Source organism: Seohaeicola zhoushanensis, assembly GCF_014656415.1.
Taxonomy (GTDB): Bacteria; Pseudomonadota; Alphaproteobacteria; order Rhodobacterales; family Rhodobacteraceae; genus Seohaeicola_A; species Seohaeicola_A zhoushanensis.
Genome location: NZ_BNCJ01000013.1, coordinates 57,165 through 113,399, shown reverse-complemented (window position 1 = coordinate 113,399; position 56,235 = coordinate 57,165). Strand labels below are relative to the sequence as shown.

The window sequence follows — 56,235 nt, the reverse complement described above, 5'->3', positions numbered from 1 at the left end:
CCCGAGCCGACCACGTTCTCCATGTTGCGGGGATGGGTCTTCATGTCCTGGCCGTCGCCGTAGACGTGCTTGGGCAGGATCGGCATCAGGAGCGGCTGGAGCGAGTAGAGCAGGCCGGGAACCGGCTTGGCGAGGTGGAGCACGACCTTGTCGGGGGCGGGCACCTCGATGCTTTCGACGTTGCCGAACATCGCGCTGCCGAAGGGATGGTTGGCGCGGACCGTTTCGAGCGAGAACTTGACGTCTTCGCCGGTGATCGGCTGGCCGTCATGGAACTTGGCGCCGCCGACCAGGTCGAAGGTCACGGTGAGCTGGTCGTCGGAGACCTGCCAGGCGTCGGCGAGGTAGGGCTGGACCACGTAGTCCTTGCCGACCGTCACCAGGCCCGCGAAGATCTGCGACCCCGGCGCGCCGGTGGCGGCGCCGGACTGCACCGCCGGGTTGAGCGTGCGGTAGCCGCTGGTGAAGGTGGTCAGCGTGCCGCCGTCCTTCGGGTCGGCCTGCGCGATGGGTGCGAGGCCGATGGCGGCGGCCAGCGCGATGGGCGCGGCGCTGGTGAGTCGTCTGGCCAGTCTTTCAAGCATTTCCTGTTCCCCTGTTGGTTGTTGAAGGCTTCAAGGCCGTGAAATTTTCGAGTGAACTTTTCAGAGCTTGCCACGAGAGTGAAATAATGCAACAAAATTTTCACATATCCGGAAATCTGCCAGGATCAGGAAGATGAGTTCGAAAACGGCGAGCAAAAAGAAACAGGCCGCTGCCGGAGAGCTTGCGGCCAGTCCGAACCAGCCGGTCGGGCGGCAGATCCGCGAGCTGCGCCGGTCGCGTGGGTTGACGCTGACCGACGTGGCCAATGCCATCGGCCGCTCGGTGGGGCATCTCAGCGAGCTGGAGCGCGGCGTCAGCCCGATCACGCTCGACACGCTCGACAAGATCGCCCGCACGCTGGATGTCTCGATCAGCTGGTTCTTTTCGGCGGCCTCGGCCGAGGAACTGCCCGAAAGCAAGTTCGTGGTGCGCCGGAGCGAGCGGCGGGAGATCAACCTCAGCCGTTCGGGCGTCCGCGAGGAACTGCTCTCTCCGCACCTGACCGGCGGGCTGGAGATGGTGATGACCACCTTCGCCCCCGGCGCCGGCACCGGCGAGGAGGGGCGGATGCGCCGGGGCGAGGAGGGCGGATATGTTGTGTCCGGCCAGCTTGAGCTGCGCATCGACGGCCAGACCATCCTGCTCGAAGCCGGGGACAGCTTTCAGATGACCGAGATCGGCCGCCATTGGTGCCGCAACCCGGGGCCGGTGGATGCAGTGATCGTCTGGTCCTTCAAGTCGGCGAATTACTGAACAAATTTGGGAGATTAGCATGTCTGGAATCACCGTCTTCACCGCCCGCAAGATCGTCACGATGAACGAGCCGATGCCGGAGGCCACGGCGGTAGCGGTGCGGGACGGCCGGATTGTCGAGGTGGGCAGCCTGGAGACGCTGAAACCCTGGCTCGACCGTCACCCGCACCGGATCGACCGGCAGTTCGAGAACCATGTGCTGATGCCGGGATTCATCGACCCGCATCTGCATCCGACGCTGGGGGCCATCCTGCTGCCCTGCCATTTCATCACCGCGATGGAATGGAAGCTGCCCGACCGAACCTGCGCGCCGGTGACCACGCACGAGGACTACCTGGCGCGGCTGGCCGAGATCGTGGCGGGCGAGGGCGCGGCAGAAGAGATCGTGGTGACATGGGGGTTCCACCGCATCTGGCATGGCAATGTCGACCGGACGGCGCTCAATGCGGTTTCGGGCGACAAGCCGATCTTCGTCTGGCAGCGGTCGTTCCACGAGATCATCGCCAATGATGCGGCCATCGACTGGATGGGCGTCGCGCGCGCCGACCTTGAACGGCATCCGCAGATCGACCTGGACTCGGGGCGGTTCTTCGAGACCGGGCTGGCGGTGGCCACGCAGGCGATGAACCGCGTGCTGCTGAGCCCGCAGCGGTACGGGCGCGGGCTGGAACTGGTCAAGCAGACGGTGCACCTGGGCGGGCACACAACCATCGGGGAGCTGGCCTATCCGCTGATGAACGATGCGCTGGAATGGCAGGTTCTGAGCCATACGCTCGACCGGGAGGACACGCCCTTCCGCATGAAGATGGTGCCGCGCGCGCTTCAGCGGGGCAATTTCGAGGGCACCGCCGAGGACGACGTGAAGCGCATCGATGCCTATGCCGAACGCAGCACCGACAAGCTGTTCTTCGGGCGGAACGTCAAGCTGTTCACCGACGGCGGCTTCTTCGCCGAGTTGATGCAGATGCGCGAGCCGGGTTTCATCGACGGGCACCACGGCGAATGGCTGATGGCGCCGGAAGCCTTCGAAACCTATGCAAGGGCGCTCTGGCTGGCGGGCAAACAGATCCACGTGCATTGCACCGGGGACATGGGGCTGGAGCTGGCGCTCGACGTGCTGCAGAAGCTGCAGGACGAGAAGCCGCGCTTCAACCACCGCTTCACCATCGAGCACTTCGGCGTCTCGAACCCGGAGCAGGTGCGGCGGATCAAGGACCTGGGCGCCATCGTCTCGGCCAATGTCTATTACGTACACGAGCTGGGGGAAGCCTATTGGAAGGAGTCCATCGGCCATGAACGCGCCAGCCAGATGGCGCGGCTCGGCTCGTTGGAGCGGGCGGGGGTTCCCTTTGCGCTGCACTCCGACTTTACCATGGCGCCGGCATTGCCGCTGAACTCGGCCTGGGTCGCGGTCAACCGGATCGCCGAATCTGGGGCAGTGATGTGCCCGCAGGAGCGGGTTTCGGTCGAGGCGGCGATGCGGGCGATCACCATCGACGCGGCCTATGTGCTGGGCATGGAGGACGAGGTCGGCTCGATCCGGGCCGGGAAGAAGGCCGATTTCACGGTGCTGGAGCAGGACCCCTTCGAGGTGGCGCCGGAGGCACTACGCGATATCCCGATCTGGGGCACGGTCTTCGAGGGGCGGCCGTTTCCGATCGTTCGATGAGCGGGCGCATCCCGGTCACGGTGCTGTCGGGCTATCTCGGCGCCGGAAAGACGACGATCCTGAACCGCGTGCTGGCCGGGGCGGGCGGGCAGCGGGTCGCGGTGCTGGTGAACGATTTCGGCCCGATCAACATCGATGCCGCGCTGGTGCGTCAGCGCGGCCGTGACGTCATCGAGCTGAGCAATGGCTGCGTCTGCTGCACCATCGGCGACGACCTTGGCGCGACGCTCAGCGCCATCGCGGTACGGCCCGAGCGGCCCGACCGCGTTCTGATCGAGGCGAGCGGCGTGGCCGAACCGGCGCGGATCGGCATGTTGGCGGGGCACTGGCCGGGCTTCGAGCTTGATGCGGTGCTGGTCGCCGCGGATGCCGAGACGATCCGCCGCCGGGCCGGCGACAAGTTCGTCGGCCAGCTGGTGCGCAACCAGCTCGACAGTGCGGATATCGTGCTGCTGACGAAGACCGATCTCTGCGAACCGGAGGACGTCCACGCGACCGAGGCCTGGCTGCGCGCGCGCCGGAAGGGGGCGCGTGTGGTGCCCATTTCGCAGGGGCGCGTGCCGTCCTCGCTGCTTTTCGCTGCGGGCATCTGCGCGCCCGATTACGCCGGTTCCGTCTTGCCCAAGGCCCAGGCGGGCTTCGTGACACGGACCTGGTGCCCTGCGGGGCCGGTCGACCTTGCCCGCCTCGAGGCCGCCTTCGCCGCGCTGCCGGCGAGCGTTCATCGCGCCAAGGGGTTCGTCGCTGATGCGGTGACCGGAAGGGCGGCGCTGATCCAATGCGTCGGCAGCCGCGCCAGTGTGACGCCGGCCGCGCAGGGAGCCCCCGGCGTGGTCTTCATCGCTGTCGGGGATCCTGCGCCGCTGGAAGCTTTCTGCGCGGGGCTCGACGCGGCCGTTGAACCCCTGGCCGGCGACGGTGCGCGCGGCCCGACCTCATCCTGAACAACCTTCCCGGAACATCCGAATGACCGAATATTGCCTGACCGTGACCTGCCGTTCGACCCGCGGCATCGTCGCCGCGATCTCCAGCTATCTTGCGGCCCATGGCTGCAACATCACCGACGGTGCTGTCAAGGGAACCTGACTTGAGGCGGAGGGATGGGCTGGGTAGCCTTTGGCTATGACCCAGCGCTCACCGTTCCGCTACTTCAAGACGTCGTCCGAGATCATCCGGCTGGCGGTCATGATGTACATCCGCTTTCCGTTGTCGCTACGGAACGTCGAGGATCTGTTGCACGAGCGCGGCGTCGAGGTCAGCCACGAGACGGTGCGGTTTTGGTGGCACCGCTTCGGGCCGCTGTTCGCTTCGGAGATCCGAAAACGGCGCGTTGAGGGGATGCGGTCGAGCCGCTGGCGCTGGCACTTGGACGAAGTCTTCGTGAAAATCAACGGCGAACGGCACTACCTTTGGCGGGCGGTCGATCACGAGGGCGAGGTGCTCGAGAGCTTCGTGACGAAGAAACGGGACAAGAAAGCAGCATTGAAATTCTTGAAGAAATCGCTGAAGCGGCATGGCCGCGCCGAAGAAATCGTGACCGACCGACTGCGGTCCTATGGTGCCGCCCTCGACGATCTCGGTATCCGGGACCGACATGAGACAGGACGCTGGGCCAATAATCGTGCGGAGAATTCGCATCAGCCGTTCCGAAGGCGCGAACGGGCGATGCTCCGCTTCCGCCGCATGCGAACGTTACAGTTGTTCGCCGCCGTCCACGCCTCGGTCCACAATCTATTCAACCAGGAACGCAACCTCTCTTCCCGCACCATCTTCAAGCAGAACCGTGCCGCCGCTCTCGACGAGTGGCGCGGTCTCTGCGCGGAATAGGGACGCCTTCCTCCTGCGATGCGAGACTGGTTCGCATTTGTCTGCCAGCACCCTCGCTTCCTGTTCGGCGGGGCCGCATCTCTGAGTCTACTCCAGCCTGAGGGCCTTGCAACGCAGTCTCGCCACTATCTTGTTCCCAAGGGGGCGGTTGTAGGGGGGGGCCGCTCACGGGACATTAAGGTCATTTCATCTTGAAGCCTGGCGAGCCACAACTTCAAGTGCGAACCCCACAAGATAATCGTTAAGCGCCCGCGACGCGTCTCCTGCTGCTTCTGCGTTTCCATCAGCGATGGCCGTGAGGATTTCACGATGCAGGTCTCGCCCTCGCTCGATGTCACCTTGTTCCTCGTGTGCATGGACGATCCAGAACCGGCGCGACAAACCCTGCAGCGGTAGCATCAGGGACCCGAGATAGCGGTTCCCGGCGGCTTCAAGGATAAGGGCATGGGTTTCCCGGATCGTGTCGGTGTATTCCTGCAAGGTGAACCGGCCTTCCAGGCGGGATGCCAGACTGCGCATTGCCGCCCGCTGCGCCGAGGTGGCACGTTTGCAGGCAAGCTCGACGGCCAGGACCTCCACAGCGCGTCGCACCTCCAGTCGGCTCAGTTGATCCTCGACGGTGATGGACGGTATCTCGATTCCGCGGCTGGGATGTATCCGGATCATGTAGCTGGGCGCGAGGCGTTGGATCGCCTCACGAATCGGCGTCCTCCCCAAGCCAATGAGCTCGACGATCGTGCGTTCAGAGAGCATCGCGCCGGGCGGGAGTTCGCCACGCTCGATCATGCCCTGCAGCATCGCAACTGCTTGCTCTGTCTTGTTCATTTCCGACTCCAGCCCGGATGCGGCGCTCCTTGCCGATCTATACCAAGGTGCATTGACATACTACCGATATATCTGCCATATATTTCAGCAAGTGGACAAGGCCGACAGGAGTGCAGCCATGAAATACTCACCCGGATCAGAGTGCTGTCCGTTGCCGTTTTCGCCCTTCAAGAGCTGCACGGTGCCGCGCCCTATCGGCTGGTTGTCCAGTCGCAGCGCTGCCGGAGTCGAAAACATCGCGCCCTACAGTCAGTGGCAAAACCTGACTTTTGATCCCCCGATGGTCATGTTTGCGGCGAACCGGTATCCGGATGGTCGACGCAAGGACACGGTCCTGAACGCCGAGGAAACCGGCTGGTTTGTCTGGAACATGGCCACCTATGCCCTGCGCGAGGCGGTTAATGTCAGTGCGATGGCCTTGCCCCCCGAGGAAAGCGAGTTCGATCGGATCAACGTGACCCGCGTCTATTCTGACAACGGCGCGGTGCCGATGGTATTGGAAAGCCCGTGCAAGTTTGAGTGCCGGTATCTCAGCACGCACACCATGCGCGGTAACTCCAATATGGGCACCGTCGACGTCGTCTTTGCCCAGGTCGAGAAGATCCACATCGACGACAAGGTAATCCTGCCTGATGGACGGTTAGACATCGCTGCGATCGAGCCGATCGCCCGACTGGGCTATTTCGACTACACCGTGATCCGCGAAACCTTTGAAATGCGCGTTCCCGGATCAGATGCCGATGCTCGTGCCGGTTTGGAAGGCCGCGCCGGCACCTGACCGGCTGGTTTGCACCATGAGAGATATCAATAGCCCCGCCGCGCCACACGCGCCAAGGCGGACAATCGACAGAGGAGGATTTCGAAATGACGCAGCGTAATCACAATACCGTGAAGGCCCTGTCGCGGCGGTCGGTTCTTGGCGGCATCGGCGCGGTTTCTGCCTTGGCGGCAACCGGCCATCCACTTCGGGCGCAGACGCTGACGCCAGTCCGTGTGACCACGGCACTGCGATTGGCGAATTATACTCCGGCCTACACCGCACTGCGCGAAGGCATCTTTGCAAAGCACGGGCTTTCGGTCGAGATCTCCGCCGCCAGTTCCGTGGCCGAACCGATTTCCATCCTGAATGCCGGCCGTGCTGAATTTGCGATGACCGGAACGGGCATGGCCGTGAACTCTGCCATCGAGGGCGCCGATACTCGCGTCATCGCCAAAATGGCGGGTGCGATCGGGCTGTGGTTCATCTCGAAGCCCGGTGCGGGCGTCAAGACGTTAGAAGATCTGAAGGGCAAGACCATCGCTTCCTACCGTTTCCCGTCAAACACAGTTTCCTCTCCGACCTATGCGATGAAGTCGGTGGGCGGGTTTGATCCCAAGGACGCTGGCGCGAACTTTGTCGAAGGACCGCTGGGGTCGATCATCCCGACTGTAGTGGATGGTCGTGCCGATCTGGGCTGCGTGTTCGAATGGGACGCCAGCATTGCCGAAGCCGTTCACGGACTGGAAGTTTCGCTGCCGCTGGCGGGTGTTCTGGGCCCGATCGCCTTTACCTCGACGCTGGTGTCGGCGGCCTACGCCGAAAAGAATCCCGAGGTGGTGCAGTCCTTCGTCAACGCCTTGACCGAAAGCATGCAACTGTTGCACGCGGATCCCGGCGTCTATGCCCGCGTCTCAGCGCAGGAATTCGATCAGGTTCCCGGTGCTGCAATCGAGGCTGGCGCCAAGCGCCTGCTCGGGACGGAAGGCGTCGTTCCGCGCAACCCTATGCTGACGCCCCACGAGTGGGATGCCATTGTCGCCCACGATCTGGCAGCGGGTACCGTGCGCGGGCAGGGTGACTATGCCTCTCTGGTGGATATGTCCTATGCCGAACGCGCCATCGCGTCGCTGGCCAACCAGGGCTGACCGCCAAGACCACTTCAACAGGGGGATGCCGGTCATGTCATGGTCGCGCTTGAGGTATCTGCCAGGACAGATCGGTCTGGCAATGGTGGTGTTCGCTATATGGGAAGGCCTTGTGCAGGCCGAGGTGCTGTCAGCGCACCTGTACGGTTATCCGTCGGGAATCGCGGCCAAGGTCTATGGGCTTCTGTCGACGGGCGAACTGTTCCGCCACGCCGGGGTGACGGCCTTCGCCGCTATCCTTGGCTTTCTCCTAGGCAGTGCGATCGGCAGCTTTGCAGGACTATGCCTTTGGCTGAATGAGACCGTGGCAAGGATTGTGCGGCCGTTCATTGTTGCCATCAATGGAGTGCCAAAGATCGCATTCGCCCCACTGATCATCGTGTGGTTCGGCATCGGGATCGAATCCAAGATCGCCATTGCAGCCGCGCTGACCTTCATCGTCAGTCTGATAGCCACCTACAATGGCACGCTTGAAACCGACCGTGACCTCTTGCGACTGATGCGATCGCTGGGGGCCACCCGGTTGCAGTCCTGGCGCAAGGTTGTGGTTCCTGCAGCCCTGCCTTGGGTCCTGTCCACCCTGAGGCTGAACGTGGGATTTGCCCTGATTGGAGCGGTTGTGGGTGAATACATCTCGTCCCAGGAGGGTCTCGGGTATCTGGTCTACTATTCAGGCGTCCTCTACGATCTGAACGGGGTTTGGGCCGGTATCCTTGCTTTGATGGTCGTGGCCCTTCTGATGGATCGCGGCGTGACCGAAATCGACCGGAGGCTGCGGTGGTGAACAAACATTATCCGCTGGAGACCAGGGGCCTTTCGGTCACCTTCAATGCGGGCGGCGAAAACGAGGTGGTCGCCTTTTCCGATATCACCTTCACGCTGAAGGCGGACGAAATCCTCGCCATCGTTGGCCCGTCGGGTTGCGGAAAGTCCACTTTGTTCAATGTCATTGCTGGGCTGCAGCCGGCTACCGTCGGCGAGGTCTTCGTCAACGGCACCCGTGTTCTCGATGCCAAGGGCCAGGTCGGCTACATGCTGCAGAAGGACATGCTGCTGCCTTGGCGGTCCGTTCGGGAAAACGTTGGTCTCGGGCTTGAAATCAAGGGTGTCCCTAAAGAAGAGCGCAACGCGGTTGCCGATCGATTGATCGCTGCTTACGGGCTGAAAGGTTTCGAGAACTCGAAACCCGGAACCCTGTCTGGCGGTATGCGTCAGCGTGTGGCCTTCATGCGAACGCTGGCGCTGGATCCGGACGTGATCCTGCTTGATGAACCATTTTCTGCGCTCGACTTCCAGACACGCATTCTGTTGCAGGGCGAGGTCATGGATATCATCGGCAAGCAGCGGAAGAGCGCGATCCTGGTCACCCACGATATCGGCGAGGCCATCACCATGGCCGACCGAGTGATGATCCTCAGCCGCAGGCCGGGGCGAGTGAAGCAAATCGTCAGCATCGACCTAGATCGCGATGAACGCGATCCGGTCAAGCTGCGCAGCAACACACGGTATCAGGAGTACTTCCAACTGCTCTGGTCAGAACTCGACATCTAGCTCAATTAGGCTCCGACCGAACGGTTCAGAAGTGGCCCGCCGGAGGTGGCTTCCCTGGATTCCCGCCGGGAATCCACCCTGCCAGCAAGAAGTCAGCGTAAGTCTCTGAAATGGATTCGAAATTTCGCGCGGATCGGCCGGGGTGGCTTCCAGGTGGCTTCCCCGGTGAGAATCCATGTCGCTAGCGAAATGCCGGACTGCGCCCCCCCGCATACGTTCTGGGCCGGGGAGGAACCATTGGGAGGGGGCGGGACAGGCAACAATCAGTTAGTCGTCATCATCGCCAAAATTGAAGCCTGACCAATCCCCAGGCGGCGCAGCGAAATCATCGTCGTCTTCGACTTCGTCGTCATAGCCATACCGTGTTCTACTGATTGCCCTACTATTGGCCTTCTTGATAGCAGTGAGGTGGGCGTCAAAATCGATCAGGCGAATTTTCCTCTTGGCGAGGTGTTCGAACTCATCTGCATAATGGCCTGAAAAGGATGCCTTAGAAAAAGTCTGTGATCGTGTGTCACTGTATCCTAATTAATCAGAATCTGGTCTGAAATTTTCCTGTGTTATCAATGGCGGCCTGTATTCTTAATTTTCATATTGTACCGTTAATTACCATACTGTACCCTTAATTGCCGTACGGTCGGAACTGTGGATAAGTGTCGGCCTGTTGGGGCGGGGGATTAACGTGGCCAGCGAGCGTCTTGCGAAACATCGTGCAGCGGTTCTTCGGCCGATCCTGGAGCTTGAGAAGAGGGGCGAGCCGATCAGCGCGGCTATTGGCGATGCGGCCTGGGAACTGGGATTGGCGAAAAGCCACACATGGTCGCTCTACCGGCGTCTGAGAGAGAACGATGCACGTGCCACGGCGTTGGAGTTGGACCGTCGCGGGCCGAAGCCGGGGTCAAAACGGATCGCGCAAGGGGTCGAAGACCTCATCGATGAAAGCTTGCGCAGGTACTATCTGGTCCGCGAGCGGTCGAGCTTTTTACGAATCTGGCGGGAGATCCGCGCGGAATGCGAGGCGAAAGGGTTCCAGCCGCCAACCCGGAAGACTGTGAAGGCCCGGCTTGACGCGATGGATCAGCGAAAGGTTTCGATGAAGCGGCATGGAGCGCAGGAAACTGACAAGGTCTTTGCCGCGCGTCCCGGCTGCCTAGAAATCGCGGCTCCGCTGGAGGTTGTTCAGATTGATCACACGACGGCGGACATCATGCTGGTCGATCACGTCAATCGGCAGCCGCTTGCGCGCCCCTTTCTGACGGTAGCCATTGATGTTGCGACCCGGATCGTTCTCGGGGTCCATGTCACCTTCGATGAGCCATCTGTCTTGTCGATCGCCCTGTGTCTCGATCACTGTATGCGCCGGAAATCGGTGCACCTTCCTGGCACAATGGAAGAAGTGGTTTGGCCGACGGGCGGTATCCCGAAGGCGATCCACGTAGACAATGCGCAGGAGTTCCACAGCGACGCCTTCAGAATGGCCTGCGAAGATTGGGGCATTGCTGTCGAGTATCGTCCGCTTGGTGGCAAACACTACGGCGGCCATGTCGAACGGCTGATCGGAACGACCATGGGGGCCGTTCACGTGCTGCCCGGGACGACACAGTCCTCAATCGTCGAGAAGGGCGACTATGACAGTGAGAAGCATGCGGCCTTGACCCTGGTCGAGTTCGAGGATTGGCTTCATCTGGAAATCTGCCGCTACCACAACTCGGTTCACGAGGTCCTCGGCCGCACGCCGCTGGCTGCCTGGGCTGACCTGGGTGGGGATATTGCGGGGCGGCAGGTCGTTGACGTCGAAGCCTTTCGGATAAGCTTCCTGCCTTTCGAGTGGCGCCAGCTCGGGCGCACCGGGATCACGCTCTTCGGGGTCCATTATTGGAGTGATGTCTTCGCGGCGCTGGTCGGACGCGGGCAGGGCAAGGTACAGGTGAAATACGATCCGAGAGACTTGTCGCAGGTCTGGGTCATCACCGATGATGGCCGCGTGATCCCTGCTCGGTATCGGGATCTGAGCCGCCCGCGGATATCGCTTTGGGAAAGTCGTCGTGCGCGGAAAGAATGGCAGGATAAGCATGGGGGCCGGATCAACGAGCGGGCCCTGTTCCAACTGATCGATGCGCAACGACGGTTGGCCGAGGCGGCGCGCCAAAAGACGCGGACTGCCCGGATGGAAACCGAAAGAGGTGCTCGGCTTCCCCGGCACCAACCGCGCCGCGATCCATCGCGCGAAATGTTCGCGATCGACACGGGCAACCCTGATCTCCCCACCTATCCGATTGATGAGTTTGATGACCCCAGACGAAAGAATTGACCGCATCCGCGGCGATCACTGGATCGCCTTCGACCGCGCCACGATCGTTCTCAACCGATTGACATCCCTGATGGAAATGCCGCAGCAGAGCCGGATGCCCGGCCTGATGGTCTATGGGAGTTCTGGTATCGGCAAGACGATGATCGCCAAGCGTATGGCGAGCAAGTACCCGACACAGTACAATGCGGAGTTGGGCGCGACGAAGACGCCCATCCTGCTGGTTCAGGCCCCGCCCGCACCGGATGAGCGACGGTTCTATCAGCACATCCTGGCGACGATCGGTGCGCCGATGTGGGGTCGGCATACCGTGTCCGAACTCGAGGTGCGTGCGCTTAGCCACCTTCGGGACATGGACTTGAGAATGCTGATGATCGACGAGGTGCACAATCTTCTTGCTGGAAGCTACCGGGAACAACGTCGCTTCCTGAACATGCTTCGGTTCCTCGCCAACGATCTCTGTGCCTCGCTCGTCGTCTTTGGGGTGAACGAAGCCCTCGAGGCCGTTCGTGGAGACGACCAACTGGCCCGCCGTCTGGACGAACACTACCTGCCGCTCTGGGAAGATGACGTAGAGTTCTCCCGGCTAATCCAGACGTTGATCGCCGCGATGGCGCTCGAACAACGGTCAGGCCTGACGGTCGCGTCGCTTCGAACGATCCTGAAGGTTACCGGGGGGATCACGTCGCGCGTGTTCATCATGATAAAGTCCCTGGCCGTCGATGCGATCGAAACCGGAGAAGAGCGGATCACGGACGAAGCAGTTCAGGCCTGGCAACCGGTTTGGACGAAGCACGCCTGGAACATCCCTCGCCAGCCTGCCGCCGCATTCGGGTGAACGTCAGACCGTTACCGTTCCGGCTACCGCCGGCGCGCGATGAGCTTCTGTCCAGCTGGATCGGGCGACTGGCGAAGGCCAATCATTGTTCGGTTGAAGAGCTTTGTGGCCATCTGGGTTTGGGGCAGGGCAGGGTGCCGGAATGTGCGAACGACCTGCGGGCGGTGAACTGGGCCAGGCTATGCGGTGCGGTTCAGCGGTCCCCGGCTGAAATCGCCGCCATGTGCCTTTCGGAAGCGACGCATCATTCGCTGCATATCGTGTCGCGGTATGACTTCCAGCATTGTTGGGCGTGTGTCGAGAAAACGCCCGATCTGGTTCTTCGCCATTGGCGCTTGGCGTGGTCGATGACCTGCGAAACCTGCGGCCAAGCTCTGGCAACTAAGTATCCAGCCAAAGATGTATCAGGCAGGCTTCGTGCTCGAGCTGTAGTCGGCGCGGAAGCTCTGAAGACGGCTGCCGCCGCGAACGATCCCAGACGGTTGCGCCGGGTGGACTTGACCTTGCATCTCATAGCAGTTCTGAAGATCGGGAACCTGGGGGCGCTCACTTCGGGGAACGAGCGCGCAAGGTTTATGGCGCTTGCCGCGGTTGGTTTAAGCGTGACCCGTCCCTTGGTGGGTGCCGCCATCATCCTGCGAGGAAACGACCGGGCGGCCCAGGAGTTGCGCCGCGTCTTTCCTCAGCATCGTCGGGTGATTGAGCGGGTCCGTGCGTTGTCGCGGGATCTCGACCAGCGGCTTCCGGGGCGGACGGAAACAGAGCATCCGACCGGGCAGAAAACGCATGGAACGAGCCGCCCAAGTGTATCCGAGAGCGCTTTGCAAGCAGCGCGTCAGGCCATATCCGAGCTTGGCGCCGGCGCAAACCGTGAAGCGCTTCTGGCGCGCGCCGATGCAATCTGGAAAAGCACAGGTGGTGTCAGATCCTGAGGCGTGGAGCCTGTGGATATGTTGAAATTAAGGGTACAAAAACGCCCCAAAATGCACTGAATCCGCAGAATCTGATTAATTAGGGTACAGTGACACCGGAGGTCATCCGGCTGGCCGTGATGATGTACATTCGCTTCCCGCTATCGCTGCGCAACGTCGAAGATCTGCTGCACGAACGCGGTGTCGACATCAGCCACGAGACGGTTCGATTTTGGTGGCATCGCTTTGGTCCGCTGTTCGCGTCTGAGATCAGGAAACGGCGCATCGAGGGAATGCGGACCAGCCATTGGCGATGGCATCTGGACGAAATGTTCGTGAAGATCAACGGCGAGCGGCACTATCTTTGGCGTGCCGTCGATCACGAAGGCGAAGTCCTGGAAAGCTTCGTCACCAAGACACGGGACAAGAAGGCCGCTTTGAAATTCCTCAAGAAAGCAATGAGGAAGCATGGCCGGGTGGAGGTCCTGGTGACCGACAAGCTACGGTCTTACGGCGCCGCGCTGAGGGAGATCGGAGCGGCTGATCGCCAAGTAACTGGCCGCTGGCTGAACAACAGGGTGGAGAACTCACACCAACCATTTCGACGAAGGGAGCGGGCGATGCTCCGCTTCCGACGGATGCGAAGTTTGCAGAAATTCGTGTCCATCCATGCTTCGGTCCACAACCTTTTCAACCAGGAACGCAGCCTCACCTCACGAACCCATTTCAAGGCAAACCGCGCCGCGGCTCTCGCCGAATGGCGCGGTCTCTGCGCGGCATAAGGGGCAGTCGTTCTGCCCTTGCGTAGACTGGTTCGCATTGGTCTGGCAGCACCATCGAAGGCGTTCCGCCATCCAGGGCAGCTTGTCGGCGCCTTTTCGACCTGCACAAAGCTCCTTCAGGCCGGCTGCAGCGTTTTCGATGTGTTTGATCCGCATCGAGATATGCCACCAGTCCAGAATATGCGTGACGGACTGGCCCGTGGCCGATCTGACATGGTTTGCGAGCCCCGGATCGCCGTCGGTAAAGACAGTCAAGCTCCGCCCAGGTTGCCAGCCAGTAGCATGAAGCTGAGCACGGATCAGGGCGCGCGGCGACATGGATGATGAGGGTTCGAACGCAAATCTTCTATTCCTTCCTGTGGTTTCGATCCGACCCACGACAACGTCCAGGTGGCGCTTCTGATACTCGGGACGGCAGCGAATATGGGCGCCGTCGAGAAAAACCGAAACGTTGCCCTCTTGCTTGCCTGTCGAGGGCAGGACCTTACTCGCCCGCAAAGTTTTACGCTCCATCTCGTCGGCAACGCGGGCCAGTCGGCCGCGCACCGCCATGTGGGACGGTCGCGCGCAAGGCAGCAGTTGCTCCATAAGTCGGGCCGCCTCCCGAAACGAGTGGCGCGCCCCAAGTTCGGCCTGCAGTCTTTTCATTTCCGGCGTCGCACGATCCGGCAGGAGATGATTCAGGGGCGACAGCGGAGAACTCTTTGGGTGCAGCGCAACCTGACATTGGCATGGCTTGATCCGGGGAGCTTTCACCAACATGCGCCCAAAGAGCGTGTCGAGTGTCCGCGTTCGCTAATCGTGGATCGACCTCACCTTGCCGCAACACGGGCAAGACCGACATGTGGCGGAAATCTCTTCGATCTGGGCTTCGATTGCCACCTTCTGAATCTGCGCGAGCATCGCATGCCCATCTTCCAGGAGCAAACCGATCCCTTCCGGATGCATATGCTCGGCAGCACGGCGCCATGTGCCGAGGCGGTGCTTCGCGGTTCTCCCGCCATCAAAGACCGTTTCAATCGTTATCCTGAGTTCCACGCCAGTCTCCCCTCTTCACCAGGAAAATTGGTAACCAATGGCGCTGGCACCCCCAACTTCTTTCCACTCCCGCAGGATGGTGCCCATCACATAGAGCTGGGCATGGCAGGCCGCGCCGTTGCAGCCCATCTCCTGAACGGTCTCGAGGATTGCCGCGGCCGCCGAAAGGCCAAGCCCGGTGCCGCCGTATTCCTCGGGGATCACAACCGAAAGATATCCGGCCTGCGTCAGGGCATCGATGAATTCCGACGGATACTTCCGCTCGGCATTCAGCTTGCGTCAATATTCGTCGGGGTATCTTGCACAAAGTTTGGCGACCTCGTCGCGGATCAACTCGTATGCGTCGCTCATCTTGTTCCCCGTGTCGATGCCTGCGCGTAAATAAAACCGGACGACCGGTATTTGCAAGCGGCGGCATCATTTTTTCGGCCGCCAAGTCGCCGGTCTGTCGCCTGAAAGAGGCAGGTTGCGTGCAGGGCGAGCCGTTAAAACTGAAAGGCCACCCTCCGGGGGGCCGTGTCTGTCGACATCGGTTCCCGGAAGGTGACTTTGGGCAGGGTGGCAGCACGCCGGAAGGCGCGGCGCATTTGTCAGTTGGCCAGCGCGGCCTTCATCGCTTCAAGCGTTTCGGTGCCCTTGAAATTGCGCGCATCAAGAGCCTTCGCCCAATTGGTCTGAAGGGTTTTGGCCTTCTCCGCAAATTTGGCGAGGTCCTCCGGCGTTGCCCTGTAGAATTCAGACCCGAGGTCGGTCATCTCTTGAATGGCCTTGTCGTTCTCGCTTTCGAGCGCGCCGCACAGATGCTCGGCCGTTGCCGCGCCGGCTTCGCTCAGGACTGTCTGCGCGGCCTCGGGGAGGTTCCCCCATGTCTCGGCGCTGATCGAATATGTGACGATGATATTGGCAAAGCCGAATCCCACCGTGCCGTATTTCGTCTGGTCGTAAAGATCATAGCCCTTGTACGAACTGTACGGACCGAGGTTGAAGTCGATCGTGCCGCGGTCCAGTGCCTCGTAGGTTTCCGCGCCGCTGATATTGACCGGCACACCGCCCAGAGCCTCGACAACCAGATTGGTCGCGGCGCCAGTCGATCGAATTTTGCGACCCTTGAGATCGTCCAGCGATTTGATTGGAACCTTCGGACCGCTGATCTGATAGGGTGGCAGGGGCGTTGCGAATAGCGACTTGATGCCTTGCCCTTCAAAGTCGTTCTCGGCCACAGGCCCGCTTGCCGCCAATTTGGTGAAAGCCCGGCTCCCGGCGCAGACATCCGAGAACAGACCGGGAAGGCTTCCGACGTCAGACAGCGGCATCTTTTCCGAAACATAGGCCGGCGGGACGTAGGCGATATCGACCAGACCGGATTGCAGAAGCGCCAGGAAGTCGCCGGCCTTGCCCAGTTGCGAGGCGGGGAAATACTCTATGCTGATCTTGCCATCCGAGCGTTTCTTGACCTCGTCGATAAAGAACTGGGCTCCCTCGACCGAGATCACATGCGTCGTCGGAAATGAGTCGGCAAGCTTGAGCGTCACCGCGTCATAGTCCTGCGCGGACGCCAGCAGCGGACTAAGCAGCGACCCCGCCAGAACCGTGGTGCAAAGCGTCATCCTGGTTACAATTGTCATTCCTGTTTCCTCCTGGACGCTCCCCGCGCCCTTGGTTGCATTGGTGCGTCTACCGGGCAAGCCGGTCAAGACCTAAAAGCCTATTAATAGAGTTTATGACCCATATTTGATTGTAGCGTCGTCGCTACATGCGGCCGGGCAACCAGAGAGTGATGGCGGGAAAGGCCAGGAGGATCGCAATCACGACGAAGTGGGCCAGCACATGGGGAAAGGTTCCGTGAAACACCTCGTTCAGCGGCCGCCCGGCATAACGTGCCACCACGAAACAGTTCAGCCCCAGCGGCGGCGTGACCAGGCCGATCTCGGCCACGATGATGAAGATCACGCCGAACCAGATGAGGTCGAATCCAAGACTGCTGACCAGGGGGACGACGATCGGCACGGTCAGCACGAGAATGGCCATCTGATCCATGAACATGCCCATCACGACATAACCGGCCAGAAGGATCAGCAAGATCACCCAGCGGTTCGCATCCAGTGCCCCCACGAAAGCGATGATGTCCTGGGTCAACCGGGTGATCGTGATGAAATAGCCGAAGATGTGTGCACCGAGGATGATCGTCAGGATCATGCAGCTGGTCAGCGCAGCCCGGCGAAATGCATGAAGGTATTGCGCGAAGGACGATTGCCCGCGGGCCAGAGCAAGAATAAGACCGCCGGCCGCTCCCACCGCCGAAGCCTCGGTCGGGGTGGTGGCGCCGCTGTAGATGGCAATCGTGACAAAGCCGAACAGGAGCAGCGTGGGCAGAACCCCGACCAATAGCCTGAACCGCTCGCCCATGGGGACGGATTCGGTTTGAGGGGCCGAATCGGGATTCAGGCGGACAAGGATGGCGATGGTCGCGATGATCGCCGTGACCACCAGCAGTCCGGGAATCACACCCGCGATGAAAAGCTTGGCAATCGAAACTTCAGCCATGAAACCATAGACGATCATGCCCACGGATGGCGGAATGAGGATCGCCAGGGTTCCCGAGATCGCGACGACACCACTGGCCAGTTTCGCTTCGTATCCTTGTTTGAGCATGGACGGAATGGTGGTGGCGGCAAGCGTCGCGGCCGATCCGGTCGACGAACCGCAGATCGCGGCGAATCCGGCACCGGCGATAGACGTGGCCATGGCAAGTCCGCCCCGCACGCGGCTCAGCCAGGCGGCGGCGGCCTTGAACAGGTCTTCGGTAACTCCGCTCAGCAGAACGAGCTCTGCCATCAGAAGGAACATCGGGATTGTGACCAGCTCGTACACCCCTACCGTCGAAAGAGGTGTCGTATCGAGAATGCCGAAAACGAACCGCGTGCCGCCAAGCAGGTAAAGTCCCGCCGCCCCGGCGACACCCATGGCGAAGCCGACCGGCATTCCGACGACCAGCAGACCCAGCATGAGAAGCGTGATTGCAAGCACCAGCATGGCGTTAATGCCCCCCTTCCGCGTTCGGAAGGGACGGGGCGTCCGCGGCACCCGCGGCGCCGGCGACATGGCCAATAGCGTCCAGGATCAGACGCACGACCAGAAGGGCAGTGCCCAGGGCCACCAGCGCGGTGGTCAACCAGACGGGCCAGCCGATCGGACCGGGCATGATTTCCGACCTCTCAAAGCTGACCAGCGAACGCGCTGCGGCGAGCCAGCCGATCAGGGAAAAGGGCACCGCCGTTGCAAGGCAGATCGCGGCTTCGATGAGGTGGCGCAGGCGCAGTGGCATCCTGAGATTGAGAAAGTCGATCCGAACCTGCGACCCCGAGGCATAGCTGAGGGACAGGACCAGGAAATAGGCGCCTACCATCAGATATTTCCCGACCAGATCCTGCACGCCCTGTATCGGGCTGTTGAAGACATATCGCATGAAAGTGTCGGCACATATGGCGACCATGACGACACCAAGGGCCAACGCGGAAAAGGTGCCGAGGACCAGGTCGATCCGGCTCATGACTCGTCGTAAGATTGGCAAGGCGTCCTCCGGCCGGGTAATCGGCGTTCCCCGTTGCGATGGCGGGCCGGCTGGCAACGCACGGCCCCTCCGCCTGAACACCTAGATCCATCTTTAGAACTTTATTGCGAGCACTTGCAATCCCCTGCCGCTAGCGGACAGGATCTTGGATCGCAGAGTCCACAAGCTCGCCCGCTGCAACCATCACGGCGATGGTCTCGTCTGACAGCCCGGCCATCCGCGCGATCTCGGCGCTATGTGCGCCAAGCGCCGGGGGCAGATGGCGTAGTCGCGTGGCCGGTTCGGAGGAGGTCACGGGATAGCCGATCAACCGAATCCGTCCTTCGGTCGGGTGATCGTATTCTGGGAACATCGCGCGCGCGGTCAGATGGGGATCCGAAAAGAGATCCTCGACCGAGTTTACTTCGCCATAGAGAATATCGTTCTCGGCCAGAAGCGCTATCCACTCGGCGGTTGTCTTCGACGGAAGAACGGACCGGATGATGGCGTAGACCGCCTCGATGTTCCGGCCCCGCCCTTCAAGCGTCGCGTAATCCGGCGAATCCGCCAGGTCGGAACGGCCGATCAGGGTGAAGAACCTGCTCCACTGCTTGTCGGTGTAGGGCAGAACGCAAAGCAGACCGTCTCGGGTTGGAAAGGGTATGCGATTGGGATTGAGCAGGCGCGAATAGCCGACCGCGCCTTGCAGAGGCTCATAGGTCTTGCCGGCCATGTGTTCAGGCATGACGAAGGCGACCATGCTTTCGAACATCGGCACTTCCAGGAACTGGCCGCCGCCATGCTTCATCCGGCGCATCAGGGCGGCCATCACCGCGTTGACGATGGTCATTGCGACGACTTTGTCGGCTACGACGGATGCCGTGAAATGCGCCCCGCCTCCGGCCTTCGCCTGCAGGTCCACGAGGCCGGACATCGCCTGTATGGTGTCGTCGGCGGCGGGTCGGCCGGCATAGGGCCCGAGGTCGGAGAAACCGTAACAGGCGCAGTAAATTAGCTCTGGATTGTCGCCGCGCAAAGAGACGTAGTCGAGACCGAGACGCGCCATCGATGGCGACCGCGTATTGGACAGTAACACATCCGCGCCACGTATAAGCCGACGCACAAGATCGATGCCGCGCTCCGACTTCACGTCTACCGCGAGGCTTTTCTTGTTTCGGTTGAACTGCAGAAAGGTGTGACCCATGCCTTCGGACCGGCGCGGGGTCGTCTGACGAAACAGATCGCCCGCTATCGGTTCGACCTTGATGACCTCGGCGCCATAGTCACCGAGACTTTGCGCCGCCAGAGGGCCCATTCCAAGGGTAGCCATCTCGATGACACGGACGCCCTCAAGCGGCTGACCCGTCGCCCCGCTTTGTGCAGGGGTGTGATGTCCGGGTTCATCTTCGGGCCCTGGGGACGTCATGGCGCCTCGCTATTCGTGACTTCGCTGCCCAACCGCGTCGGCCGGATGTTTATTGATCATGTAAACCGGTCATTAGTCAAACGTCTCCAGACCGCCGATCAGAAGGGACGCGCGATCCCGGCCTTCACCCGGCGCTATGGAATGGAACTCTCGATGGAAGCCACGCCTCGTACCCGCGTCAGCCGGCCGACAAGAAAGCTCTCGAAGTCCGCCAGACTGCGGGTTGCGACGCGCAGCACGTAGTCCCGGTTGCCGGTCATGAGCCAGAAATCCACAACTTCGGAAAAGTCCTGAATGGCCGCCTCGAAGGCGGCGAGGGAGTCGTCCACCTGCTTGTCGAGCTTGACCGAGACAAAAACGGACACCTCGTATCCAAGCTTGGCCTCGTCGATCAGAGCCGCATAGCGCGTGATGATCCCCTGTTCTTCCGGGCGCCGGATCCGACGCGAGACGGGGGTGGCACTCAACCCGATCCGCTCTGAAATCTCGAGAACGCTTGTCCGGACCTCCGTCCGCAGAATCGAGAGAATTTCGATATCAAATTTATCTATCTTGGGGATATTCCCTACCATATCGCCAATCACGCTTCAAATCCGCCCAAAGCCTGCCCCACCAGCAATGGCTTTGCACGGATTCCCTGCGGCCCGCGGCGTTAAGATGGGCGCAATGATCGAAGAGAAATGGCTCACATGGAAACGAACCTGAAAACCGTCGAACGCCGCCTGTTGTGGTTGTCTCACTGGATGATCCACCATGCCAACCACATCCGCCCCAAGGTCGACGGGATTAAGGTGGGCGGGCACCAGGCCTCTTCGGCCTCGATGGTCAGTATCATGACGGCGCTGTACTACGGCGTGCTTCGCCCGTGCGACCGGGTGGCCGTGAAACCCCACGCCGCGCCCGTGTTTCACGCGATGCAATACCTGATGGGCAATACAAAGGTCGAAAAACTGAAGGCCTATCGCGGGCTGGGCGGCGCGCAAAGCTATCCCAGCCGGACGAAGGATGATGACGATGTGGGCTTCTCGACCGGGTCGATCGGGCTCGGGGTCGCCATCACATCGTTCGCATCCCTGATTCAGGACTATATCCGCGCCAAGCCCGGGGAGAGGGCGCGCGGACGGGCCGGATGATCGCGCTGATGGGTGACGCTGAATTCGACGAGGGCAATATCGACGAGTGCCTGCAGGAAGGCTGGAAGAACGGGCTGCGGAACACCTGGTGGGCGATCGACTATAACCGGCAGTCGCTCGACGGTGTGGTTCGGGAAGGGCTGTGGCAGAGGACCGAGAAAATCTTCGAGGCCTTCGGCTGGGACGTGGTGCGCGTCAAATACGGCGCCTTGCAACGTGCCGCCTTTCGCGAGCCAGGCGGCGAGGCCATGCGGCAATGGATCGATGCCTGTCCGAACCAGCTCTATTCCGCGCTGACCTACCAAGGCGGATCGGTCTGGCGCAAACATCTGATGAACGCCCTGGGGGATCAGGGGGATGTCACGGCGCTGATCGACGCGCGTTCGGACGACGAACTGGCCGAACTGATGGAAAACCTGGGCGGCAACTGCGTCGAGACCATGGCCGAGACCTTCGCCGCCATCGACCACGATCGACCGACCTGCTTTCTGGCCTATACGATCAAGGGATGGGGCACGCCCATCGCCGGTCACAAGGACAACCACGGCGGCCTGATGACGCCGGCGCAGATGGCGGACTGGCAGGCCGATCAGGGCGTTATCGCCGGTCAGGAGTGGGACAGGCTTGCAACCGTCGCCGACCCGGACGGATTTCAGGCCTGGCTCGACAAGGTGCCATTCTTCGCGGCGGGCCGCCGGCGCTTTGACGACGACCCGCTGCCGGTCCCGGCGCTGGCCCTGTCGCCCGAGGCCACGATTTCGACCCAGACGGCCTTCGGGAAGATTCTCGATGGGCTGGCGAAGGGGGACAGCGCCCTGTCGGATCGCATTCTGACCACATCGCCCGATATGACCGGCACCACCTCGCTGGGCCCATGGGTCAACCGGCGCAAGCTGTTCGCGCGCAAGGCCGAGGTCGATCTGTTCCGGGCGGAAAAGATCCCGTCGACGGCAAAGTGGGACTTCGCGCCCGACGGCCAGCACCTGGAACTGGGCATCGCCGAAATGAACCTGATGCTTTTGCTCGGTGCGGCAGGCCTGTCGCATTCGCTGTTCGGCAAGCGGGTCATCCCGGTCGGGACGGTCTATGATCCCTTCGTCGCGCGCGGACTCGATGCCCTGAACTACGCCTGCTACCAGGACGCCCGGTTTATCCTGGTCGGCACGCCCTCGGGCGTGACACTCTCGCCGGAAGGCGGGGCGCATCAGTCCATCGGGTCGCCGGGCATCGGGATGACCCAGCCGGGGCTTGCTGCATTCGAGCCGGCCTTCGCCGACGAACTGGCCGTTATCGCCGAATGGGCGCTCGACTATGTTCAGCGCAGCGGCGACGGAGAGCTCGATCCCCGCACCTCGCTGGCGGACGACAAGGGCGGCGCGGTCTATCTTCGGCTGTCGACCAATCCGATCGAACAACCGGGGCGGCGCCCGGACGATGCGTGGCGGCAAGGCGCCGTCGATGATGCCTACTGGCTGCGCAAACCGGGGCCTAACCCGGATCTCGTCATCGCCTATCAGGGCGTTGTCGCGCCCGCGGCGATCCGCGCGGCCGGCCTGCTGGCCGAAGACCGGCGCGATATCGGCGTGCTGGCGATCAGATCGGCCGACCGTCTGCACGCCGGCTGGGCGGCCGCGCAACGGCAGAGAAGCCAAGGCATGGGCGCCTTGTCCTGTGCCGAACGGCTGCTGGGCGATCTGCCGCGCGATTGCCGGATCATCACCGTGATCGACGGACATCCAACCGCCTTGTCCTGGATCGGCGGCGTGGCTGGACATGCGGTCCTGCCGCTCGGCGTCGAACAGTTCGGTCAGACCGGCACCATCGCCGACCTCTACCGGCTGAACGACATCGACGCCGCCGCAATTGTCGAGCGCGCCGCCGCCTTCACCAAGGGACGTCCGCTCGGCCAGGCCCGGCTGGCGGTTGTCTGAGCCTCAGCCCTCGGATAGGGCGGCAATGCGTGTCAGCGCCGCCCTGTATTCCCGTTCCAGCCGGTCCACGATCTGCATCACTGTCGAGCGTTGGTGAACCTGGGCCACGCCATGCCCCGCGCTCCAGATGTCACGCCAGGCCTTGGCCTCGTCCAACATGCCAGGTTTGTGGGTGGGCGGGGCGCCATCGAACGCGATGCCATTGGCCATCAGCGATTGTCGAAGAAAATTGGCGTTCGTTCCCGAAACCCGGTCGGTGTAAACGATGTCGCTGCTGTCCGAGGCGATCACCATGTCGCGGTAGGCATCCGAGGCCAGCGACTCGGCGGCCGGAATGAACAGGGTGCCGCTATAGCCAAGGTCGGCCCCGAGGCTCTGCGCGGCCAGCAGTCCGCGTCCGGTTGCGATGGCACCCGACAGCGCCAACGGGCCGTCCCAGAACTCACGCAGCGTCTCGATCAGGGCGATGGGCGAAATCGCACCGGCATGTCCGCCGGCACCCGCCGCCACGGCGATCAGCCCATGCGCTCCGCGGTCCAGAGCCTTGCGCGCATGTTCGGCATTGGTGACGTCGTGCAGGACGATGCCGCCATACGACCGCACCGCCTCGTTGACCTCGGGGCGAGAGCCGAGCGACGTGATCACCAGAGGCACCCGGTGTTTCACACAAAGATCCAGATGCGCCGGAAGCTGGGTGTTGGAACTGTGCACGATCAGGTTCAGGCCATAGGGTGCGGCTTGCGGCCCGCCAGGCGCAGACAGCGCTGTCGTGATCTCGTCAAGCCAACCATCAAGGATTTCGCTGGTGCGCGCCCCAAGCGCCGGCATCGTCCCGGCAATGCCCGCGCGACACTGGGCGATGACAAGGGCCGGCCCGGAAACCAGGAACATCGGCGCACCGATCAGCGGCACTCGCAGGCTGTGGCCGTGCGGAGTCCAGAAGGTATCTTGCATGGGTCCGGTCTCCTCGGTCGCGCTCCTGATGACGCCGCAAAACGGATTTCGCAGCGCCACCCCGAAAATTAAATACTAATTCAATTTTCCCGATTGTGTCCCCTCTTCAGGGGGCTACCGGTCAGGGGCAAAAGGGTTTCTTCTCGGCCCGAAGCGCCGCGCGGGCGCGTTTTCGAGAGGACGCAGGATGACACAAACCCCCATTTCGACCGAAATGGACGAGTCCGTTGGCATCATCCGTTTCAATCGTCCGGATGTTCTGAACGCCCTGAACCCAGCCACCGTGACGGCGCTTGGTCAGGCGGTCCTGTCGCTGGTTTCGGAGCAAGGCGCGCGCTGTATCGTCCTGACCGGGGCGGGGCGGGCCTTTTCGTCGGGCGCGGATCTCTCGGGCGGGAAAGATGGCAACGTGGCGACGGCCAATCGTGCCGAAGCGGTCTTGCAGAAGTTCTATCACCCCATGCTGCGAACCCTGCGGGATTGTCCGGTCCCGCTTGTGACGGCAGTCAACGGGCCGGCTGTCGGCGCCGGGATGAGCATCGCGCTGATGGGCGACATCATCACCGCCTCGCAGGATGCCTACTTTCTTCAGGCCTTTGCCCGCATCGGCCTGGTTCCCGACTCCGGGTCGAGCTGGCTGCTCCCCCGCCTTGTCGGTGCCGCGAGGGCGCGCGAGCTGAGCATGCTCGCGGAAAAACTCCCCGCCGAAAAGGCGCTGGACTGGGGATTGGTCAACCGCGTCTACCCGGCGGACACGCTCATGGCCGAGACGCTGAAGATCGCGAAATCGCTTGCCGACGGGCCGGTCAACGGCCTGTCCCGCATCCGCAAACTTTATTGGGAATCCGACCGGAACAGCTTCGAAGACCAGCTGAATCTCGAGGACGAGCTGCAGCTTGCTGCCAGTCTTGGCCCCGAATTCGCCGAAGGCGCCGCTGCCTTCACCGAAAAGCGTGCGCCGGATTTCCGCAAAGTTCCGGCGGGCCGGGCATGACACAGGAGACCGCACAGTGAGAACCACCCCGACTGCCTATATTGCCGGTGCCTGGGAACACCCCACCCGCAAGGCGACCGACAAGACGCTGATCCAGCTGCACGCCGAGAACGTGAAGGGCGCATTGCAGGACGCTGGCCTCACCATGCAGGACGTCGATGGCTTTTTCTGCGCCAGCGACGTTCCCGGCCTGGGCGCGATGAGCATCACCGAATACCTCGGAATCCGGCCGACCTATGTCGACAACACGGACACGGGCGGATCATCCTATGTGCTGGCCGTCGGACACGTCGCCCAGGCGATCGCCGAGGGCAAATGTTCGGTCGCGGTCGTGACGCTTGCGGGCAAGCCGCGCACGGGCAGACCCAACAAGGGCGAAGGCGCCTTCTTTGATGATCCGAACTGTCCGGATGTTCCCTACGAGCTGCCGTTTGGCCATGTCATCCCGAACCTCTACGGAATGTGCGCCGCGCGTCACATGTATGAGTTCGGCACGACCTCGGAACAGCTGGCCTGGGTAAAGGTCGCGGCCTCGCATCATGCGCAACACAATCCGCACGCAATGCTGCGCAATGTCGTCACGGTCGAGGATGTGCTGGAAAGCCCGATGGTTTCCGATCCGCTGCACAAGCTGGACTGCTGCGTCATCAGCGATGGCGGTGGCGCGCTTGTCGTTGTGTCGCAGGAAATCGCCAGATCGCTGAACCGGCCGCTGGTCCGGGTGCGCGGTTCGGGCGAGGCCATCAAGCATCTGAACGGGGGAAAGACGGACCTGACCTTTTCGGGCGCGGTCTGGTCCGGCCCCAAGGCCTTCGAACAGGCCGGGGTGACGCCGGCGGATATCAAATACGCCTCGATCTACGACAGCTTCACCATCACTGTCCTGATGACGCTCGAGGATCTCGGGTTCTGCAAGAAGGGCGAGGGCGGCAAGTTCGTCGCCGACGGCAACCTGATCTCCGGGGTCGGCAAGCTGCCGTTCAACACCGATGGTGGCGGCTTGTGCAGCAACCATCCAGCCAACCGCGGCGGAATGACCAAGGTGATTGAGGCAGTCCGTCAGCTGCGCGGCGAGGCGCATCCGGCCGTTCAGGTGCCCGGATGTGACCTGGCGCTGGCCCACGGAACGGGCGGCTACCTCGGGTCGCGTCACGGATCCGCCACCCTGATCCTGGAAAGGGAGTAACGTCTGTGTCTGATCCCAGAACACCGCGCCCGACGCGCAACGAAGCGCCCCAGTGGCAATCCGAAGACGGCAGCCTGATCCTCGCGAAATGCGAGGACTGCGGCGAACCGCACTACTACCCTAGGGTGATCTGCCCCTTCTGCAGCAGCGATAACCTGAGCTGGATCACCTGCTCGGGACGCGGCCGCATCTATTCGGTCTCGGTCTTTCGCCGGGCCGAACCTCCGTATGCCCTTGCCTACGTTACGCTGGACGAAGGGATCAAGATGATGACCAACATCGTCGATTGCGACCTGGATGCGATCCGCATCGACGATCCGGTCGCCGTCGTCTTCAAGGACAGGAACGGCATTCCGACGCCGATGTTTGCACCGGTCCAGGGCTGAAAGCCTGGCCGCAGAAAATGAAAAGGAGTTGAAGAGATGATCCGATTTGATGGCAGGGTCGCCGTCGTGACCGGCGCGGGCGCCGGTCTGGGCCGCGAACACGCGTTGCTGCTCGCCTCGCGCGGAGCGAAAGTCGTCGTGAACGATCTGGGTGGCTCGGTCAGCGGCGAAGGCGGCAATAGTTCCGCGGCCGACAAGGTGGTGGCAGAGATCAAGGCCGCCGGGGGCGAAGCGGTCGCCAATTATGACAGCGTGGCCACCCGGGAAGGCGGCGCCGCGATCATCCAGACCGCGCTGGACAACTTTGGCCGTATCGACATCCTGATCTGCAATGCCGGTGTCCTGCGCGACAAGAGTTTCGCCAAGGCCGATCTGGACGATTTCGAGTTCGTCTTTGGCGTTCATTACTTCGGCACCCTCTATTGCGCCCATGCCGCCTGGAAGCACATGAACGCGCAGGGCTTCGGACGTATCGTCTTCACCACCTCCATCGCGGGGACCAGCGGCAATTTCGGGCAGTCGAACTATGGCTCGGCCAAGCTGGGCATGGTCGGATTGATGAACACGCTGGCCATCGAAGGCCAGAAGAACAACGTGAAGGTCAACTGCATCTCGCCCGGCGCCCTGACCCGGATGACCGGCAACCTCGGCATGGACGAAGACTTCATGGAAAAGCTCAAGCCGGGACTGGTTTCGCCGGCTGTCGCCTATCTCTGCTCGGAAGAATGCGACGTGAGCGGTGCGACCATCACCGCCGCGGCGGGCGGCTTTGGCCGTGTCCACATGTTCGAGACGCGCGGCGTTCAGTTCGACCCGGCCAAGGGGGTGACGATCGAACAGGTCGCGGAACGGTTCGACGATATCACCGATCTCACCCGGGCCGACCCCTGCACACCGGGGGCCGAGGGCAAGATCCAGGAACGTCTGGATTCGCTCGCCCGTTGATTGACCTGAACGGCGGCGCCCAAGCGCCGCCGCTCCGACTTGCCCAAGGAGAATAGCGCCATGGACCTGAAGTTGACCGCGGAACATCAGCGCTTTCGGATGGAGGTCCGCGCGTTCCTGCAGGAAAACCTGCCGGAGGACCTGCGCCAGGCCGCCCGGCGGCAATTCCACATCGCGCCCGAGATGATGCGGCGCTGGCAGCAAATCCTGAACGGCAAGGGTTTGGCCGCGCCAGGTTGGCCGGTCGAGGCCGGCGGCACCGGCTGGTCGGCCATCCAGCGCTATATCTACGACGAAGAATATTGCATGGCAGATGGCCCGCTGCCGCTTCAGATGGGCCACGGTGTGCAGATCATCGGCCCGGTGCTTTATACCTACGGAACGGCCGAGCAGAAGGCGCGGTATCTGCCGCGCATCCTCAGCGGCGAGGATTTTTGGGCGCAGGGCTTTTCCGAACCGGGCGCCGGATCCGACCTCGCCTCGCTGCGCACCCGGGCGGTCCGCGACGGCGATGACTGGGTCATCACCGGCCACAAGATCTGGACCAGCCTTGCCCATCACGCGAACATGCTGTTCCTGCTGGCCCGCACCGATCCGGATGTGAAACCGCAGAAGGGCATCTCTTTCTTCGTGTTCCCCATCGACACGCCCGGTGTGACCGTGCGCCCGATCATTTCGATCGACCGCGGGCACAGCCTGAACGAAACCTTTTACGACGAGGTGCGCATTCCGGCGGACAGCCTGATCGGTGAAGAGGGGCAGGGCTGGACCTATGCCAAGTTCTTGCTGGGCCATGAACGGTTCAACATCGCCGAAATCGCCCGGACCAAGCGGCGCCTTCAGCGGCTGTGGCAGATCGCAGCCGACATGCCCTGTGGCGAGGGAACACTGGCGCAGGATCGGAGCTTTTGCGACAAGATCACCGCCCTGGAAATCGAGCTTGCCAGCCTCGAGCAGCTCGGTCTGCGGGTCGCCTGGGAGATGGACGAAGGCATCTCGAACATGCAATCGGCCAGCATCCTGAAGCTGCGCGGCACCCGGCTGATCCAGTCGGTGACAGAACTGAGCGTGGAAGCCATGGGGTATGCCGGACTGGCGTTTCACCCGGCGCAGGATGGGTCGCAACTATCGCCGCCGGCGCCCGAAAGCGCGCAGGGCAAGATGGAAGAGATGCTGTTCCTGCGTGCCGCGACGATCTACGGCGGCTCGTCCGAGACGCAGCTGAACATTCTCGCCAACTTGATCTATGCCGAGGTCTGAACGATGGATTTCTCTCTGAGCCTTGAGCAATCGATGCTGTGCGACAGCCTGAACGCCTGGCTGGCCGACAGCTATGACATCGCATCGTGGCGGAAACTGACGGCCTCGTGGCCGCCTATGCCCTCGGATACCTGGCAGGGACTGGCCGATCTTGGCGTGACTGGCCTGATAATCCCGGACTCCTTCGGCGGCATCGGCATGGGAGCAATGGACCTCCATCTCGTGGCCGAAGCGCTGGGGCGGCATCTGGTCGTTGATCCGTTCCTGTCGACGGCTGTTCTGGGCGCCGAGTTGATCATTCGGCTGGGTGACGAGGCGCAGAAGCAGGCGATGCTTCCGGCGATAGCCGAGGGACGTTTGCGGCTGGCCGTCGCACATGCCGAGAAAACGGCGCGCTTCGATCCCTTCCGCGGCGCGACGGTGGCCACGGCCGCGGATGATGGCCTGCAGCTGCGGGGCGAGAAGATGGTTGTGATGGATGCGCCGCTGGCGGACCGGTTTCTGGTGGTGGCGCAAGAGCAGGGCGCGCCTGTCGTGGCAATCGTGAATCGCGACGCGCCGGGACTGACCGTCAATGCCTATCGGCTGGTCGATGACCGCGCTGGCGCGGATATGATCTTTGACGATGTCCCGGCGGAACGCCTGGGTGCGGCGACAGCCGACACCCGCACGGCCATTGACGCCGCCTTCGATCTGGCGGCCGTATTCGTCTGCGCGGAATCTGTTGGGGCGATGCGCGCGGCGCTGCGATTGACCATCGAGCATGTAAAATCCCGCAGGCAGTTCGGCACCGAAATCGGCAATTTCCAGGCCCTGCGGCATCGCATCGCCGAAATGCAAAGCGAGCTGTCCGCCGCCGAAGCCATGTCGCTTGGCGCAGCCGCCACCCTGAGCGAGGGAGAGCAAGACCGCATGCGGGCGGTCTCGGCCGCCAAAGTTCAATGCATCCAATCGTCCCGGTATGTCGGCCGAAACGCGGTGCAGTTGCACGGCGGGATGGGAGTCAGCCAGGAGGTTGCCGTCGGCCAGTATTTCAAGCGCCTGATCTCCTGCGAACCGATGTTCGGCGATATCGGCCGGCATCAGGCTCGGTTTGCGTCGCTAAGCGGGCGCGCCGCCTGAGGTCGGCCTAGGAATAGTCGGGCTCATCCCACCAAGGATAGAAGTCGGGCATGTCGGTCGAAACACGGTCGGTGAATCTGGGCGCGCGCTTTTCCAGGAAACTGGTCACGCCCTCGCGCGCATCTGCCATGCGTCCGCGGACATAGACGCCCCGGCTGTCAAGCCGGTGCGCCATCATCGGATGGTCCGCCCCCGCCATTCGCCACAACATCTGCCGGGTGAGCGCAACCGAGACCGGCGCGGTATGCGCTGCAATCTCGCGCGCATAGTCCATCGCCGCATCCAGCACTTGGTCCTCTGGATGAAGCGAACGGACAAATCCCTTCTCAAGCGCTTCCTGCGCTGGAAATACGCGTCCCGAAAGACACCAGTCCAGCGCTGTGCCGATCCCGACCTGCCGTGTCAGGAACCAGGTCGAGGCGCCTTCGGGGACAATTCCGCGGCGCGTGAAGACAAAGCCGAACTTCGTATTGTCCGCGGCAAAGCGGGCATCCATCGCCGTGATCAGTGACGTGCCCACGCCAACGGCGGCGCCATGAACCGCCGCGATCACCGGCTTGGTCGCTTTGAAGATCCGCAAGGTCATCAGACCTGCCCCGTCGCGGACCTCGGGGTGAGCATAGTCAATGCTTCCATCCGCACGCACCGGACCGGTGCTGCCGCCGGAACGGCTGTCATAGTCGAAGGTTTCGCCCCCCGCCGAGAGATCCGCGCCCGCGCAGAACATGCGGCCCGCTCCGTGGAACAGGATCACCCGCACCGCGTCATCGGTATCGGCCAGATCGAGGGCGGAAAGGATATCACGCATCATCGGCACGTTCATGGTGTTACGATGCTCGGGCCGGTTCAGACAGATACGGGCGACTCCGTCGACGATCTCGTATCGAATGGTCTCAAAGGTCATGGCGTGGTCCCGCAGGGTTATGGAAAGCAAGGAGCGGGTGGCGGCATCGACTCTGCCGCCACCCGCAGTTCATCCGGCCCGGTGGGAGAAGACTCCGGGCCGAACGTCCATGACGGCGCTCAGCTCACCTGACGGTCGGTCGCCGACCAATAGGGCTCGCGCAGAACGCGCTTCAAAATCTTGCCGTTTGCGTTGCGGGGCAGGGCGTCGATGAAATCGACCGACTTCGGGCATTTGTAACCCGCCAGCAGGCTGCGGCAGTGGGTGATGATCTCGGCTTCGGTCGCCGATTGGCCGGGCCGCAGCACGACACAGGCCTTCACCTCCTCGCCCCATTTGGCCGAGGGGACCCCGATGACACCGCACTCGAGTATCGCCGGATGGCGGGCCAGCCCTTGCTCCACTTCGGCAGGGTAGATGTTCTCGCCACCGGAAATGATCATGTCCTTGAGCCGGTCCCGGATATAGAGATACCCTTCCGGGGTCAGATATCCGACATCCCCGGTATAGTACCAGCCGTCCTGCAACACGTCGGCACTCGCTTCGGGCCGCTTGTAGTAACCCTTCATGATGCCGGGCGACTTCAGGACGATTTCTCCGGATTCACCCGCCGGCACATCCTGTCGATCGGCATCCACGATGCGGATCTGCGTGTCGGAATTTGCCCGGCCGCAGGACTTCAGCAACTCGGGCCGGGTAACGTCGTGTTCGTCGGGAAAAAGCGAGGTGCCGGCGGTGGAACTCTCGGTCATGCCGAACATCTGATGAAATCCGCAGCCAAGCAGCGTCATCGCCTGTTCCAGCAGCGCCGCCGTGATCGGAGCGCCGCCGTAGTATACGCATTGAAGGGTCGCCACCTTGGAACGATCGAAATCGGGATGGTTCACGACCATCTGGATCACGGCCGGCACGAACCCCGCCTTGGTGATCTTCTCCTTCCCGAAGGCGTCGAACATCAGGTCGGGCCGCGGTTCGCGGACCAGATAGGTCGTCGCGCCCACCAGAAGTCCGTACAGCGCGAAACAGGTTCCCCCCGAGTGAAACAGCGGCAGCGGGACCAGGTTGATATCGTCGGGTCCCCAGGTCCCGACGTCTCCGGTCAGCGCGTGTTTGGCCAGACCCAGGATATTGCTGTGGGACAGCATTGCCCCTTTCGGCCGACCTGTCGTGCCGGAGGTGTGGATTTGCAAAAGGACATCTTCAGAGTCGACGTCCAGACGTGGATCGGCATCGTCCTGCGCTTTGATCCAGCTGTCGAAATCGGGGGCCTGGCCGAACGCCCGGCCGATCCCGATGATCTGTTGAACCTGCGGGCAATTGACCGCGATCGCTTCGGCCACATGATCCATCTCGGCATCCAGGAAGACGATCTTCACATCGAAATCGTTCAGTAGATCGACCATTTCCGGAGGCGCGAGCCGCCAGCTGATCGGCGAGAAGACGACCCCGGATTTCGCACAGCCTCCGAGGATATCGAAGAAGCGGGAGTCGTTCTTGCCAATGTGTGTGACCCGTGCATCCTTGGTCAACCGAGCGGCCATTAGACCGTTTGCAACACGGTTGGCGCGCAGGTTCATCTCGTCGAAAGTATAGAGTTCGTCACCATACCGCAGCCCGATCCGGCCGCGGTTCGCGACCGCGTGATGGTTCAGAAGCGCATCGTAAGTTGCGATTTTCCTCAGCGGCATCAGCGCCGGATCCGTAGACATGGTCATCCTCCCTTGGCGGTAACAGGCGGCGCGGCGTCAGAAGAAGTAGAGAAACACCAGATCGGCCACGACGGCCGGGCGCTCTTCCCCCTCGACCTCGATGGTCACGCGCGAGGTGGTGCGATGGCCCTTGCCGGTGTCCTCGACCGACTGAATCTGCTCGGACAGGCGGATACGGGCGCCCGAACGCACCATGTTCAGAAAGCGCAGCTTTTCGATGCCGTAGTTCAGGGTCTGTCTTGATTTAACAGTGTAGATCCCCGGTTGCAGACTGCCGATCAGCGACAGCACCAGGAACCCGTGCGCGATGGTCGTGCCCGCCGGAGACTCTTTCCGCGCGCGTTCGACATCGACATGGATCCACTGGTTGTCGCCGGTGACCCTGGCAAAGCCGTCGATCATCTCCTGCGTCACGGTCAGCCAGTCCGACGGGCCGATGGTCTGGCCGATCATTGCCTTGAGTTCGTCGAGGCCAGTGATGGTTTTCATTGTCCGTTTCCTGTTCTTTGTCTTTGGATAGGGTCTAGTTGAGAAGAAGGTTGGGCAGCCACAGCACCGTTTCGGGAAAGGCGATCATGCCCGCGACGACAACCAGATCCATGACGATGAACCAGCCCACGCCCTTGAAGATCGAGGTCAGGCTGACCTGATCGCCGACAACGCCCTTCATGACAAAGACGTTCATCCCGATGGGCGGCGTGACCATCCCGATCTCGAGCAGTTTCACCAGCAGCAGGCCGAACCAGATCATGTCGTATCCCCCGGCAAGGATGATCGGCAGGACGATGGGCAGGGTCAGCAGCAGCGCCCCGACCGGCTCGAGAAAACAGCCGATCAGAAGGTAAAGCACGACGATCATGATCAGGATGACGATTGCCTGATCGGATATACCGAGGATGGTCGTGGAAATTGCCGTGCCCACACCCGAAATCGCAAGGAAGCGCGTGAACAGGCTGGCGCCCACGCCGATGACGATCAAGGCGCTGGTGGTGAGGAGACATTCCAGCGCGGCGGCCCGGAATTTCTGCCAGGTCAGCGTCCGCTTGGCGAATCCTACGATGCAGGCAAAGAAGGCTCCAAGTGCGCCGGCCTCGGTCGCCGTGAATATTCCGCCGAACAGGCCTGCAAAGATAAAGATCATCACGAGAATGATCGGCCAGGTATCCCCCAGAGCGGTGAACCGGTCGCGCCAGGTGTAGTCGTTGTTCACCGGGGGGGCGATGTTCGGGTTGACCGCGACCCGCAGAACGATGACGACAACATAGGCAATGGCGCTGATTACCCCGACCCCGAGACCGGCAAGAAAGAGATGCGGCACCGGCTGGCTGGCGATCACTCCGTAAAGGATCAACAGGATCGACGGAGGTATCAGCGCGCCGATGGTGCCGGCGATGGCAACCGTGCCGGTGGCCAGTTCGGGGTGGTAGTTGCTTCTCAGCATCTCCGGTACCGCGATACGGCCCATGGCGGCGGTGCAGGCCAGCGATGACCCCGTCACAGCCGCGAAAATGGAAGAGCCAATGACCGCGGATATTGCCAGGCCGCCCGGTAACGCACCCATCCATACCCGCGCGGCCTGGAACAGACCCTTGGTCAGCTGGGCGTGATAGGCGACGTATCCCATCAACAGGAACATCGGAATCGAACTGAGGACCCAGTTCGCCGTGAACTTGTAGGGCACGATCCCGATGGCACCATAGGCACCTTTCCAGCCGATCAGAACCCAGAGACCGCCGAAAGAAACCACGATCAGCGAAAGACCGATCGGGATGCGCATCGCAAGCAGGACGAACAATATCCCCAGCGCGCTGAACCCGATTTCGACATTGCTCATGCGGCTTCTCCAGGAACGGTCAGTTCATCGACATCAAACAGCTCGGAATCGAGCCCCGATTTCACGCCGGTCAGTCCGCAGATCAGCTTGTAAAGCGCCACGAGACAGACCATCGCACAGCCGAACGGCACCACGAAGTAGGCCGGCCAGATCGGAATGTCGGTTGTGCCCTGTGTGACAAAGGCGAGGATGTCGAACTTTTTCATCGCTTCAACCCAGTTTCGATAGGTGAGGAACCCGAAAACGACCACCGAGACAAAACTGGCCAGGACATCCAGACGCAGCTGAACCCGTTTCGGCAGCAGGTCGGCGACCAATTCGACCGAAATGTTCCGGTTCTTTTCCTCGGTGAAGGACAGCGACAGGAACCCGATGATGATCATGTGATAGTTGATGACAATCTCGATGGTTCCGGGAAGGGGCGTATTCAGGATGTACCGCGAAGCCACATCCAGCGTGATGTGCAGCACCATGACCGCCAGAAGGACAGTCCCGATAAAAGAGAGCAAAGACACGACGCGCGATATGACCCGGCCAAGCCTCGTCAATCCTCTTTCAGGCGTTGCGGCGCGACCTGCTGTGGGTGTTGTCATGTGGCCCTCCCTTGCCGACATGGTGTGCGTTGCAGAGGCCATTTGCAGGCCCTCTGCCAGACGGCAAGCGGCCTTCCCGATCCTCCGGCCGCACATTCAGCCCGCTTTGCCCTTGGCGGACACGCCGGCCGCGGGAAACTGACGCTCGGTCGCTTGGCCGTCCCAGGCAGGTTCGGACCGAGCGAGGTTGGGAGCCGCCTGTCATATGGCGGCTCCTGTTGGTCGCGCATTACATGCCGTAAGTGTTGAAATCGACTTTGGTGCCGATCTGCTCCCAGATCAGATCGCTCAAAGCCTCTGCGCCGTCGACGTTTGCCACCAGCCCGGTCCACTTCTCGAAGATCTGCATGAAAGTGGCGACGGACTCATCGGTGCCTTTAAGCGCGTATTTTTCAGCGTAGAGCTTGGCGATGCCGTCAAAATCCTGATGGATCCATTCCTCGGTCGCCGCCCGCAGCGCCGCGTCGGCATCGACCACGTCGATCCCTTTTGCCTCGGCGGTCTCGCGTCCCTTGGTATTGCCCACGCGATAGTCCCAGGCAAGCTTCGCCCCGGCGAAGGTGGCCGCCTTGGCGTAAGCCATCCGCTCGTCGACACTGAGCGACTGCCAGACGTCGCGATTGATGTTCATCATCGCCGACCCGCCGAAACCGCCGCCGGGCACATCGACCATGACCGCTTTCAGAACGTCGGACAGACCTGCGTCATTGATTTCTGTCATTCCGGAAATCGTGCAATCGATGATGCCCTGGCTCAGCCCTTCGTACAGTTCGTTCTGCGGCAGGGAAACCGGCGTGGCACCGACGTCCTGCGCCCAGCGACTCCAGTTGGCACCGGCAACACGGATCTTCAGACCTTTGAGATCTTCTGCCGTGCCAAGCGGTTTGGTGCACATCAACGAATATTCGGTGGCGGAGGTGGATGTGTAAACCTGGTTCTGCGCGGCCATCTCTGCCTGGCACGCGTCGCAGTTCAGCATGATGTATTCGGTCAGCGCCCCGGTCCAGGCCAGCCCGCCGCGATCGCCGGTGTTCTTGAGCGTGAAGATCATCGTCAGGTCAGCGATCATCCCTGTGTTGCGGAATTCGGCCGGGAAATAGGGCAACAAAACAAAGCCCGCGTCCGCGATACCGTCCCGAACCCCGGCATTCATCTCGCCGAAGCTGAGAAGCGACTGGGGAAAGACCTCCATTTTCATGGCGCCATTGGTCAGTTCGGACAACTTCTCTGCGGTCGCGATCGCCGTGTTGGCGCCCGTGGTGCCCGGCGCGAAACCGGTCGCATAGCGAATGTCGGTCGCTCCGGCTGCAGTGGCAACGGACAGCAGCGCGGCAGCGGTCAGGGTCGATCTAAGGGCAGTGAGTCGTTTCATCGAAAAGTGCCTCCTCCAAAAGCGCACCGGCCCTTCGCAACAGGAAGGAACAGGTTCGAAGGTTTATTAAATGACAGTTTAGTTTTTTCTGTCCCCCGGACGGGGGAACGTGCGATCCTCGCTTGTGTGCCCCCCGCAGATGGCCTGGGAAACCCGGCGCAACAGCGGTTGGGGCGGCTTTGTCAGAACCGGAGTTTCGGCTGCGGCGGAAGTCCGTCTAGCGTCTCCATCACGATCACCTCGCCACGGTCCAGCAGGGTCGCTCCATTCGCGGCGCGCTGTGCCTCATAAGCGCCGATCATGACCGGGTTCAGGGTGAAATCCCGCCAGCCCTTCCGCCAGGCGCTCGGGTTCTCCCAGTTCAGGAACATCACCACCGCCGGCATGGCCGGTCCGCTAATGACGTCGCAGACACCCATGACTCCGGCACCGGCCTGTTGAACCTGAGGCAGATAGGTCTCGGCCAGAAACCGGTTGACCTCGCCCGTCCGGCCAATCGCCGTCTTATGGACCACAAGCTGGTGAATGCTGTCCGGTCCGGTGAACGACGGGCCATCCGGGCAAAGAGCCGGATTTGGCGCTATGAACTGAAGCTGGTTCTCCTGGATCATTTCATGCCCGGCGTTGGTTTCAGACCGGATGCGGGCCCAGTCGGGATCGGCATAGAAGGCGCCCCAGGCGGCATCCCGCGCGGCATAGCTTTCCCACTCCATGATATAGCAGAACATCGGCCAGCGCGGGCCGGCCAGGGCATCCCAGCGTCCGGCCACATGCACCCCATGCCGGGCAAGAAGCGCGGGGAGCTCTCCCGTCATGCGCAGATGATTGTGACCGGTCCGGCCGCGATCGACCAGATACTGGCGTAATTCGTAGATCATTTCGTTTTGCCTTTCCCTTGCGCTGTCCCGGCCCTTATCCGCCACGGAACGTGGTACCGCCGTAACCCGCGGGGGGACATACCGCCTGCCCGCCGGATCGCAGACTGGAGCCGCTCGCGCCGTGCGGACAAGAGAAAGCAGCAAGATGATGCGATCTGACGCGCCTTCCCATCGACAGGAGACAGGTCGAATCATCCGCTATCTCGCGATCGCATCCTTCGCCGCTGCGGCGACGACGCGGGTAATGGATGCGGTCTTGCCGCAGATCGCCCTGGAGTTCGGTGTCAATATCGGCTCTGTCGCCTTCGTCGCGACGGGATATGCCTTTACCTACGGCCTTTTCCAGCTTGTCTTCGGCCGGCTTGGCGACCGCTACGGCAAGTTCAGGGTGATCACCTGGGCCGGCGTCGCGTCGTGCCTGATGACATTGGCCTGCGCCTTCAGCACAACGCTTACCGGCATCGCCCTCGCGCGGTTGCTGTCCGGAGTTGCGGCGGCGGCCATCGTGCCACTGGCCATCGCCTGGATCGGTGACGCTGTCCCCCATGAAGAGCGGCAGCCCCTTCTGGCCAAGTTCATGTCGAGTCAGATTCTGGGCCTTCTGGCCGGCCAGGTCGGCGGCGGCGTGATGGGGGAATATTTCGGCTGGCGCAGCACCTTTCTGCTGATCGCCGCGATCTATGTTCTGGCGGTTGCCGGATTGGTCATTGCACGCCTGCGCGGCGGTGCCTCTGTCGGGACCGGCGGCGGATCGGGCGGCGTGCGCGCAACGATACAGACCTTCTCCCGCTTGCTGCGCGATCCGGTCGTTCGTTTTGTCCTGCTCGCGGTGTCGATAGAGGCCTTTGCGATGTTCGGGGCCTTCACCTACGTCGGCGCGGCATTGCGGTTTCGCTTCGGCTTTGACTTTGCCATGGTCGGTGCGTTTCTGGCCAGCTACTGCATAGGCGGGCTGGTCTACGTGACACAGTCGTCGCGTCTGTTTGCTCTGCTGGGGAACCGTAAACTGCCTTTTATAGGTTCGCTGATCGTGGCGGCGACCTATTTCGGGCTGGCCATGACCCAGATAGCCTGGACAGCGGTGCCGCTGATCGCCGCCATGGGGCTGGGATTTTACATGATCCACAACTCGCTCCAGACCATGGCCACCCAGATGGCGCCGGACGTTCGGGGGTCGTCGGTCGCGATCTTCGCAACCTTCTATTTCCTGTCCCAGGCCGTCGGCGTGCAACTGGCCGGTTTCGTGATCGACAGGGCAGGGGCGGCGGCGGTATTTGTCGCCGCTGCGGTCATCTTCCTAGGCCTCGGCGTGCTTTTGCTGACGCGCCTGCCGATCTCGCTGCATGCCGGCAATCTGTCGCGGCGGCAGGGGGTTGCGCGATGAATGACCAGCGCGAACAGTCTGGCCTCCCGCCTTCGCCCTGCCGGCGGATCTGCCGCCAGAACGCCGAGGCCGGTTTCTGCGAGGGCTGCGGCCGCACTGTCCTGGAAGTGTTCCGCTGGAACTCTTTGCCGGCGGCCGAGCGCAGCAGCATCCTGTCGCAATTGCCGGGCAGACTGGCCCGCCTGAACAAGGCGTGACGGGCCGCGTCCCGCGCGCTGGGGACCTGGGCGGCACCGAAGATGCGTGAAGATCGACGAATCTTTACCCTTGGATCGGCAAGCTATGAAATTGGACGTCCCGACATATTTGCACCGCGTCGACATCGCGCATGATATGACTCTGGCCGTCACGATGGCGGGCGAGGGTCCGTTGGTGGTTCTGGTGCACGGTTTTCCGGAATCCTGGTTCTCGTGGCGCCACCAGTTTCGTCCGCTGGTCGAAGCGGGCTACAGGGTCGCGGCGCTGCACGTCCGCGGTTACGGAAACTCCTCCAGGCCGGACGCGCCCCAGGCCTATGCGATTACCGAACACGCAAAAGACATCGCGGCGGTCATCCGTTCTCTGTCGCCGGAGGGGGCCGTGGTCATCGGGCACGACTGGGGCTCCATGCAGGTGCAGGCGGCCGCACTGATGTTTCCGGACCTGCTGCGCGGCATGGTCACGCTCTCGGTGCCCTCCACGTTTCCGCCTGAACGCCGGCCCACCGAGATCTGGGCCGATATCTACAAGGATACCCTGTTCTATCAGGCGTATTTCCAAACGCCCGGCGTGGCAGAGGCCGAGTTCGAACCCGACATTGAAAGGTTCCTGCGGCTGTTCTTCCTCAGCCTGTCCGCCGAGGGCGATCGGCACAACAACGCCTTATTGCGCCCGTTCGGATCGCGCACCCTGCTGGACGGATTACCGGAACGCGACAGCCTGCCCGAATGGCTGTCTCAGGAAGAACTGGACTTCTATGTGGCCGAGTTCGCGGCAAATGGCCTGCGCGGTCCGCTCAAACGCTATCGCAACCCGGATCTCGATTGGGAAAGACTGCGCCCTTACTCCGATCGGACGATCGACATGCCCGCACTATTTATAGGCGGCGCGCTGGACCCGACGCGATGGTTCGTTCCGGGGATCGACCGATACGCAGATCCCGTTCCGCGACTGTCGGATCTGCGCGGCATCCACATCCTGGAAAATGCGGGCCACTGGGTTCAACAGGAATCGCCGTCACAGGTGAACCGCTTGCTCCTTCAATTCCTTCAGACCGTCTCGCCTAAGGATGGGTAGGGATCGGAGACGCGCGCATCCCTGCCAGGAGGCCGTCATTCAAGCCACTGAAATAACAAAACAATATCAGGATCAGAAACAATCTTCGGCCCTGTCCCCCGGCTTGGTTACACCAGACGTCTGCAACTGTGGGACCCTGCAAAAGACAGAATACCGACCGGTCAGGGGGCCGGACCGCCAGGGAGGTCTCGTTGTTAGCACAGCAATTGCTGAATGGTGTCGTCGTGGGCAGTGTCTACGGGCTGTTCGCGCTTGGATTTACCCTGTTGTTCGGCGTCAATCACATCATGAACATGGCCCACGGCGCGGTGTTCATGTGGGGCGCCTTTGCGGGCCTGTTCGCCGTCACCATGTTCGATCTGCCCTTCGCCGCCGCGCTGGTGATCGGCGCCGTTGCCGGCGGGCTGCTGTCGGTCGTGCTGGACTGGGTTGCGTTCCGCCCGCTGCGAAAACGGAATGCCCCCGAATTCTCGGCCATCGTGTCCTCCATCGGGGCGAACCTGATCCTGCTGTCGCTGGCCCAGCAGATGACCGCCACGCGGGTCATGCGCTTTCCCTTCGACACCTTCCCGATCAGGTTCTACGAGATCCTGGGCGTGAGGGTTCAGCTTCTGCAGCTGGTGATCATGGCCGTGGTCATCCTGACGGTCGTCGGGCTTGTCTGGTATCTGCAGCGCACAAACGCCGGACGCCAGATCAGGGCGGTCGCTTATTCCGAGGGCACATCACGCCTGCTTGGGATCAACCCCTTCTCGATCAATTTTCAGGTCTTCTTCCTGTCCGGCGCTCTGGCCGGTGTCGCGGGCGTGCTGATCGGACTCGTCTTCAACTCGGTGCACTTCATGATGGGCGAACCTCTGTTGCTGCGCGCCTTCGTCGTCATCATCCTCGGCGGGCTCGGCAGCATCCCCGGGGCGCTGATCGCCGGCCTTCTGATCGGGATCGTGCAGGTTCTGACGGTCTCGTACCTGTCTGCCGGAATGGCGGATGTGGTGGTTTTCTCCCTTCTCTTCCTCGTCCTTCTGGCGCGTCCGACCGGCCTGTTCGGCAGCGCTTCGGGCGGCGCAGCACGGGTGGCGCGGCAATGAGCTTTTTCGCCGGATACGGACCGCTTGCCGAACTGGCCCTGCTGAACATGGTTCTGGCCTTCAGCCAATACATCGTCCTGCGGGCCGGGGTCTTCTCGCTGGGCAGCGCGGCCTTTGCCGCGGTCGGTGCCTATGCCGCGGCGATCCTCGCCACCCGCTATGGCGTGCCACCCGCGCTCTGCATGGTGATCGCGCTGGTCGCCGGTGGCTTCTTCGGTGCGATCGTCGCCGTGCCGCTGGCCCGGCTGCGCGGCGTCTTCCAGGCGCTGGCGACACTCGCGCTCGTTCAGATCGTGCTGTCGCTGGCTCTGAACTGGACCAGCCTGACCGATGGGGCTCTGGGGATCAATTCGATCCCCAAGGCGGTGCACATCACCGAGGCCGCCATCGCCGTCGTGGTGGTGGCATACTTCCTGCACGTCATCGGGATGTCCGGCATAGGGCGCGGTTTCGATATCATCCGCGAGGATGAAACCGTCGCCGTGTCGCTCGGATATGACGTGCGCAAGCACCATATGATCGCCTTTGTTCTGTCCGGGGCCATCGCCGGTCTGGGCGGCGCGATGCATGCCTTCAGCAGCTATTCGATCACGCCGAACGAGTTCGGGTTCCACATGGTGGTCATGCTGCTGGCCATGGTGGTCCTTGGCGGGCGCGTCTCGATTTTCGGACCGATCGTCGGTGCGCTGATCCTGACCGGCCTGCCCGAATTGCTGCGCGGCTTTCAGGACTACCGGTCGATCATGCAGGGGGCTCTGCTGATGCTGTCCATCACATTCCTGCCGCGCGGGATCGTCGACACGGTCCTGGGCCGGCTGCGGCATCGGTCGCTCTCGCGCGGGGCAAGCGCGAAGGATCGCGACGGGGTGACGATATGAGCATGCTGACATTGCACGAGGTCGGACGCGACTTTGGCGGGCTGCCCGCGGTCGACAGTCTGAGCATGGCGGCCGAAGCCGGCAAGATCACGGGCCTGATCGGACCCAATGGCGCGGGCAAGACCACCGTCGTGAACATGATCGCCGGCCTGCTGAAGCTGTCGCGCGGCCGGGTGGAGCTGGACGGCCAGGACGTCAGCACGATGGAGGCGCAGCACCTGTCGCATATGGGTGTGTCGCGCACGTTCCAGAACATCCGTCTGATCAAGGAAGCCAGCGTGCTGGAGAACGTCCTGGCGGGATTCCACCGACACGAGACGACGTCGACCCTGTCAAGCCTTCTGGGTCTGCCATCCGCCTTCCGCGAACGCCGCGCCCTCCTGCGCCGTTCGATGGATCTGCTGGAGCGCTTCGACATGGCCGATCTGGCCGACTGGCCCGCCGCATCGCTGTCTTACGGCCACCAAAGACGCATCGAGATGATGCGCGCGCTGGCCACCGAACCGCGCCTGCTGCTGCTGGACGAACCGGTGGCGGGGATGAACGACGCCGAAGCCTATTCGCTCGCCGAGATCTTCCGCGACGTGGCCGCGCAGGGCGTCGCGATCCTGCTGATCGAACACAACATGCGATTTGTCCGCCGTCTTTGCGACCATGTCTGCGTCCTAGCGTCCGGGCGGCTGATCTCTCAGGGCGCTGCCGAGACCGTGGTGAACGATCCGCGCGTCATCGAAGCCTATCTGGGGAGCTGAACCGATGCTTGAAGTCTCCGGGCTCTCCGTTTCCTACAGCGGCATTCGCGCCTTGAAGGACGTCAGCCTGACGGTTGGCAAGGGCGAAATCTTTGCCCTGATCGGCCCCAACGGCGCCGGCAAGTCCACGCTCCTCAACACGCTCAGCGGCATGGTGCAGGCCCAGACGGGTCACGCCCGCTTTGACGGGGTCGAGCTGATCGGACGACCAGCCCATCGCATCGCGCGCGCGGGCCTCATTCAGGTGCCGGAGGGACGCCAGGTCATCGCGCCGTTGACCGTCCGCGAGAACCTCGAACTCGGTCGTATTGCAGCCGGTACGCGCAGCGGGGACCGGAACGCTCTCGACCGGGTGCATGACCTGTTCCCGGTTCTGGCAGAGCGCCGAACCCAATTGGCGGGCTCGCTGTCGGGGGGGCAACAGCAGATGCTGGCCATCGGCCGGGCCCTGATGGGAGCGCCACGTATCCTGCTGCTGGACGAGCCGAGCCTCGGCCTCGCGCCGGTCATCGTGCGCGAAGTGTTCGACGCCCTGCTTCGGCTGAACGCCAGCGGGCTGACAATCCTTCTGGTCGAGCAGAATGCCAAGCTGGCGCTGGAGACCGCCCATCATGCGGCAATTCTCGAGATGGGGCGCGTCGTCATGCGCGGCACCGCCGCTGACCTCGCGCACGATCCGCTCGTGGTCGACCATTACCTGGGCCGGACAGAGGAGACGGCCTGACGTGGCACCTGTCTGACCGGGGACCGGCACACGTGGAGACAATCCGGAATTCAGGGAGATGAGAATGCGACTTTTCAGGAAAACGCTGCTGGCCTCCGTTGCGGTTCTTGCCGCCGGCGTGACGCTCGCTCAGGCCGAGACCTACAAGATCGGCGTCATCAACGCGCTGACCGGGACATATGCCTTTGGTGGCGTGCCGATCCAGAACGCGATGAAACTGGCCATCGAGCAGGGCAACGAAAGCGGCAAGCTCGGCGACGTAAAGCTCGAGGTGGTGGAAGGCGATTCCGCCAGTGACAAGGGTCAGACCATCACGCTGGTCAGCCGCCTTGCACAGGATCCCGCGCTGCTCATGATCATCGGTCCGACCACCAGCCTCGAAGGCACGGCGGGGGCACCGGTCGCCAACGAACAGAAAGTCGCGCTGTTCGGAATCGGCTCGTCGCGCGGGATCGTGCAGGCCGGGCCCTGGTCCTTCAAGGTTCAGCAGGTCGGCGACGACATGCTGGGCGAGCTGTCGAAATATGTCGCCGAGCATACCGACATCAAGAAGATCGCCGTCGTCTTCGACCGCTCCAACGATGGTTTCGTCAGCCAGAAGAACGCCTTTGTCGCCGGACTGCAGGGCACCGGCGTCGAGGTGGTGTCCGAGGACGGCATCCTGTCGTCCGACACCGACTTCCTTGCCATCGGAACACGGCTGGCAAATTCCGGTATCGACGCCTTCTTTGTGGCCGCACCGGCCGAAGTGGGCGCCAACGTCGTCGTTCAGGCCCGCCAGGCCGGCGTGCCGATGGAGGTCCCGATGGTCGGGCCCTCGTCCTTCGCGACACCGGCCTTCATCGACACGGCTGGCGGCGCGGCAGAAGGCTCGATCGTGATCGCGGACTATTTCATCGGCTCGAAGAACCCGGGCAACGAAGACTTCGTGGCCAGCTACGAGGCGAAATACGGCGCCAAGCCGGACAACTGGGCCGCGATGGGCTTTGCCCTGGCCAGCCTCGCCGTTGAAGCGGTCAAGCAGGCCGGCCCCGAGCCGACGCGCGAAAAGGTTCGTGATGCTCTTGCCGGGCTGCGCGACGTCCCGACGATCCTCGGCAATGGGACCTGGACGATGGACAGCGACGATTTCGACCCGCATTACGGCGCGGCGATCCTGAAGGTCCAGGACGGCGGGCTGGTCCTCGCCAACCCGTGACGCGGTCTGCCGCCTGAACGCACCTGGGGCATCCGCAATCGGCTGCCCCAGGTCTTCATGCCGGCCCCCTCGGGCGGGGCACGGGCCTCAGCCACGCAGGGGTGGCCGGACGGAAGGAACGCGCGGAATGAGCGATCTTGCAAAAGTGTGGGACATCCCGAAAGCGGTCTGTCCGGCCGGCAGCATCGGCTGGGACTGGGATCCCTTCGATCACGGCCGGATGCACCAGACCCTGGCGCGGGCGCAGCGGACCGAACCGGTTTTCTACGCGCCCTCGCTTGGCCATTGGGTCGTCACCCGCTACGCCGACGTGCAGGAAATCCTGCGCGCGCCCGACAGCTTCTCGGCGTCGAACGCCAATACCCCGATTTCTCCGCTGCCTTCCCAGGCGCTGGATCTGCTGTCCAGCGGCGGTTACGCGCTGGAAGGGATCCAGGTGAATTGCGATCCGCCGCGCCACACGCGGATCCGCTCCTTCGCCGCGCAGGCCATGAACCAGAAGCGCCTGCTGGCTCTGGAAGCAGATACCCGGCAGTTAAGCCGGGCAGCCATCGCAACCCTGACAGAGCGCGACGAAGCTGACCTCCTGCGCGAGATGACATATGAATTGCCGGCGCGGGTCATATTCCGGCTTTTGGGCATTCCCCAGAAGGACGCCGCTCAGGTCAAGGCCTGGGCGACGGATCGTCTGATGCTCAGCTTCTCGCGGGCCCAGCCCGAGGCGCAGATGCGTGCCGCGCAGAACCTGCTCGAATTCTGGCACTATGTCGTGGCGCTGGTCGAACAGCGGATGCACGCACCAGGCGACGATTTCGCCAGCGAATTGCTCCGCCTGCGCGACGGCGACGACGAACGGCTTACGGTGAACGAGATCAACTCGGCCACATTCGGGCTGCTGTTTGCCGGCCATGAAACAACGTCAAGCCAGTCGACAAACACGATACACGCGCTGCTCTCGGACCCCGATCTCTGGTCCGCTCTGGTGCAGGATCCGACACTTATTCCGGCAGCGGTTGAAGAAGGGCTGCGGATGTATGGCGCCGTGGCCAACTGGCGCCGTGTCGCGGTCAAGGATGTCACCATCGGCGGTGTGAACATCCCCGCCGGATCGCAGATCATCGTCAGCTTCGCGGCCGCGAACCGCGATCCCGAAATCTTTGCCGATCCGGACCGGTTCCGGCTTGATCGCGCAAACGGACGCCGCCACCTGACCTTCGGCCACGGCATTCACGTCTGTCTTGGCGCCCCGCTCGCGCGGATGGAAGTGAAGGTCATGCTTGAGGAACTGACGCAGACCTTTCCCCATATGCGCCTTGGCGAGCCGGGTCCGATGACCTTTCAACCCGCCTTCGCCTTCCGCGCGCCAACCGGCTTGCGCGTCCGGCCGCGTGGCTAAGCCCCGGCCCCTACCACAACAGATGGAGCAGGACATGTTCAAAGGGCGCTACACGCCGCCTCAACGGCAGATCGTCATTTATGGGGAACCGCTGGAAGAAATGCTCCCCAAGGCGCTAAGCGAACTCTGGGCGCGGCAGACCGTACTGGTGACGTCGCAATCTCTTGCCGGGCCGAAACGCGCCGGCGGACGCTGCGGTGCAATCCTTGGCGACGGGTGCACCGACCGGATCGAAGGCATCGGTCGCGACGCGCCATTTGCCGATGTGATGAACATTGTCGGCGCGCTGCGCCACAAGGGCACCGAAGCGATGGTCGCGGTCGGTGGCGGATCGGTCGCCGAGGCCGCAAAATCCGCCAGGATCTGCCTGACGAACAATGTGGCGGAAACCGACGATCTCGCGCGGTTGGCTCTTTCGACCACCTCAGCGTCGCCCCGGCCCTATCTCATCTCGGTCCCGACAACGCTGTCCGGGGCCGAATACACGCCCGCCGCCGGATTTCTCAATCCGCTGACGGGCCGCAAACAGATCGTCAGCCATGCTGATCTGGCCGCGGACATCGTCCTGCTCGACCCCACCGCCACGCTGGATACACCGGAAGAGCTCTGGCTGTCGTCCGGCCTGCGCGCTGTCGATCATGCCATCGCCACATGGTGCTCCGCTGCCGGTTCAGCCCCGATGGCCGAGGCCAGCGCCCTGCAGGGCCTGCGGCTGCTGACCCGTGGCCTGAGAGCGAGCAAGGCCCGCCCGGAAGATCTGAACGCCCGCCAGGACTGTCAACTGGGCAGTTGGCAGACGATTCAGGGCGCGGCGCAGGGTGTGCGGCTTGGGCCCTCTCATGCCATCGGTCGGCCAATCACCGGCCAGACAGGCCTTCCCCAGGGAGTGGCGTCGGCGATCCTGCTGCCGCATGTCCTGCGCTATACAGCCCCTGAGACAAGCCACCTGCATGCCCCGCTGGCCGAAGCGATGGGCTCCCCCGGCCAGCCACTGGCCGATACGGTGGCCGAACTTGTGAAAGACCTCGGCCTGCCAACTCGGCTAGGCGCGCAAGGCGTCCCGGCGGACGCCCTGGAGCAGATGGCAGAGGAGGCCATGCTTCATCCCGAGCTTCAGACGGGAGGGCGCCGCTTTGACTCGCCCGCGCAGGTGCTCGAGGTGCTGCGCTCCGCGTGGTGAGCCCGCGACTTCAGAGAATCTCGAAAATCTCATAGACCGGCCCCGACGCCAGCCTCAGGCCGGTTCCAACCGCCAGAATGTCGTTCAGACGAAACAGCCGGGGCGCTGCGGTCTCGAACTGGACGATGGTTCGGAAATAGTCTTCGCCGGCTGCCACGGCCTCGTTCCGCTTGTAACGGTCCATGACCTCCGGCGCTCCGTTGCGCCGCCCGACATAGGTCATGTAGATTAGCTCGCCCATCTCCGTTTCCAGAACCAGGCGCACATCCAGGTTATAGCCCCCGTCTGGCCGGATGGTCAGGAAGTCCCCGCCGCCGCTGCGCACCTTTCCGGTCATTTCGGCACCCTCGAAGGTGCCGCCGCTGACGGTGACGATCCGTCTTTCGTACCCCTGAGGAACGGGGCCAAGATGACTGACGCCATCGACGTCGCATCCCAGGGTGAACAGGTGCCGGGTTTCTATGACTGCCATGGTATCCTCCGATCGGTTTCCGCCGATTATTCACGCAGCGGCCGATTGACGGTCCCCGGCACCGGGGACAATCACGACCAGGCCCTGATCGTAACGTGCCGCAACAGGACTCATCTTTTGCGAAAGGGCGCTCACATGGTGAATTACGGACTGAAGGGCAGGGTCATCGCGATCACCGGCGGCGCCTCGGGCATCGGCCGCTCGGCGGCCCTGTCCGCGGCTACCGACGGGGCGCATGTTGCCGTGCTCGACGTCAATCAGGACAATATCGACAAGACACTGGCCGAGCTGCGCGCCAAGGGCGTCAAGGCGGAAGGCTATGCGCTGGACGTTCGCGACGAAGTGGCGATGGGCAAAGTCGCGAAGGCCGTCGAGTCCGACCTCGGGCCGGTCTACGGGCTCTTTTCCTCCGCCGGCATCTCGCGCACCGCGCCTGCGGAAAAAGTAGAGTTGGCCGACTTCGAGGCCGTCCTCGATGTCAACGTGAATGGTGTCTTCCTGGCGGCGCGCGAATTCGCCCAGGCGATGATCCAGCGCGGCCGCGGCGCGATCGTCAACGTCGGCTCCATCGACGGACTCGGCGGGCATCCCGGCCGCTTGCACTATGTGTCGTCCAAGCACGCGGTGGCCGGCCTGACCAAGTCGCTGGCACTGGAGTGGGGCCGCTATGGCATCCGGGTCAACGCGATCATGCCGGGTTTCGTCGATACCCCGCTGCTGCGCGCCAACATGCCCGAGAAATACATCGAACGTGTTGTATACGACCGCACTCCTCTGGGCCGGATGGCAAACTCCGACGAGATCGCCGCCGTTGCGATGATGTTGCTGTCGGATTCCGCCAGCTACATGAGCGGCGCCATCGTTCCGGTCGATGGCGGAATGACCGCCGGTTTCCTGACCCGCGGACAGGGTGGCGACTATGCCAGCAAGAACCTGCTGTCCCAGGGCGTATATTCCGAATGACCTGGGGCGAGATCCTCGACGGGCCACGTCTGCCGCCCTCAGACGACGTCGCCCTGCGGACACTGATCGCGCGCTACGCCTATGTCGCGGATGCGGGCGATCTGGATCGCTTCACCGCGTTGTTCACCGAAGACGGCACCTGGACGCGCGAGAACTCTCCTCCGGCCAGCCAGGGCGGTTCCGGCCTGCCGCAAGAGACCAAGCGCGGTGAACAGGCGTTGCGGGCGATGATCCAGTCGTCGATCATAGACCGCTTCAACCGCAAGTTCCGCCATCAGATGACCGATGTCGTCCTGACCGCCGGAGCCGACACAGATACGGCGCACGGTCTCTCGCGCGCGCTGATCACCGACTGGCGGGACGGAGCGGGAAAGATCGCAATGAACGGCCTCTATACCTGGCGGTTCCAGCGCGTCGCCGGAGAGTGGAAGATCGCCTCGGCCAGTGTGCGTGTCCTGCCGGAATAGGCCTCAGACACGCCCGAAGTTGGCGGCCGGTTCCCAGCCCGGAAGCGGTCGCAACAGATGCACGTCCGATCCCTGCACCAAGGTCGTTCCGCGGCGGGTCCGCGACGCGTCATGAAGGCGGGTAATCCCGGGATCGCTCTTGAGGGCGACACTCGCCGCGCGCCAGCTTTCAGCGTCTTTCCACGACGTCACCGTGATGGCCTGGTTCATACCCCCGCCGTACCAGGTCATGAACGTCCCCAGAACATGCCCACCGCGCGCCTGCAGAAAGGGCAGGTCTGTCTGTGCGATGGCGTCGTGACCACGGGCCGGGTTGTCGTTGTCCAGATTGTGAAACGCCAGCTCATGAATGCCGCTCTGCGGTCCCGTCACCGCCGGGTCCACCAGCGAGGCCCATGTATGCGACGGTCGCAGGATCAGAACATGGGTTCGCCGCAACCGGGGACCACTGGCGAAATTGGCGCCCATCCGCTCGCTCCAAAGGGGATCGGCATAAAAGGCGTTCCAACGCGCCATCCGTTCGTCCAGCGACCGCCAGCGGATCAGATAGGCGTAAAGTGGCGCCATGGGGCCGGCGTGACCCTCCCAGATGGCCAGAGGGCGCGGGATGCCGTGAACCGCAAACTGGGGGATCGCGGTCTCTTCCATCAGGGGCAGAAAGCCCGGAAGCCGGCCGGGCAGCATCTCGTAAAGCCGAAGCTCGTAATACTCTTCGATCGTGACCCTGGGCGCGAGCGTTGCAGTCATGCTCGGGCTCCCAGGTTGGGGCGCGGACTGTTCCACTCCATCGGCTCCAGCAGATACTGATCCAGGCGGTCGAATATAAATCGACCGGCGCGCGCATACTCGTCTTCGCGCTGCGCCGTGACGGCCGGATGACTGTCCAGCGCCTCGGCAGCCCGCAACTGCGTGTCCAGATCCGGCCAGGCCAGCAAGGCGGCAAGCCGTGGACGGTCGGACCCCAGAACCATCCCGAAGAACCCCAGAATCTGCGCGCCAAGGGATTGTGCCGCAGGAAGATCGACTTCGGCCAGGACGCGCTGCGCCTCCGGCTGGTCGCCCGTCAGCAGGTCATAGATACGCAACTCATGCACACCGCCAAACGGAAGCGGAGACGGCTTGTCACGCAGGGCAAGGGCCTGGGGCAGGGGTGAGAATATCAATGTCTGGATCGAATTGACCAGCGTATGACCACCCGTCAGCTCTGCCCGCCGCTTCGCCCAAAGCGGGTCTGTCCAGAAGCGCGGCAGGCTCGCATCGCGCTGGTCGAGACTTTCCCAGGGAACGATGTAGAGAAACCCGGGGCAATCGCGGCCGGTCAAGGTGATCCAGGACCCGACCGGGCGCGGCACCTCATAGCGATCCCAAAGGCTGCCTTCCTCCCCGGCCGGCAGGTCGGGCGCCGGATCGACCGCCACATTGCGCACAAGCGCCATCTCGTCCGAAAGCCGGCCGGGCGCGACCGCATAGAAGCGGAACTCGTAGTACATCGCCGTTCACCTCTGGCTGCGATCCGCAGCCTAACGGCGCGGCTCCTCTGGCATTTTCCCCGTTCGGGGGGACAGCGACCGCCCACCCAGGCGATAGAGTGCGCTCAAGCGCCCACTTGGTGCGATGGACCGCCGAATCTCGGCGTCCTGCGCCGGGCATAAAATCTAGAGGATAGCAGAGATGGCAGACACCGCGGCGGACATCGACCGAAACGAGGCCCCCGTGCTGGACATCGATCCCTATGACATCGAGGTCCTGCGAAGCCCTTATGAATTCCAGGAAAAGCTGCGCGAAGCCGGGCCCATCGCTCTGATCCCAAAATACAATGTCTATGCGGTCGGTCGCCACCACGAATGCGAAACCGTCCTGAAAGAGTTCGATAAGTTCACCGCGAAGGGCGGCATCGGCATCCAGGATATCCGTAAGCCCGGCGATTTCCGCGTGCCGAACCGGATGCTGGAAAACGACCCGCCGGATCATACCTCCATCCGCAATGTGGTCATGAAATATCTCTCGCCGATTGCCATCCGCAAGATGAAGCAGAAGTTTGACGAACGCGCCGCCACCCTTGCCGACGAACTGATGGAACGCGGCGAGATCGACGGTGTCGAGGATATCGCCGAAACCTACATTCTGGACGTTTTCCCCGAAGCCGTGGGGATTGACCTTCCCCGCCCCAACATCCTTGCCATCGGCGAAATGCGTTTCAATCAGTCCGGCCCGCAGAACGCCCTCTACCATGCCGCGATGGAAAAGGCGCAGCCCTATCTCGGATGGTTCGAGTCCAGTTGCCAGCGTGAAGGCGTGCGTCCCGGTTCTATCGCGGACGACCTTTTTGCGGCCGAGGACCGGGGCGAGTTTCCCGAACCGGGCCTCGCATCGAACATGACCCGCTCGCTGGTGGGCGGTGGCGCGGATTCGACCATGGCCGGCATCGGACACTCGCTGTGCAAGCTGGCCGAAAATCCCGACCAGTATGACCTGATCCACGCCGACCCGAAAAAGGCAGGTCTGGCCTTTGAAGAGGCGCTGCGGCTCGAGCCGTCCTTCCACGTATCCTATCGCACGACGTCGGGCGAAATGGAGCTTTCCGGCGTCCGGCTGCGGCCCGATACCAAGGTCGGTGTGTTCTTTGGCGCCGCGAACCGCGACCCGCGCAAGTTCGAAGACCCCGACGCCTTCCGGATCGAGCGTCGGTCGGCCGGCACGCACCTGGGCTTTGGCGTGGGCGCGCATATCTGCATCGGCCAGATGATCGCCCGGGCCGAGGCGGCCTCGATCCTGTCCGCACTGGCCGAGCGCGTAAAGCGGATCGAACTGGCCGGCCCGCCGGTCTATAAACCGATCAACCAGATGCGGATGCTTGAAAAGCTGCCGCTGCGCCTGATTGCGGCCTGATCCACCGGACAAGCCGAGAAAAATCCAAGGAGGATCAGCAATGACGGTCGAAGCAGGATTGGCCTCCCCCCCGGAGCTGGACATCGATCCGTTCACCCGGGAAAACCTGCGCGACCCCGAGGCGGTGCAAACCGCCATCCGGGAAACCGCCCCCGTCGTCCGCCTGACGAAATACGACATGTATGCCATCGGGCGTCATGACCTCGTGCAGACGGCGCTCAGCGATTACACGCGCTTCACCAGCACCGGCGGCATCGGCATGTCGGATATCCGGAAACCCGGGGCCTGGCGCACGCCCAGTCCGATTGCCGAAGTCGATCCGCCGGGCCATTCCGCCGTGCGCCGCACCTTGCAGCGTGTCCTCTCGCCGGTCATCATCCGTCAGTGGCGCGACGACTTCATGGCCGAGGCCGAGAAACAGGCCAATACCATCATCGGCAGCGGAACCGTCGAGGCGGTGAGAGATCTGGTGGAACCCTTCATCCTCAAGGTCTTCCCGGACGCCCTGGGTGTGGACATGCCGCGCGAGGCCTTTCCCCTGATCGGCGAAATGAACTTCAACCAGATCGGGCCGAACAACGACCTGACCAAGGCGTCCATCGAGGCGGCCGGCCCGCATCTGAAGAACTACGAGCAGTATTTTTCCCGCGAGAGCATGATCGCCGGCGGGTTGGGCGAAAAGATCTATCAGGCCGAGGACGAGGGCGGCTTTCCAACCGGCACGGCAGGGGTCCAGGTCCGCTCGTTCCTGCGGGCCGGGGTGGACACGACCATTGCCGGCATCGGCCACATGCTGTTGCGGCTCGCCCAGAACCCCGATCAATGGGCCAAGCTCAAGGCGGATCCGTCCAAGGCTAAGGCGGCCTTCGACGAGGCGATCCGCATGGACAGCCCGTCGCAGCTTATTCACCGCACCACGGTCAGCGACATGGAATTCGGCGGTCTCGCGCTGAAGGGCGATGTGAAGGTCGGCTGCTTCATCGGCGCGGCCAATCTGGATCCGCGCAAGTTCTCCAACCCGACCGCATACGACATCGACCGCAACAGCGCCGGGACGCATGTCGCCCTGGGGGCGGGGCCGCATATCTGCATCGGCCAGAACATCGCCCGCCTGGAAGCGGAAGTCTTTCTCGGCGCCCTGCTCAAGCGGTTCAGCCGAATCGAACTGGATGGCGATCCCGAATACAAGACCATCAACACCCTGAGGTCGCTGGACCGGCTGCCATTGCGGCTGGTCAGCTGACACGACTGATAAGAAAGAACTTAGATGCCCAAGGTCACCCTGATCAATCCTGACGATACCCGCACGGAACTCGAAGTCGCCGTCGGCGACAGCGTCATGCGCGCCGCGACGGCGGCAGGGCTGGACGGAATCGTCGGAGACTGTGGCGGTGGTCTGTCGTGCTCGACCTGCCATGTCGTAATCGTCGACGACGCCTACTTTGCCAAGGCCCCCGAGATCTCGCCAACCGAAGACCAGATGCTGGATTTCACCGCAATGGACCGCGAGCCGAACAGCCGGCTGAGCTGTCAGCTGGTGATGACCGATGAGATGGACGGTTTGGTTGTGCGGGTCGCCGACCCGCAACTTTAGAACCCGCTCAGGCAAAACCCATCTGTTAAGGCCGCCGGTCCCCGGCGGCCTTTTATGATTCGCCTGTCGTCCCGACAAACGAGATCGCTGCAGAACCGGTTCGGCTACGCCGGACATGATAGCGCCACCATCTTCCTGGGGGGCTCTCAAGAAGTTCGCGCAAGTAGGCCTAAATATAAGACTTTAAATTTTTTCCTCCAAAAAATTACTTGCGCATTGCAATCATTTCTTCTCGTAAGTAACGTGACTGTCGGGAGATGACCCAAGAGGTCATAAGTTGGGAGGACACAGGGTGATCAAGACACAAGCGACTGCGACCATGGACGAACCGGTTCTGATTGTGACCGGCGAGTTTATCGAGCTGATAGCCAAAATCGGTACGCTGGAGTTTTCCGGGAAACTGCTTGAAGCGATGGACCGTCTGCTGGGCGGCGACCATTGCGCCTGCTACCGTCTCAGCGACTATCACCTTTCTGAGATCGGCAGCGCCTCTCACACGTCGTCTTCCCTCGCACAGGCCGTAAAGGGCAGTGTTTATGACGTAAAACGTCATCTGGTAACAGCTGGCGACAACATTCGCGTGCGCGTCATCCGTCCGGTCAACTCCACAACGGAACCCAACCAGACCGGCGCCGCAGCCGAAAATTACGAGACAGTGCTGGTCTATGCCCGGATCAACCAGGCCTCCTATTGCCTCAAGTTGTTGCGCTCGGCCGACCGCAGCGAACTGTCCGGCGACACGCTGCTCGAGCTCGAACAGTCTGCAAGATTCCTCCTGACGATGATCTCGCGCCACGCGGAACTCTTCGAACAAAAGTCCGATCTCACCCCGGCGCTCGCCTCTCGCGAGGATATCGAAGATTGCGTTTACAACATGTCGGATCTGTCCCGCCGCGAGCGCGAAGTCTGCTCACGCATACTTCATGGCATGTCGTCCTGCGTGATCGCGGACGACCTCGGCATCGGCAAGGAAAGCGTGATGACCTATCGCAAACGCGCCTACAACCGGCTTGGGATTGCCAGCCAGCGGGAACTGCTGATGTGGTATCTGGACGTCTGGAACGATTGGGTGAACTCGGGCAAACGCAACCGCGATCAACAGCAGGAAGCCGCCTGACCAACTTGCGCAGGTGCGGGCAGAACGGGAGTGGCGCACGCCGCAGGGCATGCGCCAATTTCTTTGGAAGGGTCAGGCGTCCTTCTGGTCGAAGCCCGGGCGCGGCACTGTCTTGAGCAACACGGTGTTCCAGCCGCCGTCGCAAAGGATTTCCTGACCACTGACATAGCTCGCGCGCTCGCTGGCGAGGAAGACGATGGAATCCGCGATATCCTGAGGCTGCCCGATACGGCCGATCGGTACGATATCCTCGCGCTTCTTTCGCACTTCGGGATCGCGATAGATCACTTCGGACATCGGTGTCATGACCATCGCCGGGCTCACGACGTTGGACCGGATGCCTTTCGGGCCCCATTCCTGCGCGATGTTCTTCGACAGCATCATGACCCCCGCCTTGCTGACGCTATAGGCGCCGCTGGTCGGCTGGGCGTGCAGACCCGCCATGGACGATACATGCACGATCGCGCCGGACTTCTTGTCCATCATCTGCTGACCGAAGACCTGCGAGCAGATGAAGTAGCCCGTCAGATTGACGGTAAGCACAGCAGTCCAGTCCGCGACCGAGAGCGAGGACAGCGGACCGTTGCGCACCAGTGCAGCATTGTTGACGAGTACATCGCAAGGCCCCAGCTCGGCGCGCACCCGATTTGCGGCCGCGGAGACACTCGCATGATCGGAAATGTCCGCACTGCAGGAGATCACCGTTGCCCCGGTTTCGGCCAGTTCCGCAGCCGTTGCCGAAGCGCTCTCTGCATTGAGATCAAGGACCGCCACCTTGCAGCCCGCCTCGGCCAGAGACGCGGCGATCACGCGTCCGATTCCGCCGCCGCCCCCGGTGACGACAGCCACCTTGCCATCCAGTCCCAACCAGTCGCTTTTCATCACGGATTCCTTTGCATTCCAGATCTACAAATACCGTCGGACAACGGTTGGGGCGATCCTAGCGCGTGGCAGGCGGCAATCTGTCCCTCGGCGCGGGACTTAGGCGTCGCTTCCGCCGGGTTTGCCATAGGCCGACAGAACGTCTTGCCAGGGTTTGGTTTCCGAGAACTCCGTCTCGGCCTGTTTCGCGACAATATGAAGAAGCCGGCGCAGCTCTGCCTGCTCGTCCTCGCTCAGCGGCGCGAGAAGCGCGCTTTCCGATGCGGCGAACAGGGGCAGGACCCGCTGATAAACCTCCTGGCCACGATCGCTCAGCCGAAGAAGCTGGCGGCGACGGTCGCTCTGGTCCACGCGCCGGCTGATCAACTTCTTGCGCGACATCTGATCTATGGCGCGGCTGATCGTGACCTGATCGGTCGCGATCATCTCGGAAATCGCCTTGGCGGAAATCGGACTGTGGTATCCCAGAATCGCGAGAATGCGCCAATTCAGCACATTCAGCCCAAAGCGCTCGCCATACATGGATTGCATGAGCAGACTGGTGCGGTTGGCGATGACGGAACAGATCCGCGCGATATTGTCATCCGCATTATAGCTCTGTCCGACAGGCAACCTCATCCGGTCGAGGAGGGCTTCGGTCTCGATTTCTCGAGCCGCGTTGTCTTCAGAATCCATCAGGCGGCTCACCTGCTTCACCTCATTTTCGTCATTCTCTCATCTTTCCGCCAAATTCGAAATCCGGTGTAACATTGATGGGGGACATTGGTGGTATGATTGCCAAACTATCTCGAAAACGATCAGGTTCCG

56 protein-coding genes and 2 pseudogenes (1 of these 58 cut by a window edge) are annotated in these 56,235 nt (G+C 62.4%); 37 read left to right on the top strand and 21 right to left on the bottom strand.

Going from position 1 to position 56,235, the window contains the following annotated elements; translation table 11 throughout:
* On the bottom strand, window positions 1–584 hold the 5' end (the start) of the coding sequence (locus tag IE266_RS18800; RefSeq protein ID WP_189681656.1) for an ABC transporter substrate-binding protein. The gene continues 1,012 nt to the left of window position 1, outside the view; the window shows 584 of its 1,596 coding nt (coding positions 1–584); the start codon lies at window positions 582–584; the stop codon falls past the left edge of the window.
* A 133-nt stretch (window positions 585–717) separates the two neighbouring features.
* Between IE266_RS18800 and IE266_RS18795 the strand changes: the two genes are divergently transcribed.
* The 5 genes and pseudogenes from IE266_RS18795 (at window position 718) to IE266_RS18775 (ending at window position 4,834) form a co-directional block, all read left to right on the top strand.
* Window positions 718–1,338 (top strand): helix-turn-helix domain-containing protein, encoded by a 621-nt coding sequence (locus IE266_RS18795; RefSeq protein ID WP_189681655.1) that lies wholly within the window; start codon window positions 718–720, stop codon window positions 1,336–1,338.
* A 19-nt stretch (window positions 1,339–1,357) separates the two neighbouring features.
* Complete coding sequence (locus tag IE266_RS18790; RefSeq protein ID WP_189681654.1) at window positions 1,358–3,007, top strand: amidohydrolase; 1,650 nt, start codon at window positions 1,358–1,360, stop codon at window positions 3,005–3,007.
* On the top strand, window positions 3,004–3,951 hold the full coding sequence (locus IE266_RS18785) for a CobW family GTP-binding protein (protein WP_189681653.1): 948 nt from the start codon (window positions 3,004–3,006) through the stop codon (window positions 3,949–3,951). Before IE266_RS18790 ends, IE266_RS18785 begins: the two co-directional genes overlap by 4 nt.
* A gap of 22 nt (window positions 3,952–3,973) precedes the next feature.
* Window positions 3,974–4,078 (top strand): annotated as a pseudogene (gene purU / locus IE266_RS18780) (formyltetrahydrofolate deformylase); the annotation flags it as partial.
* 51 nt (window positions 4,079–4,129) lie between these two features.
* Window positions 4,130–4,834, top strand: a complete 705-nt coding sequence (locus IE266_RS18775; protein WP_189681652.1) for an IS6 family transposase — start codon at window positions 4,130–4,132, stop codon at window positions 4,832–4,834.
* Between the two features lie 186 nt (window positions 4,835–5,020).
* Here IE266_RS18775 and IE266_RS18770 read toward each other — a convergent pair whose 3' ends face one another.
* Window positions 5,021–5,659 (bottom strand): GntR family transcriptional regulator, encoded by a 639-nt coding sequence (locus tag IE266_RS18770; RefSeq protein ID WP_189681651.1) that lies wholly within the window; start codon window positions 5,657–5,659, stop codon window positions 5,021–5,023.
* 118 nt (window positions 5,660–5,777) lie between these two features.
* Between IE266_RS18770 and IE266_RS18765 the strand changes: the two genes are divergently transcribed.
* The 8 genes from IE266_RS18765 to IE266_RS18730 all read left to right on the top strand — a co-directional run bounded on the left by IE266_RS18765 (window position 5,778) and on the right by IE266_RS18730 (window position 13,954).
* Window positions 5,778–6,437, top strand: a complete 660-nt coding sequence (locus IE266_RS18765) for a flavin reductase family protein (RefSeq protein ID WP_189681650.1) — start codon at window positions 5,778–5,780, stop codon at window positions 6,435–6,437.
* 86 nt (window positions 6,438–6,523) lie between these two features.
* Window positions 6,524–7,564, top strand: a complete 1,041-nt coding sequence (locus IE266_RS18760) for an ABC transporter substrate-binding protein (RefSeq protein ID WP_189681649.1) — start codon at window positions 6,524–6,526, stop codon at window positions 7,562–7,564.
* A gap of 34 nt (window positions 7,565–7,598) precedes the next feature.
* The gene (locus IE266_RS18755; protein WP_229864278.1) at window positions 7,599–8,348 is read left to right on the top strand and encodes an ABC transporter permease; all 750 of its coding nucleotides are present in this window, start codon (window positions 7,599–7,601) and stop codon (window positions 8,346–8,348) included.
* Window positions 8,345–9,115: an ABC transporter ATP-binding protein gene (locus IE266_RS18750; RefSeq protein ID WP_229864276.1), complete on the top strand. Its 771-nt coding sequence runs from the start codon at window positions 8,345–8,347 to the stop codon at window positions 9,113–9,115. Before IE266_RS18755 ends, IE266_RS18750 begins: the two co-directional genes overlap by 4 nt.
* Before the next feature lie 682 nt (window positions 9,116–9,797).
* The gene (locus IE266_RS18745; protein ID WP_189681647.1) at window positions 9,798–11,426 is read left to right on the top strand and encodes a TnsB C-terminal domain-containing protein; all 1,629 of its coding nucleotides are present in this window, start codon (window positions 9,798–9,800) and stop codon (window positions 11,424–11,426) included.
* Complete coding sequence (locus IE266_RS18740) at window positions 11,404–12,261, top strand: TniB family NTP-binding protein (protein WP_229864274.1); 858 nt, start codon at window positions 11,404–11,406, stop codon at window positions 12,259–12,261. Before IE266_RS18745 ends, IE266_RS18740 begins: the two co-directional genes overlap by 23 nt.
* Complete coding sequence (locus IE266_RS18735) at window positions 12,207–13,193, top strand: TniQ family protein (protein ID WP_189681645.1); 987 nt, start codon at window positions 12,207–12,209, stop codon at window positions 13,191–13,193. Before IE266_RS18740 ends, IE266_RS18735 begins: the two co-directional genes overlap by 55 nt.
* A gap of 89 nt (window positions 13,194–13,282) precedes the next feature.
* Window positions 13,283–13,954: an IS6 family transposase gene (locus IE266_RS18730; RefSeq protein ID WP_189681644.1), complete on the top strand. Its 672-nt coding sequence runs from the start codon at window positions 13,283–13,285 to the stop codon at window positions 13,952–13,954.
* Here IE266_RS18730 and IE266_RS18725 read toward each other — a convergent pair.
* Window positions 13,886–14,542 carry a hypothetical protein gene (locus tag IE266_RS18725; protein WP_189681643.1) on the bottom strand — a complete coding sequence of 219 codons (657 nt, stop codon included), beginning with the start codon at window positions 14,540–14,542 and terminating at the stop codon, window positions 13,886–13,888. The genes IE266_RS18730 and IE266_RS18725 overlap by 69 nt on opposite strands.
* Before the next feature lie 120 nt (window positions 14,543–14,662).
* Between IE266_RS18725 and IE266_RS27340 the strand changes: the two genes are divergently transcribed.
* Window positions 14,663–15,373 (top strand): hypothetical protein, encoded by a 711-nt coding sequence (locus tag IE266_RS27340; RefSeq protein ID WP_229864272.1) that lies wholly within the window; start codon window positions 14,663–14,665, stop codon window positions 15,371–15,373.
* Window positions 15,374–15,582: 209 nt separating this feature from the next.
* Here the strand turns inward: IE266_RS27340 and IE266_RS18710 are convergent, their stop codons facing one another.
* The 5 genes from IE266_RS18710 to IE266_RS18690 all read right to left on the bottom strand — a co-directional run bounded on the left by IE266_RS18710 (window position 15,583) and on the right by IE266_RS18690 (window position 20,552).
* The gene (locus IE266_RS18710; RefSeq protein WP_189681641.1) at window positions 15,583–16,617 is read right to left on the bottom strand and encodes a TRAP transporter substrate-binding protein; all 1,035 of its coding nucleotides are present in this window, start codon (window positions 16,615–16,617) and stop codon (window positions 15,583–15,585) included.
* A gap of 124 nt (window positions 16,618–16,741) precedes the next feature.
* The gene (locus IE266_RS18705) at window positions 16,742–18,025 is read right to left on the bottom strand and encodes a TRAP transporter large permease (protein ID WP_189681640.1); all 1,284 of its coding nucleotides are present in this window, start codon (window positions 18,023–18,025) and stop codon (window positions 16,742–16,744) included.
* A 4-nt stretch (window positions 18,026–18,029) separates the two neighbouring features.
* Complete coding sequence (locus IE266_RS18700) at window positions 18,030–18,542, bottom strand: TRAP transporter small permease subunit (protein WP_189681639.1); 513 nt, start codon at window positions 18,540–18,542, stop codon at window positions 18,030–18,032.
* A gap of 151 nt (window positions 18,543–18,693) precedes the next feature.
* Entirely contained in the window at window positions 18,694–19,968 is a 1,275-nt protein-coding gene (locus IE266_RS18695; protein WP_189681638.1) for a CaiB/BaiF CoA transferase family protein, read from the bottom strand.
* A 134-nt stretch (window positions 19,969–20,102) separates the two neighbouring features.
* Window positions 20,103–20,552, bottom strand: a complete 450-nt coding sequence (locus IE266_RS18690; protein ID WP_308434609.1) for an Lrp/AsnC family transcriptional regulator — start codon at window positions 20,550–20,552, stop codon at window positions 20,103–20,105.
* Window positions 20,553–20,657: 105 nt separating this feature from the next.
* Here IE266_RS18690 and IE266_RS18685 point away from each other — a divergent pair.
* A pseudogene (locus IE266_RS18685) lies at window positions 20,658–23,032 on the top strand (thiamine pyrophosphate-binding protein).
* Window positions 23,033–23,035: 3 nt separating this feature from the next.
* On the opposite strand, the gene IE266_RS18680 reads toward IE266_RS18685, so the two are convergent.
* A complete protein-coding gene (locus IE266_RS18680; protein WP_189681637.1) occupies window positions 23,036–23,986 on the bottom strand; it encodes an NAD(P)H-dependent flavin oxidoreductase in 951 nt (316 codons plus the stop codon).
* A 187-nt stretch (window positions 23,987–24,173) separates the two neighbouring features.
* Between IE266_RS18680 and IE266_RS18675 the strand changes: the two genes are divergently transcribed.
* Genes IE266_RS18675 through IE266_RS18650 form a run of 6 tightly spaced genes read left to right on the top strand, consistent with a single transcriptional unit; the run spans window position 24,174 to window position 29,879 of the window.
* Window positions 24,174–24,980: an enoyl-CoA hydratase-related protein gene (locus tag IE266_RS18675; protein ID WP_189681636.1), complete on the top strand. Its 807-nt coding sequence runs from the start codon at window positions 24,174–24,176 to the stop codon at window positions 24,978–24,980.
* 16 nt (window positions 24,981–24,996) lie between these two features.
* A complete protein-coding gene (locus IE266_RS18670) occupies window positions 24,997–26,166 on the top strand; it encodes a thiolase family protein (RefSeq protein ID WP_189681635.1) in 1,170 nt (389 codons plus the stop codon).
* Between the two features lie 5 nt (window positions 26,167–26,171).
* On the top strand, window positions 26,172–26,552 hold the full coding sequence (locus tag IE266_RS18665) for a Zn-ribbon domain-containing OB-fold protein (RefSeq protein WP_189681634.1): 381 nt from the start codon (window positions 26,172–26,174) through the stop codon (window positions 26,550–26,552).
* 36 nt (window positions 26,553–26,588) lie between these two features.
* The gene (locus tag IE266_RS18660) at window positions 26,589–27,497 is read left to right on the top strand and encodes an SDR family oxidoreductase (protein WP_189681633.1); all 909 of its coding nucleotides are present in this window, start codon (window positions 26,589–26,591) and stop codon (window positions 27,495–27,497) included.
* A gap of 60 nt (window positions 27,498–27,557) precedes the next feature.
* Entirely contained in the window at window positions 27,558–28,757 is a 1,200-nt protein-coding gene (locus IE266_RS18655) for an acyl-CoA dehydrogenase family protein (protein ID WP_189681632.1), read from the top strand.
* 3 nt (window positions 28,758–28,760) lie between these two features.
* Window positions 28,761–29,879, top strand: a complete 1,119-nt coding sequence (locus IE266_RS18650; protein WP_189681631.1) for an acyl-CoA dehydrogenase family protein — start codon at window positions 28,761–28,763, stop codon at window positions 29,877–29,879.
* Between the two features lie 7 nt (window positions 29,880–29,886).
* Here the strand turns inward: IE266_RS18650 and IE266_RS18645 are convergent, their stop codons facing one another.
* From IE266_RS18645 to IE266_RS18615, 7 genes are all read right to left on the bottom strand, one after another.
* Entirely contained in the window at window positions 29,887–30,783 is an 897-nt protein-coding gene (locus IE266_RS18645; protein WP_189681630.1) for a crotonase/enoyl-CoA hydratase family protein, read from the bottom strand.
* Between the two features lie 119 nt (window positions 30,784–30,902).
* Window positions 30,903–32,492, bottom strand: a complete 1,590-nt coding sequence (locus IE266_RS18640) for a long-chain-fatty-acid--CoA ligase (RefSeq protein WP_189681629.1) — start codon at window positions 32,490–32,492, stop codon at window positions 30,903–30,905.
* A 36-nt stretch (window positions 32,493–32,528) separates the two neighbouring features.
* Window positions 32,529–32,981 (bottom strand): MaoC family dehydratase, encoded by a 453-nt coding sequence (locus IE266_RS18635; protein ID WP_189681628.1) that lies wholly within the window; start codon window positions 32,979–32,981, stop codon window positions 32,529–32,531.
* A 34-nt stretch (window positions 32,982–33,015) separates the two neighbouring features.
* A complete protein-coding gene (locus tag IE266_RS18630) occupies window positions 33,016–34,326 on the bottom strand; it encodes a TRAP transporter large permease (protein ID WP_189681627.1) in 1,311 nt (436 codons plus the stop codon).
* On the bottom strand, window positions 34,323–34,919 hold the full coding sequence (locus IE266_RS18625) for a TRAP transporter small permease (protein WP_189681626.1): 597 nt from the start codon (window positions 34,917–34,919) through the stop codon (window positions 34,323–34,325). The genes IE266_RS18630 and IE266_RS18625 overlap by 4 nt, the downstream gene beginning before the upstream one ends.
* Before the next feature lie 229 nt (window positions 34,920–35,148).
* Complete coding sequence (locus IE266_RS18620; protein WP_189681625.1) at window positions 35,149–36,291, bottom strand: C4-dicarboxylate TRAP transporter substrate-binding protein; 1,143 nt, start codon at window positions 36,289–36,291, stop codon at window positions 35,149–35,151.
* Window positions 36,292–36,473: 182 nt separating this feature from the next.
* Entirely contained in the window at window positions 36,474–37,169 is a 696-nt protein-coding gene (locus IE266_RS18615; RefSeq protein WP_189681624.1) for an NIPSNAP family protein, read from the bottom strand.
* 145 nt (window positions 37,170–37,314) lie between these two features.
* On the opposite strand from IE266_RS18615, the gene IE266_RS18610 reads away from it, so the two are divergent.
* The 10 genes from IE266_RS18610 to IE266_RS18565 all read left to right on the top strand — a co-directional run bounded on the left by IE266_RS18610 (window position 37,315) and on the right by IE266_RS18565 (window position 47,044).
* On the top strand, window positions 37,315–38,553 hold the full coding sequence (locus IE266_RS18610; protein WP_189681623.1) for an MFS transporter: 1,239 nt from the start codon (window positions 37,315–37,317) through the stop codon (window positions 38,551–38,553).
* Window positions 38,550–38,750, top strand: a complete 201-nt coding sequence (locus IE266_RS18605; protein WP_189681622.1) for a DUF1289 domain-containing protein — start codon at window positions 38,550–38,552, stop codon at window positions 38,748–38,750. The genes IE266_RS18610 and IE266_RS18605 overlap by 4 nt, the downstream gene beginning before the upstream one ends.
* 85 nt (window positions 38,751–38,835) lie before the next feature.
* Complete coding sequence (locus tag IE266_RS18600) at window positions 38,836–39,828, top strand: alpha/beta fold hydrolase (protein WP_189681621.1); 993 nt, start codon at window positions 38,836–38,838, stop codon at window positions 39,826–39,828.
* 191 nt (window positions 39,829–40,019) lie between these two features.
* Window positions 40,020–40,916 (top strand): branched-chain amino acid ABC transporter permease, encoded by an 897-nt coding sequence (locus IE266_RS18595; RefSeq protein WP_189681620.1) that lies wholly within the window; start codon window positions 40,020–40,022, stop codon window positions 40,914–40,916.
* On the top strand, window positions 40,913–41,794 hold the full coding sequence (locus IE266_RS18590) for a branched-chain amino acid ABC transporter permease (protein WP_189681619.1): 882 nt from the start codon (window positions 40,913–40,915) through the stop codon (window positions 41,792–41,794). Before IE266_RS18595 ends, IE266_RS18590 begins: the two co-directional genes overlap by 4 nt.
* On the top strand, window positions 41,791–42,546 hold the full coding sequence (locus tag IE266_RS18585) for an ABC transporter ATP-binding protein (protein WP_189681618.1): 756 nt from the start codon (window positions 41,791–41,793) through the stop codon (window positions 42,544–42,546). The genes IE266_RS18590 and IE266_RS18585 overlap by 4 nt, the downstream gene beginning before the upstream one ends.
* 4 nt (window positions 42,547–42,550) lie before the next feature.
* Window positions 42,551–43,270, top strand: a complete 720-nt coding sequence (locus tag IE266_RS18580) for an ABC transporter ATP-binding protein (RefSeq protein ID WP_189681617.1) — start codon at window positions 42,551–42,553, stop codon at window positions 43,268–43,270.
* 64 nt (window positions 43,271–43,334) lie between these two features.
* A complete protein-coding gene (locus tag IE266_RS18575) occupies window positions 43,335–44,468 on the top strand; it encodes an ABC transporter substrate-binding protein (RefSeq protein ID WP_189681616.1) in 1,134 nt (377 codons plus the stop codon).
* 127 nt (window positions 44,469–44,595) lie between these two features.
* Window positions 44,596–45,864: a cytochrome P450 gene (locus IE266_RS18570; RefSeq protein ID WP_189681615.1), complete on the top strand. Its 1,269-nt coding sequence runs from the start codon at window positions 44,596–44,598 to the stop codon at window positions 45,862–45,864.
* A gap of 34 nt (window positions 45,865–45,898) precedes the next feature.
* Window positions 45,899–47,044 (top strand): iron-containing alcohol dehydrogenase, encoded by a 1,146-nt coding sequence (locus tag IE266_RS18565; RefSeq protein WP_189681614.1) that lies wholly within the window; start codon window positions 45,899–45,901, stop codon window positions 47,042–47,044.
* A gap of 10 nt (window positions 47,045–47,054) precedes the next feature.
* Here the strand turns inward: IE266_RS18565 and IE266_RS18560 are convergent, their stop codons facing one another.
* Window positions 47,055–47,516: a DUF3237 domain-containing protein gene (locus IE266_RS18560; protein ID WP_189681613.1), complete on the bottom strand. Its 462-nt coding sequence runs from the start codon at window positions 47,514–47,516 to the stop codon at window positions 47,055–47,057.
* A 135-nt stretch (window positions 47,517–47,651) separates the two neighbouring features.
* On the opposite strand from IE266_RS18560, the gene IE266_RS18555 reads away from it, so the two are divergent.
* A complete protein-coding gene (locus IE266_RS18555; RefSeq protein ID WP_189681612.1) occupies window positions 47,652–48,479 on the top strand; it encodes an SDR family NAD(P)-dependent oxidoreductase in 828 nt (275 codons plus the stop codon).
* Entirely contained in the window at window positions 48,476–48,946 is a 471-nt protein-coding gene (locus IE266_RS18550; protein ID WP_189681611.1) for a nuclear transport factor 2 family protein, read from the top strand. Before IE266_RS18555 ends, IE266_RS18550 begins: the two co-directional genes overlap by 4 nt.
* Window positions 48,947–48,949: 3 nt before the next feature.
* Here the strand turns inward: IE266_RS18550 and IE266_RS18545 are convergent, their stop codons facing one another.
* Window positions 48,950–49,693 carry an NIPSNAP family protein gene (locus tag IE266_RS18545; protein WP_189681610.1) on the bottom strand — a complete coding sequence of 248 codons (744 nt, stop codon included), beginning with the start codon at window positions 49,691–49,693 and terminating at the stop codon, window positions 48,950–48,952.
* Window positions 49,690–50,436: an NIPSNAP family protein gene (locus tag IE266_RS18540; protein ID WP_189681609.1), complete on the bottom strand. Its 747-nt coding sequence runs from the start codon at window positions 50,434–50,436 to the stop codon at window positions 49,690–49,692. The genes IE266_RS18545 and IE266_RS18540 overlap by 4 nt, the downstream gene beginning before the upstream one ends.
* A gap of 181 nt (window positions 50,437–50,617) precedes the next feature.
* Between IE266_RS18540 and IE266_RS18535 the strand changes: the two genes are divergently transcribed.
* From IE266_RS18535 to IE266_RS18520, 4 genes are all read left to right on the top strand, one after another.
* Window positions 50,618–51,835 (top strand): cytochrome P450, encoded by a 1,218-nt coding sequence (locus IE266_RS18535; RefSeq protein ID WP_189681608.1) that lies wholly within the window; start codon window positions 50,618–50,620, stop codon window positions 51,833–51,835.
* A gap of 40 nt (window positions 51,836–51,875) precedes the next feature.
* Window positions 51,876–53,078 carry a cytochrome P450 gene (locus IE266_RS18530; RefSeq protein WP_189681607.1) on the top strand — a complete coding sequence of 401 codons (1,203 nt, stop codon included), beginning with the start codon at window positions 51,876–51,878 and terminating at the stop codon, window positions 53,076–53,078.
* Window positions 53,079–53,102: 24 nt separating this feature from the next.
* Window positions 53,103–53,429, top strand: coding sequence for a 2Fe-2S iron-sulfur cluster-binding protein (locus IE266_RS18525; RefSeq protein WP_189681606.1), 327 nt, complete (start codon window positions 53,103–53,105; stop codon window positions 53,427–53,429).
* Window positions 53,430–53,721: 292 nt separating this feature from the next.
* A complete protein-coding gene (locus IE266_RS18520; protein ID WP_229864270.1) occupies window positions 53,722–54,546 on the top strand; it encodes a helix-turn-helix transcriptional regulator in 825 nt (274 codons plus the stop codon).
* Between the two features lie 72 nt (window positions 54,547–54,618).
* Here IE266_RS18520 and IE266_RS18515 read toward each other — a convergent pair whose 3' ends face one another.
* Window positions 54,619–55,428: an SDR family NAD(P)-dependent oxidoreductase gene (locus tag IE266_RS18515; RefSeq protein ID WP_189681605.1), complete on the bottom strand. Its 810-nt coding sequence runs from the start codon at window positions 55,426–55,428 to the stop codon at window positions 54,619–54,621.
* Between the two features lie 99 nt (window positions 55,429–55,527).
* On the bottom strand, window positions 55,528–56,115 hold the full coding sequence (locus IE266_RS18510; protein WP_189681604.1) for a MarR family winged helix-turn-helix transcriptional regulator: 588 nt from the start codon (window positions 56,113–56,115) through the stop codon (window positions 55,528–55,530).
* Between the last annotated feature and the right edge of the window lie 120 nt (window positions 56,116–56,235).

What these genes read in the sequence shown, in the direction of transcription:
- IE266_RS18610 (WP_189681623.1), top strand. Translation starts at nt 37,315, where the DNA reads ATGATGCGATCTGACGCGCCTTCCCATCGACAGGAGACAGGTCGAATC.
- IE266_RS18620 (WP_189681625.1), bottom strand. Translation starts at nt 36,291, where the DNA reads ATGAAACGACTCACTGCCCTTAGATCGACCCTGACCGCTGCCGCGCTG.
- IE266_RS18640 (WP_189681629.1), bottom strand. Translation starts at nt 32,492, where the DNA reads ATGTCTACGGATCCGGCGCTGATGCCGCTGAGGAAAATCGCAACTTAC.
- IE266_RS18705 (WP_189681640.1), bottom strand. Translation starts at nt 18,025, where the DNA reads ATGCTGGTGCTTGCAATCACGCTTCTCATGCTGGGTCTGCTGGTCGTC.
- IE266_RS18555 (WP_189681612.1), top strand. Translation starts at nt 47,652, where the DNA reads ATGGTGAATTACGGACTGAAGGGCAGGGTCATCGCGATCACCGGCGGC.
- IE266_RS18785 (WP_189681653.1), top strand. Translation starts at nt 3,004, where the DNA reads ATGAGCGGGCGCATCCCGGTCACGGTGCTGTCGGGCTATCTCGGCGCC.
- IE266_RS18570 (WP_189681615.1), top strand. Translation starts at nt 44,596, where the DNA reads ATGAGCGATCTTGCAAAAGTGTGGGACATCCCGAAAGCGGTCTGTCCG.
- IE266_RS18740 (WP_229864274.1), top strand. Translation starts at nt 11,404, where the DNA reads ATGACCCCAGACGAAAGAATTGACCGCATCCGCGGCGATCACTGGATC.
- IE266_RS18790 (WP_189681654.1), top strand. Translation starts at nt 1,358, where the DNA reads ATGTCTGGAATCACCGTCTTCACCGCCCGCAAGATCGTCACGATGAAC.
- IE266_RS18545 (WP_189681610.1), bottom strand. Translation starts at nt 49,693, where the DNA reads ATGACTGCAACGCTCGCGCCCAGGGTCACGATCGAAGAGTATTACGAG.
- IE266_RS18630 (WP_189681627.1), bottom strand. Translation starts at nt 34,326, where the DNA reads ATGAGCAATGTCGAAATCGGGTTCAGCGCGCTGGGGATATTGTTCGTC.
- IE266_RS18795 (WP_189681655.1), top strand. Translation starts at nt 718, where the DNA reads ATGAGTTCGAAAACGGCGAGCAAAAAGAAACAGGCCGCTGCCGGAGAG.
- IE266_RS18650 (WP_189681631.1), top strand. Translation starts at nt 28,761, where the DNA reads ATGGATTTCTCTCTGAGCCTTGAGCAATCGATGCTGTGCGACAGCCTG.
- IE266_RS18760 (WP_189681649.1), top strand. Translation starts at nt 6,524, where the DNA reads ATGACGCAGCGTAATCACAATACCGTGAAGGCCCTGTCGCGGCGGTCG.
- IE266_RS18575 (WP_189681616.1), top strand. Translation starts at nt 43,335, where the DNA reads ATGCGACTTTTCAGGAAAACGCTGCTGGCCTCCGTTGCGGTTCTTGCC.
- IE266_RS18565 (WP_189681614.1), top strand. Translation starts at nt 45,899, where the DNA reads ATGTTCAAAGGGCGCTACACGCCGCCTCAACGGCAGATCGTCATTTAT.
- IE266_RS18675 (WP_189681636.1), top strand. Translation starts at nt 24,174, where the DNA reads ATGACACAAACCCCCATTTCGACCGAAATGGACGAGTCCGTTGGCATC.
- IE266_RS18540 (WP_189681609.1), bottom strand. Translation starts at nt 50,436, where the DNA reads ATGTACTACGAGTTCCGCTTCTATGCGGTCGCGCCCGGCCGGCTTTCG.
- IE266_RS18605 (WP_189681622.1), top strand. Translation starts at nt 38,550, where the DNA reads ATGAATGACCAGCGCGAACAGTCTGGCCTCCCGCCTTCGCCCTGCCGG.
- IE266_RS18660 (WP_189681633.1), top strand. Translation starts at nt 26,589, where the DNA reads ATGATCCGATTTGATGGCAGGGTCGCCGTCGTGACCGGCGCGGGCGCC.
- IE266_RS18515 (WP_189681605.1), bottom strand. Translation starts at nt 55,428, where the DNA reads ATGAAAAGCGACTGGTTGGGACTGGATGGCAAGGTGGCTGTCGTCACC.
- IE266_RS18765 (WP_189681650.1), top strand. Translation starts at nt 5,778, where the DNA reads ATGAAATACTCACCCGGATCAGAGTGCTGTCCGTTGCCGTTTTCGCCC.
- IE266_RS18635 (WP_189681628.1), bottom strand. Translation starts at nt 32,981, where the DNA reads ATGAAAACCATCACTGGCCTCGACGAACTCAAGGCAATGATCGGCCAG.
- IE266_RS18560 (WP_189681613.1), bottom strand. Translation starts at nt 47,516, where the DNA reads ATGGCAGTCATAGAAACCCGGCACCTGTTCACCCTGGGATGCGACGTC.
- IE266_RS18600 (WP_189681621.1), top strand. Translation starts at nt 38,836, where the DNA reads ATGAAATTGGACGTCCCGACATATTTGCACCGCGTCGACATCGCGCAT.
- IE266_RS18775 (WP_189681652.1), top strand. Translation starts at nt 4,130, where the DNA reads ATGACCCAGCGCTCACCGTTCCGCTACTTCAAGACGTCGTCCGAGATC.
- IE266_RS18680 (WP_189681637.1), bottom strand. Translation starts at nt 23,986, where the DNA reads ATGCAAGATACCTTCTGGACTCCGCACGGCCACAGCCTGCGAGTGCCG.
- IE266_RS18580 (WP_189681617.1), top strand. Translation starts at nt 42,551, where the DNA reads ATGCTTGAAGTCTCCGGGCTCTCCGTTTCCTACAGCGGCATTCGCGCC.
- IE266_RS18525 (WP_189681606.1), top strand. Translation starts at nt 53,103, where the DNA reads ATGCCCAAGGTCACCCTGATCAATCCTGACGATACCCGCACGGAACTC.
- IE266_RS18585 (WP_189681618.1), top strand. Translation starts at nt 41,791, where the DNA reads ATGAGCATGCTGACATTGCACGAGGTCGGACGCGACTTTGGCGGGCTG.
- IE266_RS18710 (WP_189681641.1), bottom strand. Translation starts at nt 16,617, where the DNA reads ATGACAATTGTAACCAGGATGACGCTTTGCACCACGGTTCTGGCGGGG.
- IE266_RS18535 (WP_189681608.1), top strand. Translation starts at nt 50,618, where the DNA reads ATGGCAGACACCGCGGCGGACATCGACCGAAACGAGGCCCCCGTGCTG.
- IE266_RS18645 (WP_189681630.1), bottom strand. Translation starts at nt 30,783, where the DNA reads ATGACCTTTGAGACCATTCGATACGAGATCGTCGACGGAGTCGCCCGT.
- IE266_RS18550 (WP_189681611.1), top strand. Translation starts at nt 48,476, where the DNA reads ATGACCTGGGGCGAGATCCTCGACGGGCCACGTCTGCCGCCCTCAGAC.
- IE266_RS18725 (WP_189681643.1), bottom strand. Translation starts at nt 14,542, where the DNA reads ATGGAGCAACTGCTGCCTTGCGCGCGACCGTCCCACATGGCGGTGCGC.
- IE266_RS18615 (WP_189681624.1), bottom strand. Translation starts at nt 37,169, where the DNA reads ATGATCTACGAATTACGCCAGTATCTGGTCGATCGCGGCCGGACCGGT.
- IE266_RS18530 (WP_189681607.1), top strand. Translation starts at nt 51,876, where the DNA reads ATGACGGTCGAAGCAGGATTGGCCTCCCCCCCGGAGCTGGACATCGAT.
- IE266_RS18625 (WP_189681626.1), bottom strand. Translation starts at nt 34,919, where the DNA reads ATGACAACACCCACAGCAGGTCGCGCCGCAACGCCTGAAAGAGGATTG.
- IE266_RS18700 (WP_189681639.1), bottom strand. Translation starts at nt 18,542, where the DNA reads ATGAGCCGGATCGACCTGGTCCTCGGCACCTTTTCCGCGTTGGCCCTT.
- IE266_RS18655 (WP_189681632.1), top strand. Translation starts at nt 27,558, where the DNA reads ATGGACCTGAAGTTGACCGCGGAACATCAGCGCTTTCGGATGGAGGTC.
- IE266_RS18590 (WP_189681619.1), top strand. Translation starts at nt 40,913, where the DNA reads ATGAGCTTTTTCGCCGGATACGGACCGCTTGCCGAACTGGCCCTGCTG.
- IE266_RS18770 (WP_189681651.1), bottom strand. Translation starts at nt 5,659, where the DNA reads ATGAACAAGACAGAGCAAGCAGTTGCGATGCTGCAGGGCATGATCGAG.
- IE266_RS18755 (WP_229864278.1), top strand. Translation starts at nt 7,599, where the DNA reads ATGTCATGGTCGCGCTTGAGGTATCTGCCAGGACAGATCGGTCTGGCA.
- IE266_RS18695 (WP_189681638.1), bottom strand. Translation starts at nt 19,968, where the DNA reads ATGACGTCCCCAGGGCCCGAAGATGAACCCGGACATCACACCCCTGCA.